The organism is Streptomyces sp. NPDC049954 (assembly GCF_040656295.1).
Lineage (GTDB): Bacteria > Actinomycetota > Actinomycetes > Streptomycetales > Streptomycetaceae > Streptomyces.
The window spans coordinates 236,579-293,076 of the sequence record NZ_JBFALS010000002.1 but is presented as its reverse complement, the minus strand read 5'-3'; the positions used below and the strand labels follow the sequence as shown (position 1 = coordinate 293,076).

Below are 56,498 nucleotides of genomic sequence, written 5' to 3'. Positions count from 1 at the left end.
GTGCGCCTCGTCGCCGACGCCCATGATCGTGCCCATGGCGTCGAAGAACGTGGACAGCAGGACCGTGAAGACGAACAGGACGCCGGTCAGGATGCCGACGTGCTTGAAGCCGCCGAACAGGCTCACCTCGCCGATCAGCCCGAAGTCCGGGCTCGCGACCGGGTTGCCCGGCCACTCGGGGACCGTCAGGCCCCAGGACATCGGGTCCAGGTCGGCCACCGCGTTGATGATGAGCGCGAGGACCGTCATCGCGACGATGCTGATGAGGATCGCGCCCGTCACCTTGCGGACCAGCAGCGCCACGGTCAGCAGCACGCCGAGCACGAAGATCAGGACCGGCCAGCCGTTGAGATGGCCGTCGTTGCCGAGCTGGAGCGGCACCGTGGTGTGCGCGACGTCGGGGACGCGGGAGACGAAACCGGAGTCGACGAGCCCGATCAGCAGGATGAACAGGCCGATACCGATCGAGATGCCCTTGCGCAGCCCGCCGGGGACCGCGTTCATGACGCGTTCACGCAGTCCGGTCGCGACGAGCAGCATCACGACGAAACCGGCCAGCACGACCATGCCCATCGCGTCCGGCCAGGTCATCCGGGGCGCGAGCTGGAGCGCGACCACCGTGTTGACGCCGAGGCCCGCCGCGAGGGCGATCGGGACGTTGCCGATGACGCCCATGAGCAGGGTCGTGAACGCGGCGGTCACGACGGTCGCGGTGACGAGCTGGCCGTTGTCCAGCTGGTGCCCGTGCATGTCCTTCGCGCTGCCCAGGATGATCGGGTTGAGCACGATGATGTAGGCCATCGCGAAGAAGGTGGCGAAGCCACCCCGGATCTCCCGGCCGAAGGTCGAGCCGCGCTCGGAGATCTTGAAGTAGCGGTCCACGGCGTTGTGGGGCGGGGCCCCTGCCGGGCCGCCGGGCACGGCGTCCGTGACGGTTGCCGAGGTGGGCATGGAGAACCTCAAAAGTGCGGAGAGCTACGGGGACGACGGGTACGCGGGGGTGGGCGCGCGATCCGCGCGCCGCCCCGGGTGCCCGGCTTCGGCCCCAGAGGTTGGCCCAAACCGGTTGCTTTGTTGCTTCTTACGAAAGAACTCAGCCATACCCGAGCTGTTTCAGTATGAATACATGAGCCCGAAATAGCTATCTCCGCGCGTAGAACGCAAGCGGAACCGACTCCCGGGCGTGTCGCGCCGCGCGCGCCGACCCCCGGAGCGGATCAGCCGACCCCCGGATCGGACCAGGGGGTGCGCCGGGCCCGGCCCCGCGCGCGCTACGTAAGCTGGGCTCATGGAGAAGTGGATCCCGAAGCACGAGGCGCCCGAGCCGCTCGAAGGCCCCGTGGTGGCGACCATCACGATCGGCACCGGCATCTGGTTCCTGCTTTTCCTGGTGCAGCTGCCGTTCTACGGCTGGTTCGACGACCACGGGCACCTGTGGTGGCTGTGGACCTGCCTGACCGGGGGCGCCCTCGGCTTGTTCGGCGTCTGGTTCGTCCGCCGCCGCGACCAGGCCATCAAGCGGCACGAGGCGGAACAGGCGTCCGGCGCGGCCGGGGCCTGAAACCCGCCCTCCTCGCCCGCGCCTACGCGCCGGGGCCCGTCGGCGCCCGCGCCTCCGGGGCTCTCAGGGCTCGTGCGTCAGGTACCGGCGGGCCACCGCGCGGTTGTACTTCTGGAACAGGTCGCCGAGCGCGCGCAGGTCGTCCTCGCTCCATCCGTCGAGCAGTTCGACGAAGCCCTCCGCGCGCAGCCCGCGCACCTGGGCCGCCCGCTCCAGCCCCTCCCCCGTCGGCGTGACGAGGCTGCGGCGCCGGTCGGCCGGGTCCGGTGAGGTCGTCACGAGCCCCTTGCGGCGCAGCGCGGCGACCTGGCGCCCCGCCGTCGAGGGGTCGAGGCCCAGCATCGCGGCGAGCCGGTTGATGTCCATCGGCCCGGCGCCCCCCAAAGTGGCGCCCGGCTCCCCGGACGTGAGGGTGCGCAGCATCAGGTACTCGGCGCGGTCGAGGCGGTCATGGATGGTGCTGCGGCGGTGCAGCAGTTCGAAGTTCCTGTTCAGGAAGGCCGCCTGCCGCTCGATGCGGTCGATGAGGGGGGAAGGCTGCGCGGCGGGCCGCTCCGGCTCCTCGGTGGTCAACTCGTCGCTCCTGGCGTTCCCGGGGCGCACGGCCCGTTTATCGGTACGATACATGCTATTATATGCATCGTACATGTATTGCGGTGCTCCTCGTGTCCACCGCCACCGACCCCCGACCGGCTCCCGAAAGGATCAGATGGCAGGGCTCACGCAGGGCAGGGCAGCGGGGATACGCGACCTCTTCGTCGCCTCCGACCCCGGACTCGGCAGGTTCAGGACGGCCGCCTCGGCCGGGCTCGCGATGGCCGGCGCGCTCGCGCTGGAGTACCTCTTCGCGCGGCTGACCCACGCGGACGCGCAGTCCACCATGGTCTCGATGATCATCGGCACCGTCGTGGCCATGCTGGGCTCGAACGCGCTGGCCGGGCACGAGGTACTGCCCAAGATCCGTACGGCCGTGTTCTTCCCGGTCGCGATCGGGCTGGGCCTGGCCGCCGGGATGGCGGTGAGCGGCCGTCCTGACCTCATGCTCGTGGGCTTCGTCGTCGTGATGTTCGCGGCCGTCTTCGTCCGCCGCTTCGGGCTGCCCTTCTTCTTCTACGGCTTCATGGGCTGGATGGGGTACTTCTTCGCCTCCTTCCTGCACCCGCCGATGAGCAAGTTGCCCGCGCTGCTGCTCGCCGTCGCGCTGTCCACGGCCTGGGTCCTGCTGATCTCCACGACCGTGCTGCACACCCGTTCCGGTACGACGCTGCGCCATGTGCGGCGCTCCTTCGGGGCGCGGGCGCGGGCCGTGGCGCGGGCCGCCGCCGAGCTGCTCGCCGCCGGGGACCCGGCCCGCCGGGCCCGGCTGCGGCACCGGCTGCACGTACGGCAGCTGCGGCTCGTGGAGGCGGCGCTGATCGTGGAGGGCTGGTCGGCGCAGTCCGGCGCGCTGCCCGAGGGCTGGTCGGCGACCGCGCTGCGGCGCCGGCTGCTGGAGTCCCAGCTCGCGATCGAGTCGCTGGCCCAGGCGGCGGACGCGCTGACCGGCCCGGACGGCGGCGTCGTCGGCTCGGTGGCGACGCGGCGCGCCGCGCACCGGGTCGCTGACCTGCTGGCCCGCCACCAGTACGGCGAGGCCGCCCGGGCCGCGCGCGATCTGCTGGACGCCGTCCCGGACGCGACGCCCGGCGCGGGGCTCCCGGCGGCGCGGCAGCTCGCGGCCGCCGCGGCGGAGTACGTGGAGCTGGCGCGGCGCGCGGAGCAGCCGCCCCGGGTCGGTGACACGGGCCCGGAGTTCGAGCCCGCCGTGGGGCTGGTGCTCGGCAACCTGCCCGGCTCCGCCTCCGTCGCCAAGGAGGTCGACGCGCGCGGCCGGCGCTGGAACCCGGTGCGGCACTTCGCGCTGAGCACCCGGCAGGCGTTCCAGGCGGCGCTCGCGGGCGGGATCGCGATCGTGGTCGGCAAGGAGATCTCGGAGCAGCGGTACTACTGGGCGGTGATCGCCGCGTTCATCGCGTTCACCGGGACCGCGACCCGCTCGGAGACCTTCATCAAGGCGACGCACCGGGTCACCGGGACGCTGGTGGGGCTGGTCGCGGGGATCGGGCTGGCCCATCTCACCACCGGGCACACGCTGACCGCGCTCACCGTGATCGTGCTGAGCGTGAGCTGCGGTTTCTATCTCGTGAAGGTCTCCTACGCCTTCATGATCTTCTTCGTCACCATCATGGTGTCGCAGATGTACACGCTGCTGCACGAGTTCTCCCCGGCCCTGCTCGTGCTGCGGCTGGAGGAGACGGCGGCGGGCGCCCTCGTCGGCATCCTGGTGTCCCTGCTGTTCCTGCCGACGAGCACGCGGGACACGGTGAACGACGCGCGCGGCCACCTGTTCTCGGCCCTCGCCGACCTGCTCGACGAGGTGGCGCACCGGCTCACGCCGGCCGGCGTGAGCGGCGGTGACGACGGCGGCCGCCCCGATCCGGACGCCCTCTCGCGCGCCGTGGACAACCGGCTGCGTGCGATGGCCCTGGTCGCGGCCCCGCTGACCCGGCCGCTGGTCTGGGGCAACGACCCCCGTCTCGTACGACACCGGCTCACGCTGTACGCGGCGGCGGCCCGGCGGGGGCGGGTCCTCGCGGCGCTGGTCCGCGAGGAGCGCACGCCGGACGGGGCGCGCGCGGTCCTCGGGGACGAGGCGGCGGACGCGGCGGCGGCCGAGGCGTGCCGGGCGCTCGCGGCGGCCTGCCGTGACCTCGCGGCGCACCCCGGCCGCTCCCTCGCGCCCACCGCCGAGGTGACGCTCCGGCTCGGCCAGGCGCGCCGTGCCCTGGACACGGTGGACGGCGCGGGTGTCCTCGGGCGGAGCGCGGCGCTGCCGCCCGCCGTACGGCTCACGGCGCTGCTCGGCGAACTGGCCACCGCTCCGGCCCTGCGGACCGGCGGGCCCGTCTCCGTGGTGCGGTCGGTGCGGTCCGGCTCCGCGGCGTCCGCCGGGTCCCCCGCCCCCTCGACGGGCTCGTTGACCGTGGCGCGCGGCGGGCCGCGGACACCGAACGGCGTACCGGCCGTACCGCCACCCCTCGCCCCTCCGGCGGCGGCGGGCACGCAGGGTCACCCGCCGGAACCGCCGGTCAGCGGCGGTACTGCGCAGGGATGACCCGGGCCCGCCGGCGACTCCTCCCTGAGAGGGAACCTTGCACGGCGCGCAGGTTTTTACCCCGGCCGACGGGTGACGCGTCGCCGCTCGTCATACGGTCGTACCCATGACGCACGGGGCAGACGCCGAGGCCGGGGACCACACGGGCGACGCGGGCGACGCGAGGGGCCCCGGGAAGCCGGAGCACCGACAGGGGTCCGGCGAGGCGGGGCCCGAGGCCGGGCGGGCGTCCGGGCTGAGTACCGCCGAGGTCGCCGAGCGGGTCGCGCGCGGCGAGGTCAACGACGTGCCGGTGCGCAGTTCGCGTTCGCTCACGGAGATCGTCCGGGCCAACGTCCTCACGCGGTTCAACGCGATCATCGGCGTCCTGTGGATCGTCATGCTGGCCGTGGCACCGTTCCAGGACAGCCTGTTCGGCTACGTGATCCTCGCGAACACCGGCATCGGCATCTTCCAGGAGTGGCGGGCGAAGAAGACGCTGGACTCGCTCGCGGTGGTCGGCGAGGCCAAGCCGACGGTGCGGCGCGACGGGCGCGCGGCGGAGGTCTCGGCCTCGGAGCTGGTCCTCGGCGACCTCGTGGAGATCGGTCCCGGCGACAAGATCCCGGTGGACGGGACGGTCACCGAGGCGGACAGCCTGGAGATCGACGAGTCCCTCCTGACCGGGGAGGCGGACCCGGTGCTCAAGCAGCCGGGCGAGGCGGTCATGTCGGGCTCCTTCGTGGTGGCGGGCGGCGGCGCGTTCACCGCCACGAAGGTGGGCCGCGAGGCGTACGCGGCGCGGCTGGCCGAGGAGGCGTCCCGGTTCACGCTGGTCGCCTCCGAGCTGCGCAGCGGCATCTCGACGATCCTGAAGTACGTCACCTGGATGATGGTGCCGACCGCGACCGGGCTGGTGCTGAGCCAGCTCATCGGGGAGAACAACGACTTCAAGGGGGCGGTGGCCCGCACGGTCGGCGGCATCGTGCCGATGGTGCCCGAGGGGCTGGTCCTGCTGACCTCGGTGGCCTTCGCGATCGGCGTGATCCGGCTGGGGCGGCAGCAGTGCCTGGTGCAGGAGCTGCCCGCGATCGAGGGGCTGGCCCGGGTCGACACGGTGTGCCTCGACAAGACGGGGACGCTCACCGAGGGCGGGATGGACGTCGCCGAGGTGCGGCCGCTGGGCGGGTTCGGCGCGGCGGAGCTGTCCCGGGTCCTGGGCGCGCTCGGGGCCAGTGACCCGCGTCCCAACGCGAGCCTCCAGGCCGTCGTCGACGCCTACCCGGACACCTCGGGCTGGACCTGCGAGGACGCGCTGCCCTTCTCCTCGGCGCGCAAGTACTCGGGCGCGGTGTTCGCGGGGCACGGCGGCTGGCTGCTCGGCGCCCCCGACGTCCTGCTCGACCCGGCGGACCCGGCGCTGGCCGCCACCGAGGACCTGAACCGGCAGGGCCTGCGGGTCCTGCTGCTGGCGCGGGCCCCGCAGGGCGTGGCGCTGGACGACCCGGGCGTCGGCGCGGGCGCGGAACCGGCCGCGCTCGTCGTCGTCGAGCAGCGGCTGCGGCCCGACGCGGCCGACACCCTGCGCTACTTCGAGGACCAGGACGTGGCCGCGAAGGTCATCTCCGGGGACAACGCGGTCTCGGTCGGCGCGGTCGCCGCGAAGCTCGGCCTGCCGGGCGCGGACCGCACCGTGGACGCCCGTGAACTGCCCGAGGAGCCGGAGGCGCTGGCCCGCGCCATCGAGGAGCACACCGTGTTCGGGCGGGTCACCCCGCAGCAGAAGCGGAACATGGTGGCCGCGCTCCAGTCGCACGGCCACAACGTCGCGATGACCGGGGACGGCGTCAACGACGTGCTCGCCCTCAAGGACGCGGACATCGGCGTGTCGATGGGCTCGGGCGCGGAGGCGACGCGGGCGGTCGCGCAGATCGTGCTGCTCAACAACAGCTTCTCGACGCTGCCCTCGGTGGTCGCGGAGGGCCGCCGGGTCATCGGGAACATCACGCGCGTCGCGACGCTGTTCCTGGTCAAGACGGTCTACTCGGTGCTGCTCGCGATCCTCGTGGTGTGCTCGCAGGTCGAGTACCCGTTCCTGCCGCGCCATCTGACGCTGCTGTCGACGCTCACCATCGGCGTCCCCGCCTTCTTCCTCGCGCTCGCCCCGAACAAGGAGCGCGCACAGCCGCACTTCGTACGCCGGGTCATGCGGTACGCGATCCCCTGCGGGGTGATCGCGGGCGCCGCGACCTTCGTGGCGTACCTGGTGGCGCGCTCGTACTACGCGGGTACGGGGGCGCTGGACGCGGAGACGAGCGTCGCGACGCTGACGCTGTTCCTCATCTCGATGTGGGTCCTGGCGATCGTCGCGCGCCCGTACACGTGGTGGCGGGTGCTGCTGGTCGCGGCGATGGGCCTGGGCTTCCTGCTGGTGCTGACGGTGCCGTGGCTCCAGGACTTCTTCGCGCTGCGGCTCGTGGGGTCCACGATGCCGTGGACGGGGGTGGGGATCGCGGCGGCGGCCTCGCTCGTACTGGAGCTGCTGTGGCGCTGGGCCGGCCGCCGCTTCCCCGCCTAGGAGGTCCCCGCCTGGAAGGGCCAGGTCACTTCACGTCGAGTGGGCCCGACTTGACGGCTCTGAGGGTGCCCCAGGTCCTGGAGGGGCCTCGGGAGGACGTCTCCCTCCCCTGGGCACCCCCGCGTCCGCGTCCGCTCAACGGCGCCGGATCATGAGCGCGTTGTCGGTGCGCACGCCTTCCGTCCCGTCCGGCTTCCGCTGCCCCCGCTCGTACTCCTCGGCGGCCAGCATCTCCCACGCGCCCTCGGGAAGCTCCAGGGACTCCAGGACCTCCTGAGGGCTCGGCAGGTGCATGTCCGCGTGCGGGTGGTCCGGCTGCCACTCGGGGAGACCGGCGTGCCCGATGACGAGCAGTACGCCGCCGGGGGCGAGGGCGGCGGCGGCCTGCCGCAGGATCTCCTCGCGCGGCATCGAGTCGTCGGGGGTGTGCAGGAAGCTCGCGGTGACGAGGTCGTACTCGCCCTCGGGGAAGCTCTCGCCGAGTTCGTGCCGCTCGAAGCGCACGCGGTCCGCGACGCCCGCCTCCCGCGCGTGCTCCCCGGCCCGGCCGAGCGCGACCGGGGAGATGTCCACCCCGGTGACGGTCCAGCCCCGCCCGGCCAGCCACACCACGTCGGCGCCCTCCCCGCAGCCGAGGTCGAGCGCCCGACCGGGCGGGAGGTCCCCCGTCAGCCGGACCAGCGCGACGTTGGCCTCCCCGCTCCAGATGCGCGTGCTCTCGCGGTAGCGCCCGTCCCAGAACTCCTGCCCGCTCCCGGGCTGCGACGTCGACATGCCGTTCCTCCTCGCCTGACACGGCGCGGTACGCGGCCGTGGCCGCCCATGGTGCGCGGAACGGGCCGGAACGCCAAAAGGTCTTGCCGGTCCGGCAACAACGGGCGGGATCGGGCCCCGGCTCACCGCGCTTAGGCCGGCCGCCCGCCCGTGCCGTCGAGGAACTCGGCGAGCAGCGCCCGGTAGTCGGCCCTGGCCTGGTCGATGCGGCCGCGTTCGAAGGGCCAGGAGTCGGCGGAGCGCAGGTCGCGGCCCTCCTGGGTGAGGAAGGCCCCGGCCGGGACCGCGTCTCCGGGGGAGCCGCCCTCGGGCAGGTAGCGGGCGAGCTGGTCGGCGGCCCCGGCCGCGATGCGCAGCATCCGGGACACCGCCGCGCTCTCCCGTTCGCCGGGCGTCTCACCGGACTCCGCGAGCGCGCGCACCGCCCCCGCGCCGCCCTGCGCGTAGCCCGCCTCCACGGTGAACCAGTCCAGCGGGTCGAGCAGCGTGGAGCGGCCCGGGCCGTAGTCGACCGCGTCCGGCCGGTGGTCCTGCGCGTAGGGCGGGGCGGGCAGCACGAACACGTACTCCTCGCCGGGCAGCGCGCAGCGCATCCGGGTCGCCCCGGGGCCGCCCTGCGGGTACGGCTCGAACTCCGTGGAGCGGGAGTGCTCGGTCCGCCCCTCGCCCTCCGTCGCACGCAGTTCGAGGTACAGGTACGCCTCGGCCTCGTTCCTGGCCGCCAGCTCGGTCACGGATCGCGCCTTTCCTCGGGGGGTGCGGGGCTACGAGGGCTTTCCCTGCCCCGCGCGGGCCCGGCCGAACCGGCGGGCTCAGTCGAACCAGCGGTCGCGGGCGAGTTCCGCCGTGCGGGAGGGGTCCTCCAGGAGCGCGGCCACCTCGAAGCGGCGCGGCCACTGACCGGCCGCCCATGCCAGACCGGCCGCCACCCCCTCCAGGGTCGCGGCGTGCACGACGCCGTCGGGGGTGCGGCGCCAGTCCAGTTCCCGCCCGTCGACGGTCAGCTCCTCGTACTCGGTGTACGTCGCCGGGGCCGAGGGCCCGAGCAGGGCGCGGACGGCGTCCGGCACCTCGTGCACGGTCCCCTCGCCGTGCACCGCGTCCGGCACGGCCTCGCTCAGGCGGCGGACCTGGAGGAGTTCGGCGAGATCGGCGGCGTACGCGGGGCGCACCGGCAGCAGCGGGCGGCGCCCGGCGAGGGGCAGCAGGTCGGGGGCGTCCACGACGAAGGCGTCGGCCGCGTCGACCACCTCGACGGCGCCGTCGACCACGGCGCGCAGGTCGTCGGGCAGCGTGACCTGCTCCGGTTCGAGCCGTGCCAGCTCCCCGTACAGGCCGTGCAGTTGCGGGCCGGTCACGGGAAGGGCCGGGTCGGCGAGCAGGTCGAGGAGTTCGGCGGCGCCCCCGGGTTCCTCCAGGAGGGCGGCGGCCGTGGTGCGTACGCCGAGGGCCCGCAGGACCTGCGCGTCCTCGAAGCCGGTCGCGTCCACGTCCTCGTACAGCCCGTCGAGCAGCGGGTCGCCGCCCGCCGCGCGCAGTCCGGCGGGGCGGCGGCCGTCGAGGACGGGGTGGCCGCGCAGCCACCACGCGGTGTACGGCCGCACCGACTCCGTCGTGCCGTCCGGGAGCAGGACGCGGACCGGCGAGGTCAGCGCCTCGCGCAGCGGCGGCCGGGACAGCAGGGCGAGCGCCTCGGGCCAGCGGTCCTCGTCCACGAGGTCGAGGTCGCGCACGGCGAGCAGTTCGGTCGCGACGGGCGGCACGGGGGTGTCGGGCAGCTGGTCGAGGACGTCCTCGCACCACACGTCGACCGCGTCGAGCAGCCCCGCGTCGTCGGGCTGCGCGAAGTCGCCCTCGCGGGGTTCGAGTTCGTCCGGGTCGAGGACGACGTCGTGGGCGCGCACCAGGGCGAAGCCGCTCAGCACCCCGCAGGCGGCGAGCGGCCGTTCGCCCCAGCGGGCGGCCAGCTCCTCGTCCACGGCGGCGAGCGCTCCCGGCCGCATCACGGAGGCGAACTCCCCTCCGGGCAGGACCAGTTCGGAGGCGGGGGCGAGTTCGCCCTCCTCGTCGGTGAGGGCCAGCGCACCGAGCCAGGGCTCGTCGCCCGCGTCGAGGTGCGCGTCGCGTACGAGGGTCAGGACGAGTTCGGCCAGCTCCTCGGGGTCGGGCGGGGAGCCGGGGCCCTCGTCGAGGCCGAGCCCGCCGTCCCACGCCTCCTCGTCCAGGGAGGCGGCGACGGCGGCCCGCACCTGCGGGGTCGTCAGCACGGCGCGTGGCGTCGCGGGCAGCGCGCCGAGCTTCTCCAGGAGCGGGTGCGCGGCCTGCGGGTGGGCGACCTTGAGGCCGAGCCGCGCGAGGGTGGCCGCCTCGGGCCCGCCGTCCGCGACGGGCAGCAGGATCTGCCGCGGGCCGATCACGGTACGCCCCGAGGCGAGCGGCACCGGCAGACCCGTGAGCCGGTCCGGGTCGACCCCGGCGAGGCTGTCGTACAGCGCGTGCCACCACTCGGGGCTCCGCTCGATCCCGGCGAGCCGGTCGACGGCCTCGGTGAGCGGGACCCGGGCGATGTCGAGGACGCGCAGCGCGGGGCGGCGCTCCAGACCGGCGGGCAGCAGGCTCGGCAGCACCTCGGCGAGGACGGCGACGGTCCCGGCGCCCGCGCCCTCGACCACCTCGGCCTCGATGGGGCGCAGCGCCGTGAACTGCCCGGGTTCCTCGCCCTCGTGCGGGAGGGCGGGCGGCAGGAAGGCGGTGCGCGGCAGCCGGGCGAGGATCGCGGAGCGCAGTTTCCCGTCGAGTTCGGCGCGGCCCAGCGGGCCGGGCACGAGGTCGAGGATCCCCTCGGTGAGCGGCTGCCAGCCGGCCAGGAGTTCGGCGTAGGCGTCGGCCGCGCGCTCCACCAGGAAGTCGGTGAGCGGCCCGTGCGCCGCGTGCCTGCGGGCCGTGTCGAGGGGGAGCGTCGCGATGAGCAGCGCGGGCACCCCGAGGGGTTCCTCGCTGGGCGTCGGGGCGTGCACGACGAGCGTGGTGCGCGGGGCCCGCGGGGCGCCGTCCGCGTCGACGGGCACCGCCCAGGTGACGGCCCAGAACGGCCGCAGCCGCTCCTCCACGGGCCGCCCGGTCAGCAGTTGGGGGGTGAGCGGACCGCCGTGGCTGACGGTGCGCCACCGCCGTACCTCCCCGTCGTCCTCGACGACGGTGTACGGCTCCTCGGTGCGGCGCCGCAGCACGCGCGTGCCGTCCGGGGTCTCCACGACGATCTCCTCCAGACCCGGCAGGGTCAGCAGGAGCGCGTCGTCGATCCCCGCGAGCAGACGCTCCACGAGGTCCTCGGCGACCGCGTCGCGCAGCGGCAGGATGACGACGGTGTCGTAGCCCTCGGGCGCGGAGCCCTCGGCGGGGAAGGGCAGGCGCAGCAGCGGTACGTGCCCGTCGCGGCGGCGCACCTCCTCGTCCAGCGCGGGGACGCCGAGAGCGTGCACGGCCTCGCGGGACTCGCTCAGCGACCAGCGCACGCCGCCGGTGCGGCCGACGACGGCGGGTTCGTCGGTGACGGCGAGCACGGCGGCGAAGCCCACGCCGAAGCGGCCGACGGTGCCCTGTCCGTCCTCGCGTTTCGCGGAGGCGCGCAGCGTGGAGAGCGAGGCGACCCCGGCGGCGTCGAGCGGGGCGCCGGAGTTGGCGACGGCGAGGACCGGCGGGTTGTCGCCCGCCGAGTCGCGCAGCGCGATCCGCAGCCGGCCCGGAACCCCCGCGCGGGCGGCGGCGTCGGCGGCGTTCTGGGCGAGTTCCACGACGACCCGGTCGCGGTAGCCGCCGAGCGCGAGGTCCTCCTCGGCGTTGGCGTCCTCCCGCAGCCGGGCGGCGGAGGCGGCCCACGCGTCGAGCACCGCACGCCGCTGCCGCCCGGTCCCGAACACGTCGGCACCCTCGTCGGCCGGCCGTACGTCTTCACTCACGGTGCTCACTCCTCGTCCCGGGGACAGCGGATGCCGTCCTCTGTGCGTTGCCGCCCAGCCGGATCTCATACCCGTCCGTGCGGACCGGCGTTTGAAGGTACCGCGCGACAGGAGGGCGGTGAGCGGGCAGCCGTACCGTCCTCGCCCGTGCGCTCGCCCCGGGGGGCGCTGTCCGCAGTCCCGTTCCGGGGGAAGGCCCCCGTGCCCCGGCCCGTGCCCGCGGGCACGCTGGAAGGACGCGTCACCCGGGGCGGGACGCGTTCACGGGAGGCTGGGGGAAGCGATGAACCGTACGGGAGCGGACGGGGCGGGACGGGGCGGTGCCCGGTTCGGACGAAGTGGCGCCGGGAGGGGGTCGCTGCCGGTCGGACGGGTCGTGCGGTGCGCGGCGGCGGCCGCGTGCGCGGCGGCCCTCGTCGCCGGGCCGGGGCTCGGCTCCGTACGGGACGCGCTGGCCGCCGCGACGGACCGGACGCCGGTGGGCGACGTACGGCGGTAGCGGCGCCGCCCGGCGGACCGGTGCCGGGGGCGGGCCCGGGGCCCGGTCAGCCCTCGCTGTCGCCCCGCGCGTCCGCGTCCGGCCGGTCGCCGTTCGCGCCGAGCGGCAGCGTGTCCGTGCGGGTCTCGTCGAGGACGAGCGGCGGGGCCTGCGGGGTCTTCGGCATGACGGCCGCCTCGGAGTGTCCGCCGCAGCCGAAGGTCAGGGCGACGACGTGCCCGTCCGCCGGGCTGAACTCGTTCGCGCACACGCCGAACGCCTGCCGCAGCGAGGACCCGGTCAGCGGCACGAGGAAACCGCAGGACTGGCACGAGGCGGGCGCCGCCTGTGCCATCGGGGTCCCCGGTCCGTGCGAGTCCTCCCAGCGGTCGGCGGCCACGTGCAGCCCGTAGCGGGACAGGACGCGGGCGCGGCCCAGGCCCAGCTCCTCGGCGACGTCGGCGACCGAACCGCGACGCGGCGCGACCGGGAGCGCCGCGGGGGCGCCGTCGCTCAGGTCGGCGTCCTCGGCCTCGGCCAGCTCCGCGAGGTCCTCGGAGACCGCCGAGTCCGGCGGCGGCTCCTCGTCGGCGGCGAAACCGGGCTCCAGGCGCAGGTCGTCGGCGTCGGTGGGCAGCAGGTCGCCGGGGCCCATGTCGCCCGGGCGCAGCCGCTCGCTCCACGGCACCCACTCCGGGGCCAGCAGCGAGTCGGGGCCCGGGAGCAGCACCGTTTCGTCAAGGGTGACGACCTTCGCGCGGGAGGCGCGGGCCACGGTCACCGCCCAGCGCCAGCCGCGGTAACCCATGTCCTCGCAGGCGAAGAGGTGGGTCACGACGCGGTCGCCGTCGGCGACGACGCCCACGTGCTCGCCGACGACACCGGGCGCCGCGGTCTCCTCGGCCGCCGCGCGCGCCAGGTCGACCGCCTCGACACACAGTCGGTCAGGGGTGCGGCTTCGCGTTGTCGCTGCGCTCACAGGTATCGCTTCTCTCCTACGCCGTCTCACGAGTGCGCCCCCTCAAGGGGCCGAGGCACGGTATGAGGCGCGGACGGAGCGGACCGAGGGACCGCGTCGACGTCCGCGCCCGATCCGGTGGTCCCCGGGCGCGCCCACGCCATCCATTCTGCGGGATCGCGAAAAGGGCGCGCGGCCAGGTACAACCGCCGCGGGCGCGCTAGGCACGCTACCCTCTTCGCGCCCCGGCGCCCACACGGACGTCCCTCCTGGCTCTCCGAAGCCCCTCGACGGGAGCCCTCGCACGCCGCCACATGGCCCCGCCAACGGACGGTCCGGACGCCCCGGGAGTACCGGCCCGCCCGCCTCGTCCCGCGCTCCACGCAGTGCCCCGGGGTGGCATTCGGCCCTCTGCGCCCTCTTCCCGCGCACCGTCCCGTACCGGAAGCGGGCTACCGGGCGTCCGACGGGGCACTATGACGGGGTGACCGCATCCTCGTCGTCCGCCGGGCCGCCGGAGCGCGGCGGCGCGCTGCTCCGGCGCGCCCGCGCGGTGCGGCGCGCGGTGGCGGCGCCGTTCACCTCCACGGGGCGGCTCGTGCGCCGCGTGACGCACGCGCACGGCGCCGGGGAGTCGGGGCTCGGCAAGCTCATCGAACTGCACGGTGTCAACGGCGCGGGCGACGTCATGATCACCGTGTCGCTGGCCTCCACCGTGTTCTTCGCGGTCCCCACCGACGAGGCGCGCGGCCGGGTCGCGCTGTATCTGGCGATCACGATGGCGCCGTTCACCCTGCTCGCCCCGGTCATCGGCCCGCTCCTGGACCGGCTGCCGCACGGGCGGCGCGCGGCGATGGCCACGTCGATGCTGGCGCGCGCGGTGCTCGCCCTCGTCCTGTCGCACGCCGTCGTCGGCGGGAGCCTGGAGCTGTACCCGGCGGCGCTCGGGGTGCTGGTCGCCTCGAAGGCGTACGGGGTGGTGCGCAGCGCCGTCGTCCCACGACTGCTGCCGCCGAACTTCTCCCTCGTGAAGGCGAACTCGCGGGTCACCCTCGGCGGACTGCTCGCGACCGGCGCGGCGGCCCCGGTCGGCGCGGGGCTCCAGATGCTCGGAGCGCGCTGGCCGCTGTACGGGGCGTGCGCGCTGTTCGTCCTGGGCGCGTTCCTGTCGTTCCGGCTGCCGCCCGTCGTGGACTCCGCGAAGGGCGAGCGCACGGCGCGGCTGCTTCCCGGCGAACCGGTACCGCTGTCGAAGGCCCCCGAGGGGGCTGCCGGGGAACGGGGCCCCGCCCCCGAGGGCATGCGAGGCGCCCCGGAAGGCTCGCGAGGCGGTCCGGAGGGCTCGCGAGGCACCGGCGGGGCGAGCAGCCCCGACGGCGGGCCGGCCGACACGCGGGCGGGGCGGGCGCGGCGGCGCCGGCCGGGGCTGCGTTCGGTCGGGCCGACGGTGATGTTCGCGCTCGGGGCGAACGCCTCGCTGCGCGGGCTGTCCGGTTTCCTCATCTTCTTCCTCGCGTTCCTGCTGCGCGACCAGCCCCTGGGCGGGCAGAGCGCCGCCGTCTCGCTCGGCGTGGTCGGGGTCGCGGCGGGCACCGGCAACGCGCTGGGCACGGCGGTCGGGGCGTGGCTGCGGGCGCGGGCGCCCGAGGTCATCATCGTGATCGTCGTCGGCGGCGTCCTGGCGGTCGCGGTCGCGGCGGCCGCGCTGTACAGCCAGCTCCTGGTCGCGGCGCTCGGCGCGTGCGCGGGCTTCGGGCAGGCGCTCGCGAAGCTGTCCCTCGACGCGCTGATCCAGCGGGACGTGCCCGAGCAGGTCCGCAGTTCTGCCTTCGCCCGCTCGGAGACCTTCCTCCAGATGGCCTGGGTGCTCGGCGGCGCCATCGGGATCGCGCTGCCGCTCAACGGCGTCCTCGGTCTGTCGGTCGGCGCGGCCCTCGTCGCGACCGGCTGGCTCGCCACGATCCGGGGGCTGCTGACGTCCAGTCGGCAGGGGCGGCAGCAGGAGCGGGCCCGGGTCGCGTAGCGCGGTTCTCCCGGCCGCTCGTCCCGCCCGTCCCGCCGTCCCGCGCCGGCGCCCGGCCTGACGGGGCGCCACCGGGCCCGCGCGCGGCCCCACGGCACGCCGTACCCTCGTGAGGTGCGTGTGGCCGGGGCCATATAGCCTTCCGCCATGACCTCCCCGCGTTTCCCGGCCAGCCGCCGTCGCGCCGTGGCCGCCCTCGGCGCCGTGTCCGCCGGACTCCTCGCCCTGTCCGCCTGCGACAAGCCGACTCCGCTGGCCACCGTGACGGTGGGCACGACCTCGGTGAACTCGGAGGCCTCCTGCTACAACGACGGCGATCCGCTCAAGGCCGCCGACGTGCAGAAGTGCCTGAAGGAGACCGACGACGTCAAGACCGTCAAGGTCGACCCGGACGCGACCGTCCGCGTCGGCGTGGACCCGAAGATCGCCGACGAGGGCTGGACGATCCTGATGAACGGCCAGCCGCTCACGGAGTCCAGCGAGAAGACGTACCGGACCATCCCCGGCAGCGTGTTCTTCAACCAGCAGTACGGCGGCGGCGCGAAGGGCTCCACCATCTCCATCCTGGAGGGCTCCGGCCAGAAGGCGCTCGGCCTGTGGTCCTTCAAGATCGAGAAGGACGACTGACCCCGGCCATGCGTGTCCTCGTCGCCACCGCCGTCCCCGCCGAACGGGACGCGGTGGCGCGCGCGTTCCCGGGCCCGCCCGCGACGCACCCGCTGCCCGGCCTCGTCCTGCACGCGCTCGACACCGCGACCGGCCTCGCCGACCCGGCGGCTTCCGCGCCCGCCGTGCACGTCGTGGCCGCCGGGGTGGGCCCGGCCGCCGCTGCGGCCGGCACGGCGACCGCGCTCACCGCGGCGGCGCTCGCCTCCCGCCCCTACGACCTGGTGGTCTCGGCGGGTATCGGCGGCGGTTTCGCCCCGGACGCCCCGCTCGGCGCGATCGTCGTCTCCGACGCGATCATCGCGGCCGACCTCGGCGCCGAAACGGCCGAGGGCTTCGTCCCGGTCACCTCTCTCGGCTTCGGCACCGACACGCACGAGCCGCCGGCCGCGCTCGTACGGTCCTTCGTCCGGGCCCTGACCGCCGAGCCGGCCCCCGCGCTGACCGAGCCCGCCGCCCCGCTCACCGTGCTCGTCGGCCCGGCCCTCACCGTGTCCACGGTCACCGGTACGGCGGCCGGCGCCGCCGCGCTGCGCTCCCGCCACCCGCGGGCGCTGAGCGAGGGCATGGAGGGCTTCGGGGTCGCCGAGGCCGCCGCCGCGCACGGTGTCCCGGTGCTGGAGATCCGCGCCGTGTCCAACGCGGTGGGCCCGCGCGACCGGGCCGCCTGGCGCGTCGGCGAGGCCCTGACCAGCCTGAGCACCGCCTTCGCCGCCCTCCTCCCGGTCCTCACGGCCTGAGCGTCCCGCCCGGGCCGGGCCCGCGAAGCCCGCGAAGCCCGCGACCGGCCCGCCGCCGACCCCGGGCCGCCACTGCGGCCTCGGCGGGCGCACTATGGCTGGGGCACCAGAGAAGGAGAAGGACGCATGACGACGAACGAGACGGCCGAGCCGACCAGGACGAGCGGGACGACCGGCACTATCGGGACGACCGGCACGAGCGGCGACCCGCGCACGCAGGGCGGCCCCGGTACGCCGGCCCTGCGGATCGCGTACTCGCCCTGCCCCAACGACACCTTCGTCTTCGACGCGTGGGCCCACGGCCGGGTCCCGGGGGCGGCGGCACCCGAGGTCGCCTTCGCCGACATCGACATCACCAACGGCATCGCGGAGCGCGGCGGCGAGCAGTCCCCCGAGGTCCTCAAGGTCTCGTACGCCGTGCTGCCCTACGTCCTCGACGAGTACGCCCTGCTGCCGTGCGGCGGCGCCCTGGGCCGGGGCTGCGGCCCGCTCGTCCTGACGAAGGAGCCGGGCCGGGACCTGAGCGGCGCGCGCGTCGCCGTGCCGAGCGAGCGTTCGACGGCGTACCTGCTGTTCCGGCTGTGGGCCGCCGACACGATCCCCGGCGGGGTCGGCGAGATCGTCGTCATGCCCTTCCACGAGATCATGCCGGCCGTGCGCGACGGCGAGGTCGACGCGGGGCTCGTCATCCACGAGGCCCGCTTCACCTTCCAGAACTACGGTCTGCACCGCGCCGCCGACATGGGCGAGCACTGGGAGAACACCACCGGGCTGCCGATCCCGCTCGGCGCGATCGTCGCCAAGCGGGAGCTGGGCGCCGAGCGGCTCACCGCCCTAGCCGACACGATCCGCACCTCGGTCCGCATGGCCTGGGCCGAGCCGGAGGTCTCCCGCCCCTACGTCCTCGCGCATTCCCAGGAGATGGACCCGGCCGTCGCGGACCAGCACATCGGCCTGTACGTCAACGAGTTCACCGAGGACCTCGGCGAGGAGGGCTACGCCGCGATCCGGGGCCTGCTGGAGCGCGCCGCCACCGAGGGGCTCGTACCGGCCCTGGGCCCGGACGCGCTGAGCTTCCCGTAACGGGGCCGCGCACGCGGAGAGAACGTGCAGAGGGCCATGAGGCCACAGGGCCACAGTGAGAGCCACACGGCGTCTTCGTCCGTGTGGCTCTCCTCGCTGTACGGCTGTGGCTCGGTGCGGCGCGGCCCCGGCTACACGTCGAGCTGGTCGGCGACGGCGCGCAGCAGCCCCGCCACCTTCGCCCCGCTCGCGCGGTCGGGGTAGCGGCCGCGCTCCAGTTGCCGCCCCACGCCCTCCAGCAAGGTCGTCAGGTCCTGGACGATCGAGGCGAGTTCATCGGGCTTGCGGCGCTGTGCGGCGGCCACGGAGGGGGTCGGGTCGAGCACCACGACGGACAGCGCCTGGTCACCCCGCTGTCCCGCGACCACGCCGAACTCGACGCGCTGCCCCGGCTTCAGTGTCTCGACCTCGTCGGGCAGCACGGACGAATGGACGAAGACGTCACCGCCGTCGTCGCGGGAGAGGAAACCGAAGCCCTTCTCGCTGTTGAACCACTTGACCTTGCCGGTAGGCACCTGAAGTCCTCGTCCTCGTACGTGTCTGCGGCCGTTCTCCACGGTGAAAACGGCTCCGGATAGCACAGCAGCGGGCCATCCGGACCCGCCGTCACCCAGGCTAATGCTCCGGGGGCCGCTGACAAGACGCACCGGGCGCTTCCCTGGGCCTTGGAACTACCCTGGTGCGGTGCGTGACAAAACCACCGTCCACGAGCGCGGCCCCGGCGACCGGCTCGTCATGACCGGCACCGTCCTCTTCGTCGTCGGCGCCCTCGCCACCCTGGTCACGATCGCCCCGCTGCTGCTGGGCACCGACCCCTTCCCCACCGTCGCCTACGCCGTGTGCATGCTGATGGCCGTGGGCTTCGCGACGGCCGCCGCCGGTCTGCTGTACGGCGTCGCCGCCCAGCGCAAGTCGGCGGCGCGAGCCCGGGAGGGCCTGCCGACCGCGGAGAGCCTGCCGACCGGCCAGAACCTGCCGACCGCGGAGAGCCTGCGGGCCGGGGGTGCCGAGGGCTGACCTCGTTCGCCGGGGCGCCGGAGGTCGGCGGCGGCCCGTACGTCGGCCCGTACGTCGACCTGTGCGGGGCGGGCCCGTAGGTGGTCGCCGCACGCCGTCGCGTGGCGGCCGGCGCTCCGACCGGCGCTCCGGACGGCTCGCTCCCGACGGCGGGCAGCCGCTCGTTCAGGCCGCCGCGCCCGCCGCGACGTGCTGGGCGAGCCAGCCGGGGAACTCGGTCAGATCGCGCAGGACGACATCGGCCCCGGCCGCGCCGAGTTCGGCCGGGTCGCAGGGGCCGGTGGCGACGGCGACCGACAGGGCCCCGGCCGCGCGGGCACCCCGTACGTCGCCGGTGTGGTCGCCCACGTAGACCGAGGCGCCGTGCTCGCGCAGCGCCTCGCCCTTGGCCTCCGCCCACAGTCCGCCGATCAGCAGGTCGGGCACGATGCCCAGGTGGTTCAGGTGCAGGGCGGCGCTCGACTCGTACTTCGCCGTCACGACGAGGACCCGGCCGCCGGCCGCCCGGACCGCGTCCATCGCCTCCCGCGCCCCCGGCATCGAGAGCGAGCCGGTGATCGCGTACGAGGGATACAGCGCGCGGTAGCGGTCACTCATCTCGGCGACCTGCCCGGCCGGGAACCAGTTGGCCATCTCCTGCTCCAGGGGCGGGCCGAGGCGGCTCGTCACCAGCTCGACGTCGATGTCCACGCCCGTCTCGGCCGAGAGCGCCGTGTAGACCGCGCCGATACCGGGCCGCGAGTCGATGAGCGTCATATCGAGGTCGAAGCCGACTATCGGCCCGGCGGACGTCGCCACGGGGGCGGGGGGCGTCGTGGTGCCGGGGGTGGCCGGGGTACCGGGGGTGGTCGGGGTGGCTGCGGTGGTGGCCGTGGCGGCGGGAAGGTCCTCAGGCATGAGTCCAGTCTCGCAGGCCGGGCGCGGGGCCCCCGGACCTATACTTAGCCAAGCCTAAGCTGACCGAACCAGCCAGGCGCTGACGTATCCGCACCCATCGAGACGAACCGCCGCACAACAGCCTGGATCGGGATTCATGGCCACCGCCACCACCGTCGCGCCCGGCCGGCGCACGCTGCTCGCCCGGCGCACCGGCTGGACGGTGACCGCCCTGCTCCTGCTGTGCGTCGCCGTCCTGCTGAGCCTCGCCGTCGGCGCCCGCACGCTCGCCTTCCCGGACGTCCTGCACGTCCTGCTGCACGGCGGCGACTCGGACACCGCCGACGTCGTCCTCCACCTGCGGCTGCCCCGGACCCTCGTCGGGCTCATGGTCGGCGCCGCGCTCGCCCTCGCGGGCACCGCGCTCCAGGGCATCACCCGCAACCCGATCGCCGACCCCGGCATCCTCGGCATCTCGCAGGGCTCCTCGGTCGGAGTCGTCCTCGCCATCGCCTTCTTCGGCGTGCACACGCTGAGCGGCTACGTGTGGTTCGCCTTCGCGGGCGCCGCGCTCGCCTCCGTCGCGGTGTACGCGATCGCGGCGAGCGGCCGGGGCGGGGCCACGCCCGTGAAACTCGCGCTGGGCGGCGCCGCGATCAACGCGCTGCTCGTCTCGGTGACCAGCGGGGTGCTCACGACGAAGGCGGCGGCCCTGGAGGAGTTCCGCTTCTGGAACGTCGGCTCGATCTCCGGACGGGACAGCGGCATCGTCAACGACGTGTGGCCGTTCCTGCTGATCGGCCTGGTCCTGGTGCTGTCGGTGGCACGGGGACTGGACGCGCTCGCGCTCGGCGAGGACGTCGCGAAGGGCCTCGGCCAGCGCGTGGCGACGGTACGGATCGTGGCGGGCCTCGGCGCGACCGTGCTCACCGGTGTGGGTGTCGCCGCGGCCGGCCCGATCGCCTTCGTCGGCCTCGCCGTACCGCACATCGCCCGCGCGATCGTCGGCTCCGACCACCGCTGGGTCCTGCCCATGGCGGCCCTGATCGGCCCCGTCATGCTGCTCGTCTCGGACGTCGTCGGCCGGGTGGTCTTCCCACCGAGCGAAGTACCGGCCGGGGTCATGACGGCCCTCATCGGCGTGCCGTTCCTCGTCACACTGGTCCGCAGGAAGGCGGTGTCGGCATGAGTGGTCGCACGGAGACGACGAAGTCGACGGAGACGGCGACGGCGGAGACGGAGACGGCGGAGACGGCGGAGACGGCTGGAGCCGTGCGGGCCGGGGAGGCCGTGCCGGGGGCGCGGGACGGTTCCCGGTCGCGGTCCGGGTCTCGGTCGCGGTCCCGGTCCAGGTCCGAGTCGCGGTCTCAGTCCGAGTCGCGGTCGGCGTCCCGGTCGCGGCCCGCGGGTTACGCCGTCGTGCGCCTGGGCGGCGGAGGCGGCAGGAGGAGCGGCCGGTCCGGGGAAGCTTCCCGAGGCGCCTCCGGAAGTCCGGCCGGAGGCGGGTCCGGAAGCGGGACCGGAAACGGGACCGGAAACGGGACCGGAAACGGGACCGGAAACGGGACCGGGAGCGGGTTCTCCTTCCTCCTGCACCGGCGTTCCGCCGTCGTCGCGGGCTGTCTGCTCGTCCTGCTCGCGCTCTCCTGCGTCGCGTACCTGAGCGTCGGCGAGGGCTTCGTGTCGCCCGCCGAGGTCGTCAAAGTACTGCTCGGCCGGCCCTCCCCCGACGAACTGGTCGTCGGCACGCTGCGGCTGCCCCGCATGGTCGTGGGCCTGCTCGTGGGCCTGGCCTTCGGGGTGGCCGGTGCGCTCATCCAGACGGTCGCGCGCAATCCGCTCGCGAGCCCCGACATCATCGGCATCAGCCAGGGCGCCGGCGCCCTGACGGTCGGCGCGATGACGCTCGGCGTCACCTCGTACACCGTCCTCCCCTACCTGTCGGTCGCGGGCGGGATCGGCGCGGCGGCGCTCGTGTACTTCTTCGCGTGGCGCGGCGGTCTGCACGCGACGCGCTTCGTGCTCATCGGCATCGGCTTCGCGATCGCGCTGCGCTCCCTGACGACGCTGTTCATGACCAAGGGCGACTACCTGGTCGCCCAGCAGGCCCAGGTGTGGATGACGGGCTCCCTCAACGGCCGGGGCTGGCCGGAGGCCCGCACCCTCGCCTGGGTGCTGCTCGTGATGCTGCCCCTCGTGCTGTGGGCGGCGCGCGCGCAGCGCACCGTTTCCATGGACGACGACACCGCGACGGCCCTCGGCGTCCGGCTGAACCGAGTGCGTTTCGGCCTCGTCGCGGTCGGCGTGATCCTCGCTTCGGTGGCGACCGGGGCGGCCGGGCCGGTCGACTTCGTGGCGCTGCTCGCGCCGCAGATCACCCGGCGGCTGACCCGCGGCGCGCAGATCCCGCTGCTGTCCTCGGGGCTCGCGGGCGCGCTGATCGTGGTGCTGGGCGATCTGCTGGCGCGCCGCCTGTTCTCGCCGACCGAACTGCCCGTGGGCGTGCTGACGGCGGCGGTCGGGGCGCCGTATCTGATCTGGCTGATCGTGAGGCGCAGCGGCCCGCGCCGCTCCGCCGGTTCTGGAGGTACCGCATGACCGCCCGGCTCACGACGCGAGATCTGACGCTCGCGTACGAGGAACGCACCGTCGTCACCGGCCTTGACCTCGACGTGCCCGACGGCGCGGTGACGGTCGTCGTCGGCCCCAACGCCTGCGGGAAGTCGACGACGCTGCGGGCGCTCGGACGGCTGCTGAAACCGCGCGGCGGGGCGGTGCTGCTGGACGGCGAATCCCTCGCGAAGCTCCCGACCCGCCGCATCGCCCAGCAGATCGGGCTGCTGCCGCAGACCCCGGTCGCCCCCGACGCGATCACCGTCGGGGACCTCGTGGCGCGCGGCCGGCAACCGCACCAGCGCTGGTGGCAGCAGTGGTCGGACGAGGACGAGCGCGCCGTCGCCGACGCGATGGACCGCACCGACGTGTCGGCGCTCGCCGACCGGCCGGTGGACGAACTGTCCGGCGGCCAGCGCCAGCGCGTGTGGATCGCGATGGCCCTCGCCCAGGAGACCGAACTCCTCCTGCTGGACGAACCCACCACCTACCTCGACATCTCCCACCAGGTCGAGGTGCTCGACCTGGTGCGCCAGCTCAACCACGACCGGGGACGCACCGTCGTGATCGTCCTGCACGACCTGAACCAGGCCGCCCGCTACGCCGACCACCTGATCGCCATGAAGTCCGGCGAGGTCGTCGCCCAGGGCAGCCCCGCACAGGTCGTGACCGCCGAACTCGTCGGCGAGGTCTTCGGCCTGGACTGCGTCGTCGTCCCCGACCCGGTGACGGGCTCCCCCCTCGTCGTCCCCGGCGCCCCCTGGCGCAGCGGCACGACGAGCGACACCGGCAAGGCCAAGGCCACCGCGACCGACACCGACACCGGAACCGACACCGACAGCGTCGACGGCCACAGCCGGGAGCCGGCCACGAAATAACCGGCGCCCGGGCCACTTTCCGTACGAGGGACACGAGGAGAGACATGGCAGCAGCGCGACAGGCGGAGACCCGCACCCCGGTACGGGCAAGGGTGCGAGCACAGACACGGACGCGGGGGGCCGTGGGCGGCACGTCACGGACGCGGGGTCGCGGCCGCACGGCCTTGGCGGCGGCACTGCTGGCGCTCGCCGCGCTGGCCACCGCTTGCGGTTCCTCCGGTTCCGCCGGGGAGGACGGCGCAGACGCTTCGGAAAAGGGCGGCGGCCCGGCCCAGGAGGCTTCGGCCGGCCCCGCCAAGGACCACGTGGTCGATACGGCGATGGGACCCGTCCACGTCCCGGCGCGCCCTCGGAGGGTCGTCGTCCTCGACACGGCGGAACTCGACTCCGCGATCACCCTCGGCGTCACACCGGTCGGCGCGGTGAAGGCCGGGGCCGCCTCCGACTTCCTCGACTACCTCCCGAAGTCCGAAGTCACGGGCATAAAGAACGTCGGCGAGATCGCCAGCCCCAACCTGGAGGCCGTCGCCGCCCTCAAACCGGACCTCATCCTGACCAGCGAGGTCCGTGACGGCGCCCGCTACGAACAGCTCAAGGCCATCGCCCCCACCGTCATGACGGAGAACACGGGCTACCCCTGGAAGCAGAACTTCCGCGTCCACGCCCAGGCCCTGGGCCGCACGGCCGAGGCGAAACGCGTCGAGTCCGCCTACGCCGACAAAGTCGCGAAGGTCCGCACCCGGATCGGCGGCGCGAAGAAGGCGGCGGCGGTCTCCGTCAACGTCGTCCGCTTCGTCGAGGGCGCCGACATCCGCATCTACGGCGACCGCACGTACATCGGCACGATCCTCAAGGACGTGGGCCTCGGCCGCCCCCCGATCGTGGCGAAGGCGAAGGACGGCTTCTCGTACGACGTGAGCCCCGAGAGGATCGACCTCGCCGACGCCGACGTCATCTTCCACGCCACCTACGGCGACGCCCGCAAGTCGAGGGCCACCCAGGTCCTCGACAGCGGCCTGTGGAAGAAACTCCCCGCCTACAAGAACCACCGCGTCACCGCCGTGGACGACGAACTGTGGCTCCAGGGCATCGGTTACACAGCCGCCGACAAGATCCTCGACGAGTTGGAGACCGGGGTGCGGAAGGCGAAGAGGTAAGCACGCCCCCTCCGTACACGGGCCCCGGCGGACGCGGATCCTCCCCGCCGCGACGGGGCCCGGCGACGGGTCAAGCAGCGGGTCAAGCAGAGGGACCAGCAGCAGGCCTCACTTCACCTTCTGCGAGCGCCACACCACGAAGAGCGCCGAGGCGATCGCGGCGCCCCGGATCACCCAGGGCCAGGCCTCGGAGATGGCCGCGCTCATGTGGTCCTCGGCCAGGGGGGCGCCCCAGCGCTCCGTGCGGCGGCCCCAGAGCCAGACACCCGTGGTGACGACCGCGAGGGCCGGGATGCCCGCCACCGCCAGTTTGGACTCGGCGGGGGTCAGGCGGCGCGAGCCCCAGGCGAAGAGCCAGCCGACCGCGAGCAGTATCCAGTTGCCCAGGACCGCACCGACGACCAGCGAAGCCGCAGCCAGGAGCAGGAACGGATTCGAGAAGGAGGGCGGCCTCGGTACCCGCAACCGACGGGCACCCGAGCCGCCGCCCGCCACGCCGGCCGCCCCCTCCACCACCGCCTCGGCGCCGGCCGGCGCAACCGCACCCGCCGCCCCTTCGGCCGTGAACGGCCGCCTCTCGAAGCCGTCCTCGTCCTCGAACGCGCCCGGGCCGTGCAGAAGTTCGGGGATCTCGATGCCGCCGACGAAACCGGCGACGCGGTCCCCCACACCGAACGGCCCGCTGTCCACCCGCCACCAGTCGGCACCCGCTCCGGCACCCGCCTCGCGGACGGGCCCCTCGGCACCCGTGGCCCCCTCCCCCGAGCCCATGTCGTCCAGGCCGCCCGCCCTCGGAGGACGTTGGGCCGGGACTCCCGGCTGCTTCGAGAGGTCGGGGCCGGGCACCGCCCTGCGGGGCGCTCCCTTACGCGACGGGCGCCCTCCCGCGACCGTCCCCGCACCGCCCGGCGCGGCACCGCCCGGCGCGGCACCCTCCCCGCCAGGCTGTTCGGGGATGTGCGGCCCCGGGCCGACCGCGTCCACGATCTCCTCGGGACTGCCCAGGCGCGCCAGGATCCGGCGCACGGCGGTCGGCGAATCGGGCGTCGCCGGGCGGGAACGGCTGTGGTCGATCTTGCCCCGCAGGTCCGACACGAGTCGCATCCTCGTCGCGGACGGTAGTTGACGCTGCTGGGCCAGGTCACCGACCCGGCTCAGATAGTCGAAGACGAGCTGGTCGCTCTCGATCCCCACGCCGCCCCTCCGCCTCTCCGTGATGTCCTCATCGATGTCCTCGTCCGCCGGGTTCGCCGGACCTTCGCCGATCCGTCGGCCGGCCGGTCGGCCGGTCGGCCGGTCGGTCGGTCGGTCGGTCGGTCGGTCGGTCGGTCGGTCGGTCGGTCGGTCGGTCGGTCGGTCGGTCGGTCGTGAACGCGCCTCGATGCCCCGTCAGTTCCTGCGCTTCCGGGGCCAACCGCGCCGCTCACCGCCCGCTTTCCGGCCGTACGGATCGACGGTACCGCCCCGCCCGGTCACCCACGAGGGGTCACCGCTCCCGGCGGGAGGAGCTCGGTCCGCACAGGGGCTCACCGGGCGGCGCGATCACCGGGGTGGTGCGCCCCCGGCGCGTCCCGTGCCGTGCGCCAACACCCCCGTGGGCGGCCGGGACCACCCCCGCCCCGTCCGTACCCGCTACCGTGGGCGGGATGAGCAGCCCTGCACCATCCGAGGACGAGTCGGCCCGGCGGCCGGCCCCGCGTTCGCTCGCCGAAGCGCTGCGCGCGCGGGACGACGCATCGCTGGCCGCGCTGCTGCGCACGCGGCCCGATCTGCTCAACCCGGTTCCCGTCGACCTCACCCAGCTCGCGACCCGTGCCGGGACCCGTGCGTCCGTGGTGCGGGCCCTGGAACGGCTCGACCGGTTCACCCTCCAGACCGCCGAGGCCCTGGCCGTCGCCCCCGACCCGGCGCCCCATCCGGCCCTCGAACGCCTCCTGACCGGCGACGACGGCGATCCCGAAGTGGTCGCCGCCCTGCCGGGCGCCATCGCCGAACTGCGTGAACGCGCCCTCGTCTGGGGCGGGGAGGACCAGCTGCGCCTCGTGCGCACCGCGCGCGAACTGCTCGCCCCCTCTCCCTCGCACCCCTCTCCGACCGGCCTCGGGCCGACCATCGCCGAGGCCACCGCCGGGATGTCGCCGGGCCGCCTGCAGTCCGTGCTCGTGGAGACCGGACTGCCCTCGACCCACGACTCGGTGAGCGCCGTGCGCGCACTGACCAGACTCTTCCAGGACCGGCAGCGCATGGCCGCCCTCCTCGACGAGGCTCCGATGGACGCCGTGGAGATCCTCGGCCGCCTCGTGTGGGGACCGCCCTACGGCCAGGTCACCGCCGCCCCCGCCCCGCACCTGCGCTGGCTGCTGGACCGCGGGCTGCTGCTGCCGACTTCGCCGGGCACGGTCGTACTGCCCCGCGAGGCCGCGCTGTATCTGCGCGGGGGCCGGGCCCACCGGCTCGTGGAGCCGCACCCGCCGCGGCTGACCGTCACCGCGGAGCGCGAGCCCACCGTGGTGGACGCGGCGGCGGCCGGGCAGGCCTACACGACGCTGAGCACCCTGGAGGACCTCCTCAAGGAATGGGGCGCCCCCAACGAGACCAACTGGTCGAAGACCAGGGGCACCGGCCCCTCCGTCCTGCGCGCCGGAGGCCTCAGCCAGCGCGACCTGAAGCGGACCGCGGCCTTCATGGAGGTCCCCGAGGACATCGCCGCGTTCTGGCTCGAACTCGCCCTCGCGGGAGGGCTGCTGGCCTCCGACGGGGAGGCCGAGGAGCACTACGCCCCAACCCCGTACTACGACGACTGGCTGGAGCTTCCGCCGGCCGAACGCTGGGCACCGCTCGCCACCGCCTGGCTCTTCGCAACCCGGACCGCCGGGCTGGTCGGCGGCAGCGACACCAAGGACCGCACGCTCTCCGCGCTCGGCCCGCACCTCGACCGGTCCGCCGCCCCCGAGGTACGCCGCCGGGTGCTCGAACTGCTCGCCGAACTCCCGCCGGGTGCTGTGGCCGAGCCGGATTCCGTCCTCGCCAGGCTGCGCTGGGAGAGGCCCCTGCGCGGGGCCGCCGCCGAAGGCGACCTGCGCTCGCGCATCGCCCGCTGGACGCTGTCCGAGGCCGAACTGATCGGCGTCACCGGGCGCGGGGCGCTGTCCGGCCAGGGCCGGGCCCTGCTCGGGGGCGACGAGAAGCAGGTGGTCTCCGCCCTCGCCCCCTATCTGCCCGAACCCCTCGATCACGTACTGCTCCAGGCCGACCTGACGGCGGTGGCCCCCGGCCCGCTGGAACGGCCGCTCGCCGAACGGCTGTCCGTGCTCGCCGACATCGAGTCGAAGGGCGGCGCGACGGTCTACCGCTTCACGCCCGGCTCCGTGCGCCGCGCCCTCGACGCCGGCTACTCGGCCTCCGACGTGCACACCTTCCTGGCCGCGCACTCCCGCACGCCGGTGCCGCAGCCGCTCACGTACCTGGTGGACGACGTGGCCCGCCGCCACGGTCACCTGCGGGTGGGGGCCGCCGCCTCGTACGTGCGCTGCGACGACGAGGCCGTGCTCGACGAGATCATGGCCGACAAGCGTTCCCAGACGCTGCGGCTGCGGCGGCTCGCGCCGACCGTCGTCGCCGCGCAGATCGACCCGGCCGCGCTGCTCGACGGACTGCGGTCGCTCGGCTTCGCGCCCGCCGCGGAGGGCCCCGGCGGCGACGTCCTCATCCGGCACACCCCACAGCGGCGCACCCCGCAGCGCCGGGCGCCCGAGCCGGTACCGGAAGGGCCGCCGCTGCCCGATGCGACGCTCCTGTCCGCGGCCGTGCGCGCCATCCGCGCCGGGGACTCGGCGGCGACCGCCCCGCACAAACCGCTGCCCAGGACCACGCCACCGGGGACGCTGCCGCGCACCAGCCCGGCCGAGACGCTGGTGACGATGCAGAACGCCGTGCTCACCGGGGAACCCGTCTGGATCGGCTACGTCAACGCCGACGGCACCGCGAGTCAGCGGGTGCTCGCCCCCGTACGGGTCGAGGGAGGTTTCGTCACCGGCTTCGACCACACCGCCGACGAGGTCCGCACCTACCCGCTGCACCGCGTCACGGGCGTCGCCGAACTCGAACCGCCGCCGGAGGGGACCTCGCGATAGCCGACGGCTGAGCCGGTCGCTTCGCGGGGCGGCCCCTTGGCCGGCCGTCCCTCGGCCGCCGCTCAGTCCGCGCTGAGCTTGCCGCCCTTCGCCGGGGTGCGCCGCGAGAACCGCGTCGCGGAGCGCCAGGTGGCACGGAATTGCTCGGCGCGCGAGGCGCGAGGGGGCACGGAGGCGTCGACGGGCTCGGCGACCGGCTCCGGAACGGGCTTCGACCGCTCCGGCCCGTGCACCACGACGGGGGCCGTGCGCCGCTGGAGGGAGCGGGCGAGCCGACGGCCGAGGAACCAGTAGCCGAGCAGCGCGCCCGTCGTGTTGAGGATCACATCGTCGACGTCGAAGGCCCGGCCCTCGATCACCGCGCCCTGCGCCATCTCGACCAGGACCATGACGAGCAGGGCCACGAAGAACACCCGGACCACCCGCAGCCGCCCCGGTACGAGCAGCGGGACCAGGACACCGAAAGGCGCTCCGAGCAGCAGATTTCCCCCGGCCTGCTTGCATGCCGCGAGGAAGGTGTACTCCTCCGCGTACTGCCGCAGCGAGTGCCCGGGCCGCAGATTGGAACCGGCGATGCCGTCCGAGGCGGGCGAGGGGGTGAGCGTCAGTTTCGCGAGGACCGCCGAAAACGCGACGAGCAGCAGGAATGCGCACACCATCGCGAACGCTCGCAGAAGGGCACGCCCCCAGGTGCGGCGTGTCACGGGCGGCCTGCTGTCGCCACTCCCGGTGAGCGACTTCGATCGCTCGGCTCCGGTGTCCTCCCGGACCCGGCGCGACCTGCGGCCGGGCCGCCAAGTCCGGGCCCTTAAGGCCGTCCTGTCGTGCTCGGGCTGCTGCGCCGCACGCGTCGTCATAGGACCCGGATACCCGCGCCGGGCCCGGACACGCCGCCGGTGCGCGACACTGGTTGTTTGGCCCCGCCGTGCCGGCCCCGTCGGCAGCGGCCCGCACGGGGCCCCGTAGCAGGAAAGGGAGAGCGTGAACGGACCTCTCATCGTGCAGAGCGACAAGACGCTGCTGCTCGAAGTCGACCACGAGCAGGCGGACGCCTGCCGCCGTGCCATCGCTCCGTTCGCGGAGCTGGAGCGGGCCCCCGAGCACATTCACACCTACCGCCTCACCCCGCTCGGCCTGTGGAACGCGCGGGCCGCCGGGCACGACGCCGAGCAGGTCGTCGACGCGCTCGTCGCACACTCCCGCTACCCGGTACCGCACGCGCTGCTCGTCGACATCGCCGAGACGATGGCCCGCTACGGACGGCTCACTCTCACCAAGCACCCCACGCACGGGCTGGTGCTGACCAGCACCGACCGGCCGGTGCTGGAGGAGGTGCTGCGCTCGAAGCGGATCGCGCCGCTGGTCGGTGAACGCGTCGACGCGGACACGGTGGTCGTGCACCCTTCCGAACGCGGGCAGATCAAGCAGACGCTGCTGAAGCTGGGCTGGCCGGCCGAGGACCTCGCGGGCTACGTCGACGGGGAGGCGCACGCCATCGACCTCGCCGAGGACGGCTGGTCCCTGCGGCCCTACCAGAAGCAGGCCGTGGAGAACTTCTGGCACGGCGGCTCCGGGGTCGTCGTGCTGCCCTGCGGAGCGGGCAAGACCCTGGTCGGGGCGGGCGCCATGGCCGAGGCCAAGGCGACGACGCTGATCCTGGTGACCAACACCGTCTCGGCGCGTCAGTGGAAGCACGAACTGGTCAAGCGCACCTCGCTCACCGAGGACGAGATCGGTGAGTACAGCGGGACGAAGAAGGAGATCCGGCCCGTCACCATCGCCACCTACCAGGTGCTGACGACGAAGCGGAAGGGTGTCTACCCGCACCTCGAACTCTTCGACTCGCGGGACTGGGGCCTCATCGTCTACGACGAGGTGCACCTGCTGCCCGCGCCGGTCTTCAAGTTCACCGCCGACCTCCAGGCCAGGCGTCGGCTGGGTCTGACCGCGACGCTCGTGCGGGAGGACGGGCGCGAGTCGGACGTGTTCTCGCTGATCGGCCCGAAGCGTTTCGACGCGCCGTGGAAGGAGATCGAGGCGCAGGGCTACATCGCGCCCGCGGACTGCGTCGAGGTCCGGGTCAACCTGACGGACTCGGAGCGGCTCGCCTACGCGACGGCGGAGTCCGAGGAGAAGTACCGCTTCTGTGCGACGACCGCGACGAAGCAACGCGTCACCAAGGCGCTCGTGCGACAGCACCAGGGCGAACAGACCCTCGTCATCGGCCAGTACATCGATCAGCTCGACGAGCTGGGCGCCGATCTGGACGCCCCCGTCATCAAGGGCGAGACCTCGAACGCGCAGCGCGAGAAGCTGTTCAACGCCTTCCGCGAGGGCGAGTTGTCGGTGCTCGTCGTGTCGAAGGTCGCCAACTTCTCCATCGACCTGCCGGAGGCGACCGTCGCCATCCAGGTGTCCGGGACCTTCGGCTCGCGGCAGGAGGAGGCCCAGCGGCTCGGCCGGGTCCTGCGCCCGAAGGCCGACGGGCACGAGGCCCGTTTCTACTCGGTCGTCGCCCGCGACACGATCGACCAGGACTTCGCCGCGCACCGGCAGCGTTTCCTCGCCGAACAGGGCTACTCGTACCGCATCGTGGACTCGGAGGATCTGCTCACGGAGAGCTGAGCGCCACCGCGCGAGGGCGTGCGCGGGGAGGGGGCGCCGGGAGACGTGCGCGGGGCGGCGAGCGGCGGGGCGGCGAGCGGCGGGGCGCGGCGCCCCGGTGCCGCGTGCGGTCGGGGAAGTCATGTCCGGTGCTCCCCCGGCCGCTCGCGCCCTTCGTTCACGTGCCGGTGACGCCGCCGTATCCCCGCCTGCTCGGCGTATCCCTCGTACTCCCCGAGCACGACGACCTCGAAGGCGGCCTCGGCCACGGCTCGTACGGCGCGCAGGGCGCGAAGCGTGCGTGCGGGGGACAGGCGGCGCGGGACGGCGCCGACGACGGCGGACACGGTCACGGACGGTGTCGGGAAGATCACTGTGCTCATGCGCCAAGAATGCCGACCGGGAACCGGTTCCCGCATCGGACCACGGGTGGAATCCTCGGGCCCTCCGCTCTCCACCCGTGGGTCGATCCCGGCCGGCCACCCCCTACCCGGGTACCAGCCGGCCCCCTACGGGGGTACCCCCCGCCCGGACCGCCCGCGCCACGCGCGGAACCGAAAACCGGGAAGCCGGGAAGCCCGGAAGCCGGGAAGCCGGGAAGCCCGGAAGCCGGGAAGCCGGGAAGCCGGGAAGCCGGGACAAGCAGCTTCCGGGAAGCCGGGACGAGCGGCTTGCAGACACCCCGGAAAGCGGCTCGGCGGCACCGGGGAAAGCGGCTCACCGGCGCCCGGACGAAGCGGCTTGCCGGAACCCGGAAATAAACCGCTTGGCCGTCCGGGCGCTCTGCCCTAGAATCCTCCGTCTGCCCGCCTCCCTTCCGCGGAGTGCCGCCTGCCGGACGGAAACCGGCGGCTGACCGACGTCCGTCCCGCGTGCCCGTACACCCCGCGTGTACCTGTCCGCGCGGTGCGTCCGTCGCGCCCGATCGCACAGTCCGTACGTCCCGGCCAGCTCTCGTCCGCACGCGGTCCCGCCGTCGTGCCGTGTCGTGCCGTGCCCGTCCCGGTGGTCCCGGGCGCGGGCCGGCTGCTGCGCCGCGCCGTACCCGTACCGTCTGGAGCCGCACCGTGTCCGCGTCCGCACCTTCCTCCGCCCGGGACGACGCCGGGGCCACGGGCCCCGGGAACGAAGAGGGGAAGGACGATCCGCTCAGCCGGGAGCAGGCCCACCTCGCCCTCTCCCGCTCGGCGCTGCGCAGAATGCGCGAGGAGGCCGAGAACCTGGACATCTCCGACGTGACCGCGAACTGGGTCAACGCGGTCGTCCTCCAGGCGCAGATCGAGGAACGCGTGAAGGCGCTCGCCGATCTCTCGCACACCCCGTTGTTCTTCGGCCGGCTGGACTTCACACGGCCCCCGGGGCTCGACCTCGCGGAGGGCGCGGGCGGGGAGCGCTTCTACATCGGGCGCCGCCACGTGCACGACGCGGAGGGCGATCCGCTCGTCATCGACTGGCGCGCCCCGGTGTCGACCGCGTACTACCAGGCGTCCAGGAAGAACCCCATGGACGTGGCGCTGCGCCGCCGCTTCGGTTACACGGCCGGGGAGCTGACGGCGTACGAGGACGAGGCGCTGTCCGGCCCCGCCGCAGAGGCCGCCCCGGCGGCGGACGGCGAGCACGCGAGCCGGCTGCTCCAGCAGGAGATCGAGCGGCCCCGCGTCGGGCCCATGCGGGACATCGTCGCCACGATCCAGCCCGAGCAGGACGGCATCGTCCGCAGCGGACTGTCCGGAACGGTGTGCGTGCAGGGCGGGCCCGGCACCGGGAAGACGGCGGTGGGTCTGCACCGTGTCGCGTACCTGCTGTACGAGCACCGGGAACGGCTGGCCCGTACCGGCACCCTCGTGATCGGGCCGAACCGCTCGTTCCTGCACTACATCGAGCAGGTACTGCCCGCGCTCGGCGAGCTGGAGGTGCGGCAGGCGACCGTGGCCGACCTGGTCCTCGCACCCGGCGTCGAGGTGCGCGGGGAGGACGAGGCGCGGGCCGCGACCGTGAAGGGCGACGCGCGCATGGCGCAGGTCCTGCGCCGGGCGTTGCGCTCCCACGTGACCCCGCCCGCCGAGGCGACCGTGGTCGTGCGCGGTTCGCGGCGCTGGCGGATCCCGGCGTACGAGGTCGAGGAGATCGTCACGCAGCTGCTGGAACGCGACATGCGGTACGGGGCGGCCCGCGAGGCCCTGCCGCACCGCATCGCGCACGCCGTCCTGGTCCGCATGGAGCAGGCCGGGGAGGCACCCGACGACCGGGTGCAGGACGCGGTGGCGCGCAACGCGGCGGTCAAGGCGACGGTGAAGGCGGTGTGGCCGCAGGTCGACCCGGCGAAGCTCGTGCTGCGGCTGCTGTCCGACGCCGCGTTCCTCGCGGAGCACGCCGAGGGGCTGCTGTCCGAGGAGGAGCAGTCCGCGATCCTGTGGGCGAAGCCGGCGCGCGGCGTGAAGTCGGCGAAGTGGTCGGCGGCCGACGCCGTCCTCATCGACGAGGCCCGTGACCTGGTCGAACGTACCCATTCCCTCGGTCATGTCGTGCTCGACGAGGCGCAGGACCTGTCGCCGATGCAGTACCGCGCGGTGGGCCGACGCTGCACGACGGGTTCGGCGACGGTGCTCGGCGACCTCGCCCAGGGGACGACGCCGTGGGCGACGCGGACCTGGGCCGAGGCGCTGCGCCACCTCGGCAAGGAGGAGGCGCACGTCGAGGAGCTGACGGCCGGTTTCCGTGTGCCGCGCGAGGTCATCGCGTACGCCTCGCGGCTCCTGCCTTCGATCGCGCCGGGCCTCGCCGAGGTGCGGTCCGTGCGTGAGTCGCCGGGTTCGCTGTCCGTGCGCGAGGTGGCGGCCCAGACGCTCGACGAGGAGGTCGTGGCGGCGTGCCGGGCCGCGCTCGCGCACGAGGGGTCGACCGGCCTGATCGCGGCCGACGCGCGGATTCCCGCCCTGGCGGCGGCGCTGGAGGAGGCCGGTCTCCCGTACCTGTCGCCGGGTCAGGAGACCACCCGCGAGTCCCGGCTGACGCTGGTGCCCGCGTCCCTGGCCAAGGGCCTGGAGTACGACTACGTGGTACTGGACGAACCGGCGGCGGTCGTGGCGGGCGAACCCGACGAGCCGACCGGCCTGCGCCGTCTGTACGTGGCGCTGACCCGCGCGGTGTCCGGGCTGGCGGTCGTGCACGAGACCGCGCTGCCCGAGGTGCTGGGCGTACCGGACGAGGCAGGGGACGCGCGGACGGCGGCCTGAGCCCCCGCCCGGGAGGGACGCCGGGGCCGCGTCGAAGCCCAGGTGCCCCGCCCGGCCCGGAACTGAAGCCCCTCCCTCCGGTGGCACTTCGCTGTGGAAGCCTGAGCACGGCCTACGCGGCCTACACCGCCGCGTCGCCGAAGAAGTCCTTCGCGCGCGCCAGGGCCTCGTCGTCCGTGTGGATGTCGCCGGGGCGGCTGCCGTTGCCGAGCAGGACGCCGCCGAACCGCATCTCCATGTACTCGGCCGACAGGCGCAGGGTGTCGATCAGTGGGGCCGCGCGCCTCGCGTCCTCGTCCGCCATCGCGCTGACGCCCCACAGGGTGCGGCCCGCCATGCGGGAGCGGAACCCGAGGCCGGGCAGGCGCAGCCAGGCCGACCAGTAGTCGAGGTAGCGCTTGGCCTGGGCGGACAGGGAGTACCAGTACAGCGGGGAGGCGACGACGAGGTCCGTGGCCGAGAGCGTCGCGCGCAGAAGCTCCGCCTCCGCCTCGGAGGCCGGGGCAGGGGCGGGGCCCGCCGGGCTGTGGCGCAGGTCCCGGAAGTCGGGCAGCGCGAGGTCGCCCAGGTGTATCCAGCGCTGCTCGGCCCATGGCGGTAAGTACTGTGCCGCCGCGCGGGCCAGGGCCTCCGTGTTGCCGTCCTCCCGGGCCCCGGCCAGGAGGAAGAGGAAGGAGGGGGCGGGCGGGGTCGGCGTCCCTGACGCTGCGAGGTCTGCCGGCTGCTCGGGCAGGGGCACGGTGCACGCTCCTCGTACATCCCGGGAGCCGGTGGGTTTCGGGCGCCGTCCCGGCCCGGCGCCTGTTCTCCCGACCGAACTCCCCGTACGCCCGCGGCATTCCCGGGCCGGTCGTCAGTCGAGCGCTTCGCGCCAGCGGGCGACGGCCTCCGCGTCCACGGGTGCCGTCCAGCCCTCCGGCCGGGCCGCACCACCGATGTGGAAGGCCGTGACTCCCGCCTCACGCAGTGCGGGCAGGTGTTCGAGGCGCAGCCCGCCGCCGACCAGCAACTGCTGGGTGTAGCCCGGGGTGCCCTGGTGGGCGGCCTCGGCACGCAGCACGGGGAGCCCCTCGTCGACCCCCTGCGCCGAACCGGCCGTCAGATACGTGTCGAGACCCGGCAGTCCGTCGAGCGCGCGCCGCAGGGCGGCCCGGTCGGGGGTGCGGTCGATCGCCCGGTGGAAGGTCCAGCGGCAGCCCTCCAGGGCCTCCGCGAGCCGGGTGACGGCGGCCAGGTCGGGGCCGCCGTCCGGGTCGAGGAAGCCGAGGACGAACTCCTCCGCACCGGCCGCCCGCAGCGCCGCGGCCTGCTCCACGAGCACGTCCAGCGTCCGGGCGCCGCCCACCGCGAAGCCGTCGGAGAGGCGCAGCATGACGCGCAGCGGAACGGTCACGGCGGAACGGATGTCGCGGAAGGTCTCGACCGTGGGCGTCAGCCCGTCCGCGGCCATGTCGCTCACCAGCTCCAGCCGGTCGGCGCCGCCCGCCTGCGCGGCCTTCGCGTCCGCCGCGTCGAGCGCGATCACCTCCAGCACTGCCCGCTTGCTCATCAGCCGCCTCTTCTCGTTCCCCACGGTGTCGTTTACGGACTTTTCCGTGCATACCCGTACAGGTCTAGTCCAATCTCTACAGCACTTTACGTGGCGCGGGCCTTCGCGGGCAGCTGCGTCCACTCCTCGGCGGGCCCCACCGGTTGGGCGACGACAGGAGGACGGGGCCCGCCGGGGGAGAGCCGGCAGGCCGACACGAGCGAGCAGAGGACGCCGGGTGCAGGGCGACACGAGCGGGCAGAGGACGCCGGGTGCAGGGCGGCACGAGCGGGCAGGCGACGCCGGGGCGGGGTGACAATGACCGCATGGATCGAGAGGACTCCGGGACGACGACGACGGCGGCGGACGGGCTGAGCGCGCTGTGGCGGGAGACACTGCTGCGGGTGCGGGGCGGCGAACCGGAGCCCGACCCCGCGCCGTTCGCGGAGAATCTGCTGGCGCGCTGGTCCGAGCCGCAGCGCGCCTATCACACGACCGCGCACCTGCGGGCCGTCCTGCGGCACGTCGACGCGCTCGCCGGTCACGCGCGGGACGCCGACGCCGCACGGCTCGCGGCCTGGTTCCACGACGCGGTGTACCGGCCGGACCGTTCCGAGAACGAAGAGCGCAGCGCGTCCCTGGCCGTTCGTGCCCTGACCGAGGCGGGGGTGGGCGAGGCGTGCATGGCGGAGGTCGCGCGGCTGGTGCGCCTGACCGTCGGCCACGACCCCGAGGACGGGGACACGAACGGCGAGGTCCTGTGCGACGCCGACCTGGCGGTGCTCGCTGGTACACCGGAGGAGTACGGGCAGTACGCGGCCGCCGTCCGCGAGGAGTACGGATTCGTGCCGGACGAGGCCTTCCGTACCGGCCGCGCCGACGTACTGCGTCAGCTTCTCGGCCTCCCCCGGCTCTTCCGTACGCCCCATGGGCGGCGCGCGTGGGAGGCCCGGGCCCGCCAGAACCTCGCGACGGAACTGGAACTGCTGACCGTCCGAGGCGCCTGAGAGGCCCCGCCCGCGGACTCGGGCACGCGGGACCCATCGGTACGGGCACGCGGGCCCCCGCCGGCCCGGCTGCGTGAGGCTCGCCGGCTCGGCTACACGGGGTCCGCCGGCCGGGGGTCGAGTTCGGCGAGGAAACGTTCGATCACGGCCTCGTTCCTGGCCGCGTCCTCGATGCTCTCGCCAACGAGCCGCCCGGCGAGGGTGACGGCGAGCGTCACGACGTCCCCGCGCAGTTCCGCCTCGGCGCGCAGGCGCTCGGCCCCGAGTTCGCGGTCGGCGCGGGTGAGCAGCGCCTCCCGTTCACGCAGCCCCTCGGCACGCAGCCGGGCCATCAGTTCCGCACCCTCCTCCTGGGCCCGCTGACGCGAGCGGGCCGCCTCGTGACGGGCCTCGGCGAGCTGCCGTTCGAGGGCCTCCCGCGTCTCGCGCGCCTCCTGGAGCAGAGCCTCGGCGCGTTCCCGCTGCCCCTCGACGGCGTCCACCCGCTGCTCCAGGACGCGGTTGATCCGGGGCAGCAACCGGCGGGTCAGGACGAGGAAGAGGACGAGGAAGCTGAGAACGGCCGCCAACGTCTCCATGGGCTTCGGGGTGAGGACCTCCATCACCCCAGGCTAGAGACGAAAGCCGATGATCGTAACGGCAACGGTAGTTACCGTCTCCCATTGGCTGGTGCGACGGCGCCAGGCGCACATGGGTGGCCGGAAACATACGCGGGACGGTCCACGCCCGAAGTCCGGCGGCCGGCGGTCCGGCCGCCCGCCCCTCACCGGGTCCGGGGCGGCTTGCGGCGCCTGAGACCGGCGGTGACGAGCCGGCCGAGGAGTTCCTTGCTGCCGACCGGGGTCGCCCCGGCGGCCACCGCGTCCTCGTACCGGGTGGACGGCAGGTCGTAGTGGTCGCGGTCGAAGGCGCGGCGCGGCACGCCCAGCGCGGCGGCGAAGGCGTGCAGTTCCTCGTAGGACACGTCGCTCACGACGTGCGACCACACGCGGCCGTGGCCCGGCCAGTCCGGCGGGTCGATGTAGACGGTCATCGCGTCACCGCGCTCACCGCGCGCCCGGCATCCCCGGCACCGAGTCCAGCGCGCCGACCGGGGCCACGACGATCCCGGCCTCCGCGCACACCCAGTGCGGGTCGGGCCCCAGTTCCGGTTCGACGGTGAGGGCGTGCGGATCGTCCCCGGTGCACACGGGGCACACCGGCCACCGCCCGTACCGCTCCAGCAGGCCGTCCTGGACGTCCTGGGCGACGAGGCCCGGCACGAACTCGGCGCCCTGCGGCCACTGCTCGACCCACCAGCGGCGCTGCGTGACCGACTCCTCGACGAGCGACACGACCCGCGCGTCCGCCACCTCGCTCGCGGCGAGGTCGGCCAGTACGCGGGCGCGCGCGACGTGCAGGGTCTCTTCGAGGGAGCCGGGGTGGTCCATCCGTCCATTGTGCGGCAGCGCGCGCACGAGCCGGAAGCGCGCCACCAGGGCCCGCGCCCCAGCCGCCAGCCCCCAGCCCCCAGCCCCCAGCAGTGGGCACGGCCACTGGGACGGCCCAGCATGCCTTGACCCCCCTGTCCGGCTAAAAGTAAATTTCACACGTGAATAAGAATATGAAAAATAGTTTCAGCGGACGGTCCGCAGGCCGCCCCGCTCCGGCCCGCGGCACTCCGCCCGGCCCGGACCCGATACCCGGCTCCGCACCGACATCGGTACTGGCCTCGGCCTCTCCCCCGCGTCCCCGCTCGCGCACGGCGGCGGCCGTTCCCGCGCCCGCCACCCGCGCCACCCCGGCGGCGCAGACCCCGGTTCCGCCCGCGCCGGCCGCGCTGGCCGCGAAGGTGCGGACCCTCGCCCCGTCCATGACGCGCTCGATGCAGCGGGTCGCGGAGGCGGTCGCCGCCGACCCCGCGGGCTGCTCGGCCCTCACCGTCACGGGTCTCGCGGAGCGCACCGGCACGAGCGAGGCCACGGTCGTGCGCACCGCCCGCCTCCTCGGCTATCCCGGCTACCGCGATCTGCGGCTGGCCCTGGCCGGTCTCGCCGCGCATCAGGAGTCCGGCGCGGCGCCCTCCGTCACGGCCGACATCGCGCTGGACGACCCCATGGCCGAGGTCGTCGCCAAACTCGCCCACGACGAGCAGCAGACCCTCGCGGACACGGCCGCGAACCTCGACATGGCCGCGCTGAGCGCCGCGGTGTCCGCGCTCGTGCAGGCGCGCCGGGTCGACATCTACGGTGCGGGGGCCTCCGGGCTGGTCGCCCAGGACCTCGAACAGAAGCTGTTGCGCATCGGGATGCTCGCGCACGCGCACGCCGATCCGCACCTGGCGATCACCAACGCGGTGCAGCTGCGCGGCCGGGACGTCGCGGTCGCCATCACCCACTCGGGTTCGACGAGCGACGTCGTGGAACCGCTGCGGATCGCCTTCGAGCAAGGGGCGACGACGATCGCCGTCACGGGGCGGCCCGACGGGAGCGTCGCGCAGTACGCGGACTTCGTCCTGACCACGTCCACGGCGCGCGAGAGCGAACTGCGCCCGGCGGCCATGTCGAGCCGCGCGAGCCAGCACCTGGTGGTGGACTGCCTGTTCGTCGGGGTCGCGCAACGCACCTACGAGACGGCGGCGCCGGCGCTGTCCGCCTCCTACGAGGCGCTGGCGCACCGGCACCGCGCGCGCCCCGCCCCGGGCACCCACGCCTGAACGGCATCCCGTCCCCGACGGGCCCTGACGTACCGCAAGAACAGCCACGTACCGCAAGAACAGCACCCGACCCTGAGCACAGCGGAGCAGCCGCAGATGACGACCACCGGGCCGACCGACCAGGCCCCGCAGGACCAGAGCCGCACCCCTCTCTCCTCCCTCTCGTCCCTTCCGCCGCTTTCCGGGCACGACGCGCGAGCCGCCGACGTGTCCGGGGACGGCCGTCGGTACGACGAGCTGCGCGTGCAGCTCGACCACCTCACGACCGAGGCGTTCCGGCCGGAGCTGGCCGAGATCGACCGGCTGTCGACCGAGGAGATCGTCCGGACCATGAACGGGGAGGACGCGACGGTCCCCGCGGCCGTCGCCGCCTGTGTCCCGGTGATCGCCGCCGCGATCGACGGCATCGCCGCCCGGATGGCGCGCGGAGGCCGGCTGATCTACGCGGGAGCGGGAACCGCGGGACGCCTCGGGATCCTCGACGCGAGCGAGTGCCCGCCGACCTTCAACACCTCCCCCGACCTCGTCGTGGGCCTCATCGCCGGGGGCCCGAGCGCGATGGTCACGGCCGTCGAGGGCGCGGAGGACAGCATGGAGCTGGCCGCCGCCGACCTCGACGCGCTGCACCTCACCGCCGAGGACACGGTCGTGGGCATCTCCGCCTCGGGCCGTACCCCCTACGCGGTCGGGGCCGTCGAACACGCGCGGAGAGTGCGCGGCGCGCTGACCGTGGGCCTGTCCTGCAACGCGGACAGCGCCCTGGCCGCCGCCGCCGACCACGGCATCGAGGTCGTCGTGGGCCCCGAACTGCTCACCGGCTCGACGCGCCTGAAGTCCGGCACGGCCCAGAAGCTCGTGCTCAACATGATCTCGACGATCACCATGATCCGGCTGGGCAAGACCTACGGGAACCTCATGGTCGACGTCCGCGCCTCGAACGACAAGCTGCGGGCCCGTTCCCGCCGCATCGTCGCCCTCGCCACCGGCGCGGACGACGCGGAGATCGAGGCGGCGCTCACCGCGACCGGCGGCGAGGTCAAGAACGCGATTCTCGTGATTCTCGGCGAGGTGGACGGTCCGACGGCGGACCGGCTGCTCACCGAGTCCAAGGGCCACCTCCGTGCGGCCCTGACCGCCCCGCGCACCGGCTGAGGCATGACCGCCGCGGGTCCCCCCACCCCCGCACAGCAAGGCAGCACGCACCATGGCTGAGAACAAGAACCGCGAGACGGCGGCCGAACTCCTCCCCCTGGTGGGCGGCGCGGCCAACGTGACCTCCGTGACCCACTGCATGACCCGGCTCCGGCTGGGCCTCACGGACCGCTCACTGGTCCGCGAGGAGACGCTCAGGGCGCACCCCGCCGTCCTGGGCGTCGTCGAGGACGAGACCTACCAGATCGTCCTGGGCCCGGGGAAAGTCGCCCGGATCACACCCGAGTTCGAGAGGCTGGTCACCGAGGGACGCGGGGAGGGGGACACCCGCCCGGCGGCGGCGAATCCCGGTGTCGCGGGTCACGCGGGTCACGGTCACGCGGGTCATGCAGCGGATGAGGCGGAGAACGGGGAGGCGGGTGCGCGCCTCGGAGCGGCCGCCGACGCCGCCGCGGAAGCCGGGGCGATCGGTCCGGTGGCCCCCGCGGCGGCGGGAGCGGGAGCATCCGGTGCGGCGGCAGGCGCCGAGGGAGCACCCGGTACTGCGGCGAGCACCGGCGGAACGCCGGGTTCCGCTCCGACCGCCGGGGAACTGGCCGCTCAGGGCGAGGCGATGAGGGCGCGCCGGAAGGAGCGCAACCGCACCCCGGTCAAGCTGTTCCTGCGGCGGATCGCCGACATCTTCGTACCGCTGATCCCCGCGCTGATCGGCTGCGGGATCATCGCGGGCCTGGGTGGTCTGCTGGTCAACCTGGGCTGGCTGGGCGGGGTGACGCCCGCGCTCGGCGCGATCGCCTCGGGCTTCATGGCGCTCATCGCGGTGTTCGTCGGCTACAACACGGCGAAGGAGTTCGGGGGGACGCCGATCCTGGGCGGGGCGGTCGCGGCGATCATCGTCTACCCGGGCGTCGCGAACGTCGAGGTGTTCGGCGCGAAACTCGCCCCCGGCCAGGGCGGGGTCCTGGGTGCGCTGGCCGCGGCGATCCTGGCGACGTACGTGGAGAAGTGGTGCCGTCGCGTGGTCCCGGAGACGGTGGACGTGCTCGTGACCCCGACCCTCACCGTGCTCGTGTCCGGACTGGTGACCCTCTTCGGCCTCATGTACGTGGCCGGTGAGGTGGCGTCCGGGATCGGTACGGGGGCGAACTGGCTGCTCGACCACACGGGCGCCCTCGCGGGTCTCGTGCTCGGCGGTCTGTTCCTTCCGCTCGTGATGCTGGGGCTGCACCAGGCGCTCATCCCCATCCACACGACGCTCATCGAGAGCCAGGGCTACACGGTGCTGCTGCCGATCCTGGCGATGGCGGGCGCCGGCCAGGTCGGCTGCGCCGTCGCGGTCTACGTCCGGCTGAAGCGGAACAGCTCGATCCGCAAGACCATCAGGTCGGCGCTGCCCGCCGGCCTGCTGGGGGTCGGGGAACCCCTCATCTACGGCGTGTCGCTGCCGCTCGGCAGGCCGTTCGTCACGGCGTGCGTGGGCGGTGCGGCCGGCGGTGCGTGCGTCGGCCTGTTCTCGATGCTCGGGACCAAGGTCGGCTCGACCGCCATCGGGCCCTCCGGCTGGGCGCTGTTCCCGCTGCTCGCGGGCGACAAGGGGCTGGGGGCCACCGCCGCGGTCTACGGCATGGGACTGCTCGTCGGCTATCTGGTGGGCTTCGCCGCGACGTACGCCTTCGGCTTCAGCAAGCAAATGCTGAGCGAACTGAACGCCGGGGCCCCTGCACCCGGCACCGTCGTGGTGGCCGGCTCGGACGGCACGACCACGGCACCGTCCTCGGGTATCGCTCCCGCACCGTCCTCGGGTACCGCTCCCGCACCGTCCTCGAACGCTGCGACGGCTCCGGCACCGGCTGCTTCGACCGCCCGGACCGGCGCGGGCGCCCCGTCAGCCACACCGGGCCCCTCGCCCGAGCCCCCCACGCCCCACGGGGGGATCGCCGCCCGCGACCCGCTCCTCCCCGCGGACGTGCCGCCCAAGGCCGTGGTCGAGGACTGAGGAACGGCCCCGCGACCACTCCGACACGGGCCGTCCACAGGCCGGCGCCTCGGCGAACCAGGTACACCGAGGCACTAGTTGCGGGCTACACGAATAGTTGCTCCCGGATCTTGACCGCGTCATGCCACCGGTTCAGGATGAAGGGCACCGAAGCAACGGGCCCCCGCGAAGCGGCAGGTGGCGCCGTACCCGACGGACCCGTCTCGGGTGCCCTCGGCGTACCCGCTCCCGCACGAGCGGCCGCGCCCCTCTGCTCCGGCACCCGCGCGCCCCGCGAGGTGCCTTGGGGGCGCCCGCCCCTTCGAGCCCGGTCCCTTCGCGCGGTGCGGCACTTCGCGGAGAGGACAAGCACGTGACACCCAGCAAAACCGCCGCAGCGGCCAAGCCGTCACCGGCCGGACCGACCACCGCCCCGGCGGCCGTGGCGGATCCGGGCGGCCTCGGACTGGGGGCCTTCGCCCTCACCACCTTCGTCCTGAGCGTCTTCAACGCCGGACTGCTCGACGACTCGGTCGAGAAGGTGGTACTCCCGCTCGCGCTCTTCTACGGCGGTCTCGCCCAGTTGCTCGCGGGCATGTGGGAGTTCCGCAGGAACAACACCTTCTCGGCGACCGCCTTCACCTCCTACGGGGCGTTCTGGCTCGCGTTCGCCGCGTACGTCGGCAAGGTCGCGCCCCAACTGGACCCGGCGTACGCGGACAAGGCGACCGGACTGTTCCTCCTGGCCTGGGCGATCTTCACGGCCTACATGACGATCGCCGCCCTCCGGACCAACGGCGTCGTGGTCGGGGTCTTCGTGGCGCTGACGATCACCTTCGCCCTCCTGGCCGCGGGCGCGTTCACCGGCTCCTCCGGCATCGACAGGACCGGCGGCTGGTTCGGGCTGATCACAGCCGTCATCGCGTGGTACGGCTCCTTCGCGCACGTCGCGAACAGCACGTGGAAGCGGGAGATCGTGCCGACCTGGCCACTGGGCTGATCCGGCCCGCCGCCGGGGGAACCACCCTCACCCCAGAAATAATCACGGAAAGTAACCGAGCAGGTGTACTTTCCGTGACCAAGGGGTAGCTCAGTGTTGTCGGCGAGTGGCCGGCGGCTTCGGGCAGGGCGAGGAAAGGGGCGGTCATGATGTCGGCAGAGGTAACGGGAGGCGCGGGCACGGCGGTTCGGGGGCCGGGCGCGGAGTTCCGGGCACCGGGCACGGCGACGCGGGCCGCGAGCCCGGCAGTTCGCCCCGCGGGAGAGCCCGGTGCGGAGGGCGCACGGCGCCCGCTTCCGCCCGACGTGGTGGGCGTGGCCGTGACCTGTGTGGACACGGCGGGCATCACACGGGTGAAGGGGGTGCCGGCCCGGCGGCTGGCGGAGGCCGCTCACGCCGGGGTGGGACTCTCCCCGGTCTTCGACGTCGCCCTGGTGGACGACTCCTTCACGTCGAGTGTGCGCATCGGCGGCCCGGAGGGCGACCTGAGAATGGTCCCCGATCTCGACGCTCTCGCCCTCCTGCCACCGCTGCCCGGCTGGGCCTGGGCCCCGGGCGACCGCTTCGAGCAGTCCGGGGAGCCCTACGCCGCCTGTCACCGGGGCTTCGCGCGGCGCATGGTGGAGCGGGCCCGGGAGCGGGGCTTCGAGCTGGTGATGGGCTTCGAGACGGAGTGGGTCGTGACACGGCCCACCTCCTGGGGCCATGAGGAGGCACCACCCCAGGCCCCGTTCGAGGGCAACGCGTACGGCATGACGCGCCTTGCGCCGATGAGCGACTACCTGCGCGAGATCCTCGCGGCCCTGGAGAGCGCGGGCGTCGAAGTCCTCCAGATCCATCCGGAGTACGCGCCGGGGCAGTTCGAGGTGACGGTCGCCCCGGCGGACCCGGTCCGGGCGGCTGATCTCGTGGTCCTGGTGCAGGAGATCGTCCGCGCCGTGACGGTACGCCATGGCTGGGAGGCGAACTTCGGGCCGTCCGTCCTCGCCGGGCAGGTGGGCAACGGGCGTCACGTGCACCTGAGCCTGTGGCGCGAGGGGCGGAATCTGTGCGGCGGGGGCTCCGGAGTGTGCGGGCTGGCCCCGGAGGCGGAGTCGTTCCTCGCCGGGGTACTCGACGAGTTGCCCGCCCTGCTGGCGATCGGCGCCCCGAGCCCGGCCAGTTACCTGCGGCTCGGCCCCTCGCGGTGGACGGGCGCGTTCCAGTGCTGGGGGCCGGAGAACCGCGAAGCCGCGCTGCGACTGGTGCCGGGCCCGCAGGACAGTCCCCAGTCGGCCAACGCCGAAGTGAAGTGCTTCGACGCGGCCGCCAGCCCATACCTCGTGGCGGGTGCCGTGATCGCGGCGGGCCTGGCCGGGATGGACACGAAAGCCGCCCTCCCCGAGGCCACGCAGGGCGACCCGGCGGGCCGGGCGGACGGCCCCCCGCGGCTGCCCGAGAACCTCCCCGAAGCCGTGGCCCGTTTCCGGAAGTCGGCGGTGCTGAGGGAGGCCCTGGGCGAGGCGCTGTCCGAGGCGATGATCGCGGTGCGCGAGGCCGAGTCGGCGCTGTTCGACGGCTGGTCCCCACAGTCGGTCGCCAACGCGACACGGCGCCGGTACTGAGGGAGCCCCGGTGAGCACGACCGGCCTTCGAACGCGCCGACCACCCCCGGGAGGCCGCCGACGGCGCGCGGGACCGGCGGCACATGCCCCCGCCCCACACAGGTGTCGCAGACGGCAGGCAGCGTCCGGCGTCCGGCTGTCTCGCGGCCCCGGCTCCCGGCCTCGTCCCAGGACCCCCGCCTCAGCGAAACGCCTCCACGCTACGGGCGGCCCAGGCCGAGAAAGGGTGGGGCGGGCGGCCGAGTACGCGGGCCACGTCGGGGCTGACACGCAGCTCCGCCGGGGTCGGCCGGCCGAGGATGGCGAGGGTCGTCTCCACCACGTCCTCCGGCATGAAGGCGCGCATCTGGGCACCCGCCTCCTCGGGAGTCTGCTCCACGAAGCGCACGGGCTCGCCCAGCGCCTCGGCGATGGCCGCCGCCCGCTCCCTCGGCGTGGTGAGGGCGGGACCTGTCAGCTCGTGGATCACGCCGTCGTGCCCGTCGTCTCCGCGCAGAGCCGCCGCGGCGACCTCGGCGATGTCGAGGGGATCCACGACGGGCAGGCCCACATCGGCGAAGGGAGCGGCGACGACTCGGTCCGCGCGGACGGAGTCGGCCCAGGCGTAGGCGTTGGAGGCGAAGCCCCCGGGACGCAGGATCGTCCACTCCATGCCGGAGTCACGCACGGTCTCCTCCATGGTCCGGCCCGTACCCCCGTGTGAGGCGGAGTGTGGCCTCGTCACGACGCCCTGCGAGGACAGCAGGACGACCCGCCGCACTCCCCCCGCCTTGGCCACGTCCAGTACGGCGGCCGGGTCCACCTGACGCGCACCGGCACCGGTGTCGTGCAGGAACAGCGCCTCGGCGCCCTCGCACGCGGGGCGCAGGCTCTCGGGCCGGGTCAAGTCGGCCGTGGTGTGCCGGGCACCGGCCGGCAGCTCGGGGACGCGGGACACCCCCCGGGAAACCGCGGTCAGCCGCTCCCCGGCTGCTGCGAGAGCGCGTACGAGCGGGGTCCCGACGTTTCCGGTGGCCCCTGTGATGACGATCATGACCGACTCCTCTGGAGGGATGTGCGTTCGGTGGTTGAGTCAGGTGGTGCTGCGTTCGGTGGTGCCCTCATGTTCCGAGCTGAACTGGCCATCTCCTGGCCTGTTCTGAAAAGGCCTTTCACGCTGTCCCAGGAAGGGGTTCGGGAAGAGAATCGGCCCATGAGAGCCGACCGCCTCGTGGCGACCCTGCTGTTCCTGCAGACCCGTGGGCGGGTGACCGTCGCCGAGGTCGCCGCGGAACTCGACGTGTCGCCGCGCACGGCACGCCGTGACCTGGAGGCGCTCGCGCTGGCCGGGGTGCCGGTCTACTCGCGGCGCGGACGGGGTGGCGGCTGGTCACTGGTGGGCGGGGCGAGGACGAACCTGACGGGGCTCACCGCCGACGAGATCCGTGCGCTGTTCCTCCTCGCGGGGCCGCTGTCCTCGACCGCGCACCAGCGCACGGCGCTGCGCAAACTGGTGCGGGCCCTCCCTGCCTCCTTGCGTCAGGACGCGGAGGCGGCGGCGCGTGCCGGGCACGTCGACGGGCACGACTGGTCCCGTACCGCGAGCACTGCCGAGGCTCCGCAACTCGACGTGGTGCGCCGCGCTGTGGTGGAGGGCGTGCAGGTACGGATCGGGTATCAGGGGCCAGGCCGGCCGGCGACCGAGCGCACGGTCCATCCGCTCGGTCTTGCGTCGAAGGCGGGAGCCGACTACCTGGTGGCGGACACGCACCACGGGATGCGTGTCTTCCGGTTGAGCCGGATCACGGCGGCGACGCGGACCGGCGACCCCGTCGTACGACCGGAGGGCTTCGACCTCGCGACGACGTGGCGTGCGCTCGCCGCGCGGATGGAGGACCGGATGCGGGCGGTGACGGTCCGGGCAACCGCGGCTGCGGACACCGAGGCGGTTCTGCGCCGTCTGTTCGGCGACCGGCTGCGCGTCCTCACACCACGGCGGGACACGGCGATACGGGAGGGCACGGCGATACCGCAGGCTACGGCCATACCGGGCGCCGTGACCTCACCGGAGGCGGGAACACCACCGGACGAGCGGGCGAGCGGGTGGCTCGCCGTCGAGGTGGACGGGCCGTCGTCCGAGGTGCTCGCGGCCCAGCTCGCCGGTCTGGGAGGACGAATCGAGGTCCTGGACCCTCCGGAGGCCCGGCACCGGCTGGCCCGGATCGCCGCCGAACTCGCCTCGCTCTACGGCCTCCCGGGCGTGGAGGGCGCCCTTTCCAAGCGGGAGCCACCTCCCACAGCCTCCTTTCCGGAAGGCCCTACGCCGAAAGGCCCCACGCCGGAAGGCCCCACGGCTGAAGGCCCCACGGCTGATGACTCCAGGGCTGATGACTCCACGACTCGTGGCGCTACGCCGTAGGTCCGGCCCCAACAGCGCTGCTGAGGAAGCCGGTTCGTGTACGGGGCGGGGCCCGGCGGAGCTGGGGTACCGGGTCGCGCGGAAGACGGCCGGACGCGCACTCGCCACGGCAACCGTCCGTGACCTGCGTGAACTCGCGGCCCCACTACGGACTGACTCGGCTGTGTGGCGCCACGACCCTCGACCGGATCCCTTGTGGGCGTCGACGTCGAACACGTTGAAGCGGCCCAGGATCTCTTGCGCTACGCGGTCAGGGGCCGGGAAAGCGAAGTGAGTTCGGTCGCGGAATGGACGACCAGGACGTCGAAGTGGGAACGGCCCTCGCCCTGCCGGCCCTGCCTAACGCGGCTCCCGTACGCTCCCGGTCATGGGGAGCACTGGGGGCAGTGGCAGTGGGGGCGCGGAGTACGCCGGTCGGGAACGCGGAGCGGAGCGCCCGGCGGACGAGCGCTACGGGGACGAACGGCAACGTGAGCGGGAACGCGAACACGAACACGAACGGGAAGGCGAACGCGAGGGGGACGGAGAAGGCGAGGGGGACGTGACAGGCGGGCGTGGCGAGAAGGGCCGTGCAGAGGGCAGGACCGGGGGTGAAGGGGGCGAGCCGTGGGCAGGTCGCCGTCTGCGGGTAGTGATCGCGAACCGCCTGTGGAGCGTCTTCGGGATCGCCTTCGGGGTGAGCGTCGTCTCGTGGGTGCTCGCGGGCCTCGCGAGGCTCTGGGCCGAGGAGGGAGGCGAATGCCGGCTCGCCGAGCTGCGGGGGAACAGCGGGTTGGTCAGGACGTGGGACACCGTGTGGCCGCCGTCCCAGCGGTGCACGTTCGTGGACGGCACGACCTTGTCCTCGGCGGGTTTCCTGGTTCCGGTCTTCTGGGCGGCCGCGGTCCTCGCGCTGCTGTGCGGGGTGCTCGCTCTGGCCCACGAGCTGTGGGGCTTCCGCAACGCGCTCGCCGGGCGCCGGCTGCGGGCAGTCGTGGTCAGTTCGGGACTGACGCTGGTGATGGTGGGCGGCATCGGGTACCTGATCGCCGGCACGGAGGGGAGCGAGGCGTGCCGGGCGTCCCGTACGGGGCTGGCCGGGCCGGCGGCGAGGACGGGATACCGGTTGTTCCCGCCGCAGCGGGTGTGCGAGTACCCGGGCGGGGGCCGGGTCGTCCTCGTACCGGGGCCGGTCGTCGGGGCGACGTGGACGCTCACGGCGGTGGTGGTCACAGCTGGGCTCGGCTGGGGCGCCGCCGTACGGCACGGGCGTGCACGACGGGGCGGGGCCACCCCTCCGTCCAGCCCTTCCAGCCGTCCCGGAACCCTGTCCCTTGCGGACGCCTCGTCCGCCTCGGGCGCCTCGTCCGCCTCGAACATCTCGTCCGCCTCGTCGACCTCCCACGTCTCGCCCACTCCAGCCGCCGCCCCACCCACCCCGGACCCACCAACCACCCTGGACACCCCGGACACCCCGGACACCCTGGACACCCCGGACACCCCGGACACCTCGCCCACCCGAGCTGAGGAATCCGCTCGCTGACCACTGAGAGCCGTTACGGGGAGCCGTCCTCGGCACACCCCGACCCGTCCTCGGCACACCTCGACCCCGTCTCCGGCCCACCCTCGGCCCATCCCCGGCCCGCCACGGCCGCCACCTGCTGCGTTCCGCACGAACGACGCCCGGCCCCTCTTCCGGCGGACGGGTCCCTGCCGTAGCGTTTTGCGTATGCGCACATCGTCCCGTCGCCTGCTGGGTGTGGCCGCACTCGTCGGGCTCGCCGTCGTCCTCGCCCTGTTGATGTGGCCGGTGGGTGGCTCCGGGTGTGGGAGCGTTCTCGGCACCGGAGAGTCCGGCGGTCCCACCGCGAGTTCCTGCAACGCCGACCATCAGCGCCAGGCCGGCTGGGCCCTCGGCTTCGCCGTGCCGACCGTCGTGACCGGCGTGCTCTACCGGAGGCACCGGTGAGGCCGTGACACCGGGCAGCGCCCGCGATCACGCCTCGTACGCCTCGCGCCCCGCGCTCCTCCCGCCGTACGCGGCGGTTGCCGTCAGCGAGGCCCAGTAGTCGTCCGCCCGGCCCTGGTACCGGGGCAGTCCGGCATCGAGGACGACGACCTCGTCGTAGAGCGCGACGGTCCCCCGTACGTCCTCGGGCCGTTCGGTGGAGACGATCACGGGGAGTTCGGTGCCGAGCCCGGCGAGCAGTCCGGCGAAACGCTCGCGCTGGCAGGGGCTCAGGCCTGCGGCGGGCTCGTCGATCAGCAGGACCTCGGCGCCGTGGACGAGGGCCTGGGCGAGGCCGAGTCCACGCAGTTGTTCCGCGTCGAGCCGGTGCGTGCGGTGCCCGGACAGCCCGGCGAGGCCGACCCGGGCGAGCGCGCGCGGCGCACCGTCCCAGGACTCGGCCCTCGTGAGCCCCTTCAGGCGGCCCGCTTGGGCGACCTGCTCACGCACGGTCAGTCCCGGGACCGGCCGGGTCTCCTCCGGCAGCCAGCCGACGCTGCGCCGGTACTGGGCCCGGTCGCGCCCGTCCGAGGCGTCCAGGCCCCGGAACCGCACCGCTCCCGACCACGGCACGAGCGCGGAGGCGGCGAGACCGAGCAGCGTGCTCTTGCCCGCCCCGTTCGGCCCGAGCAGCACGCAGCTGCCGGAACCGAACTCCAGGTTCAGCCGGTTGAGCACCGGGACGCGACGGCAGTAACGGAAGCTGCATTCGACGAAGTGAAAAGGCACAAGTCGGGAATGTACGCCAGAACATGGGGCGGAGGACCGGAATTTTCCCCTCCGCTACCCGCGCGGGTGACGCGAAGATCATCGGTCGGCACGCCCCGCCCCTCCCTGGCCCCGGACGCGGGGGACGGAGCGCCGGGAAGCCGACGTGCGGTAGGGCGAAAGAGGGGGATCGCCGGTCCCTGGACAGGTGCGGCCTTCATCCGGGGACCGCCCGGGGCGACTCTCGTAGAGGGCGTCAGCAGAGGAGACGGCGGCGGAGGAGGCAAGAGACATGGGTGAGCCGGAGAACCCGTAGGCGCGCCGTCCGGCGCCTCCCACACCTCCTCCGCATCCTCTTGTCTCCTTCCCCCCTTACTCACTTCCCCTTGTCCCCTTCCCCACCCACGAGGAGCACCACCATGACGGAGCAGACCGCAGACCACCGCACGCCCGGGACCACCGCCCCCTCCGGGAGGATCGCGCTCATCACCGGCGCGAACCGGGGGCTGGGCCGTCGCTCGGCACAGCACCTCGCAGCCGCGGGGACGGACCTGATCCTGACCTACCGCTCGCACGCCGAGGAGGCGGAGGAGGTCCTCGCGCACGCGCGGGGGCTGGGCCGTACGGCGGTCGCGTTCCGCCTGGACACGACGGAGCTGTCCGCGTTCCCGGCCTTCGCCGAGGACGTACGGGCGGCGCTGCGCGAGCACTGGGGCAGGGACGACTTCGACTTCCTGGTCAACAACGCCGGTTCCGCGGCGATGGCCTCCGTCGCGGAGACCACCGAGGAGCAGGTGGACCTGATGTACCAGGTCCACTTCAAGGGCCCGTACTTCCTGACGCAGCGGCTGCTGCCCCTGATCAAGGACGGTGGCCGCGTCCTCAACTTCTCGACCGGGCTGACGCGTTTCACCGGCGAGAACGCGGCGCCGTACGCCTCGATGAAGGGTGCGGTCGAGGTCCTGACCCGCTATCTCGCGAAGGAGCTGGGCCCGCGCGGCATCGCGGTCAACGCGATCGCGCCGGGCGCGACGGCCACCGACTTCGGCGGCGGCGGGCTGCGCGACGACGAGCAGGTGCGCGCGCAGCTCGGAGCGGTCACCGCGATGGGCCACGTCGGCGACCCCGAGGACATCGGGGCGGCCGTCGCGGCGCTGCTCGCCGAGGGCACGGGCTGGATCACCGGCCAGCGGATCGAGGCCTCGGGCGGCATGCTGCTCTGAGTACGCGCCCGAGTCGCCGGCCGGGTACGGGGACGGGGCCCACGACGGGCCGGCCCGAACCGGGCGCCCCGCCCCGTACGCAGGCCGACGTGAGGGAGAGGAGACTGGAGCCGTGGACCGAGCCCAACTCGCGGATTTCCTCCGCACGCGCCGTGAGGCCCTGCAACCCGAGGACGTGGGCCTGCCCCGCGGGCCGCGCCGGCGTACGGCGGGGCTGCGACGCGAGGAGGTCGCCTCGCTGTGCGGGATGTCCGCCGACTACTACAGCCGGATCGAGCAGCGGCGCGGGCCGCAGCCCTCGGAGCCGATGCTCGCGTCGATCGCGCGCGGCCTGCATCTGTCCCTGGACGAACGCGACCACCTGTTCCGGCTGGCCGGGCACAACACCCCGAGCCGTACGCTGCGCGGCGACCACATCACGCCGGGGCTGATGCGGATCCTGGACCGGCTGGAGGACACCCCGGCCCAGGTCGTGACGGACCTCGCGGAGACCCTGACGCAGACGCGTCCCGCGGCGGCCCTGCTGGGCGACGAGACCCGTTTCACCGGGCTGGAACGCAGCCTCGTGTACCGCTGGTTCACCGATCCGGCGACGCGCCTGCTGTACCCGGAGCAGGACCACGAGCGGCACAGCCGCTTCTTCACCTCGGAGCTGCGCGCCGCGTCCTCCCGGCAGGGCAGGGGCGGGCGGGCCGAGCGGATCGCCGAACTGCTCCGCGAGGGCAGCGCGGAGTTCGCCGCGCTGTGGGCGGTCCACGAGGTGAGCCTGCCGCGCAACGAGCCCAAGCGCATCGTCCACCCCGATCTCGGGGTCCTCGAACTGCACTGCCAGAAGCTGGTGGACCCGGAGCAGGCGCAGGCCCTCCTCGTCTACACCGCGACCCCCGGCACGGAGAGCCACGAGAAGCTCCAGCTCCTCAACGTCCTCGGCGTACGCGCTCCGGGAAGCTGAGAGGCGTACGTCCGCCGGGACGGAAGTGCGGCAGGCCGGGGGAAGCGTGCCGCGCCGGGCCGGACGGCCTCGCCGGCACGATCGCCTCGATCTCCGTCCCACGCCTACGAGCGCACCGACGGTTGTGCGCCGTCCGGCCTCAGGGCCGGGTCCGGGTTCATGGGAAAGTCCGTGCCTGGATGACTTCGGCGCGCGCTCCGAGGATGAGGGAAGAGCAGGGGCACGGAGCCGGGAGAGCGACTTCCGGCCGGCCCCGCCCCGTTACCGAGAGCAGATCCCTCATGCGTGAGCACAAGCACCTGTACATCGACGGCGTCTGGCGCGCGCCGGTCGAGGCTTCCGTCCTGGAGCTGACCGACCCCGCGACCGGCGAGGTCACCGGCCGCGTCGCCCAGGGCGGCGCGGCGGACGCCGAACTGGCGATCGCCGCCGCCGAGCGGGCCTTCGCCTCCTTCTCCCTCACCACCCCCGAGGAGCGCGTCGCGCTCCTGGAGCGGGTCCTCGCCGAGTTCGACCGGCGGGCCGAGGACCTCGCCCAGGCGGTGACCACGGAACTGGGGGCGCCCCTGTCCCTGGCGCGCGGGGCGCACGTTCCCACCGGCCGGGTGCAGATCGCCACCGCGATCGAGGTGCTCAAGGAGTTCGAGTTCAGCGAGCGGCGCGGCGCCGCCGTGATCCGTAAGGAGCCGCTGGGGGTCGCGGCGCTCATCACCCCGTGGAACTTCCCGGTGCTCCAGGCGACGGGCAAGATCGTCTCGGCTCTCGCGGCCGGCTGCACCGTGGTCCTCAAACCGGCCGGCCTGACGCCGTACTCGGCGGTGATCCTCGCCGAGATCCTGGAGGCCGCAGGGGTACCCGCCGGGGTGTTCAACCTGGTCAACGGCCGGGGCTCGGTCATCGGCAAGGTGCTCAGTTCGCACCCGGCGGTGGGCATCGTCTCCTTCACCGGCTCCCTCGCGGCGGCCGAGGCGGTCACGGTCGCGGCGGCCCCCACCATGAAGCGCGTGAACACGGAGCTGGGCGGCAAGTCCCCGCACATCCTGCTGCCGGACGCCGATCTCGCCACCGCCGTGCAAACGGTGCACGCCTGGATGATGGCGGTCACCGGTCAGCTGTGCAGCGCGCCCAGCCGCACACTGGTGCCCCGGGACCGCCTGGAGGAGTTCCTGTCCGTCCTGGTGCCGTCCCTGGAGGCGTTGGAGGTGGGCGACCCGCGTTCCCCCGGGACGGACATGGGACCGCTGATCTCGGCCGAGCAGTGGGACATCGTCCAGGGCTACATCCAGCAGGGCATCGACGCCGGGGCACGTCTGGTGACCGGCGGGCTCGGCAGGCCGGAGGGTCTGGAGGCGGGCCACTTCGTGAAGCCGACCGTGTTCGCCGACGTCAGCAACGACATGGCCATCGCCCGCGAGGAGATCTTCGGCCCCGTCATGTCGGTCATCGCCTACGACACCGTCGAGGAGGCCGTCGAGATCGCCAACGACACGCCCTTCGGGCTCGCCGCCTACGTCACCGGCGAGGACGTCGGGCGGGCAAACGAGATCGCCTCGCGCATCCGGGCGGGCTACCTCCTCATCAACGACGCCGAGTTCGACTGGACGGCCCCGTGGGGCGGCTACAAGCAGTCCGGCAACGGCCGCGAGTTCGGCCGCGACGGCGTCGCCGAGTACCTGGAGACGAAGGTCGTCGTCGGCGGCTGACCGCCCCTCCACACTCCTCCACCGCACCGGGGTCGCCCGGCCCGGCTTCCTGTGCGTTTCTTTCCCTGGATGACCGCGCCCGCCCCGGCGACAGTGAGACCACTGCCCCCGCTTCCCTTCCCTGCTTCCCTTCCCCACTTCCTTCCCAGGAGTCAGCATGACCACGTGGTTCATCACGGGCGCGTCCCGTGGATTCGGCCTGGAGATCGCCCGCCAGGCCCTGGAGCGCGGCGACGACGTCGTGGCCACCGCCCGCCGCCCGGAAGCCGTCGAGAAGGAGCTGCCCGGACATCCGGAGCAGCTGCTCGCGCTCCCTCTCGACATCACCGACGAGGAGCAGGCGCACACCGCCGTGGCCGCCGCCGTGGCACGGTTCGGCACCGTCGACGTCCTGGTCAACAACGCGGGGCGCGGGCTGCTCGGCGCCGTCGAGGAGTCCTCGGACGCCGCCGTCCGCGCCGTCTACGACGCCAACGTCTTCGGGCTGCTCAACGTCAGCCGGGCCGTTCTGCCGGTCATGCGCCGGCAGCGCTCGGGGCGCGTCCTCAACTTCAGTTCGCTCGGCGGTTTCCACAGCTCGGCCGGGTTCGGCATCTACTGCTCGACCAAGTTCGCGGTCGAGGGCATCTCGGAGGCCATGCGGGAGGAACTGGCCCCGCTGGGGATCGACGTCACCATCGTCGAGCCCGGCTACTTCCGCACCGACTTCCTCGACTCCAGTAGCCTGCACACCGAGGGGCGGGTCATCGAGGACTACGCCTCGACAGCCGGAGCCGTGCGCGGCGCGGTCCCCGGTCTCAACCACGCGCAGCCCGGCGACCCCGTCAAGGCCGCGACGGCCGTCCTCGCCCTCGCCGACGCCGGTCGGCCGCCGCTGCGTGCCCAGTTCGGCAGCGACTGCCTGGCGGAACTGGACGCGACCCTCACGCGGGTGCGCGCCGAGTCCGAGGCCTGGCGCGAACTGGCGCTGTCCACCGACCACGACGACGTCAAGGCCGCCGTATAGGGCCGCACGAGGCCCTACCGGATCCCAGGGGCACCGCCCACCGAGCAAGGAGCTTGACCATGACGGAACTGGGGGCGTACCTGCGCTCGTGCCGGGCCCGGGTGAGCGCCGAGGACGCGGGGCTCCCGGTCTCGGGCTACCGCAGGGTGCCGGGACTGCGCCGCGAGGAGGTCGCCGCGCTGGCCGGGGTGAGCGTGGACTACGTCGTCCGTCTCGAACAGGGCCGGGTCGCCTCGGCCTCCCCCGAGGTGCTCACCGCCCTCGCGCGCGCCCTGGGACTGCGGCCCGACGAGGAGGAGTACCTGCTGCGGTGCGCGGCGGAGGCGAAGTCCCCTCCGCGCGCCGCGCGGGCGGCCTCGGGGCCGCGTGTGGCGCCCGCCACCCGGCGGCTGCTGGACAGCCTGTCGGGGGTGCCCGCCCTCGTGCTGGGGCGGCGCATGGACGTCCTCGCGTGGAACGGGCTGGGCGCCGCCCTGTTCACCGACTTCGGCGCGCTGGCGCCGCACCGCCGCAACCACGTGTGGCTGGCCTTCCTCGACCCGGACGTCCGCGGCCGCTACGCGCAGTGGGCGAAGGTCGCCCAGGAGTGCGTCTCCTACCTGCGGATGGACGCGGGACGCTACCCGGACGATCCCGGGCTCGCCCGGCTCGTCGGCGAGTTGTCGATGAAGGACGCCGACTTCCGCCGACTGTGGTCCGGTTACCAGGTGCGCGCGCAACGCGAGGGCCGCAAGGAGTTCCTGCACCCCCGGGTGGGGCCGCTCAGCCTCGACTTCCAGGTCCTGGACGTACGCGGGGAGCCGGACCAGAGCCTGCTCGTCTACACGGCGCAGCCGGACAGCACCTCGGCACAGGCCCTCGCCTTCCTCGACAGCTGGGCGGGCACCGGCCGCAGCGCCACGGCGGACTCCGGACTGATCACGGACGCGGCGGACGCGGCGGAGGCCGCGACCTGAGCCCGGCGCGTCCCCGGAAACGCCCGAGGGCGGTGGCCCCCACGAAAAAATTGGACACCCCCCACTGCGGCGAGCGGTACGTGCCCGTAAACCCAAACACCTAGAGCGCAGGGCGCGCGACGCCCCGGGAGAATAGG

48 protein-coding genes and 1 pseudogene (1 of these 49 cut by a window edge) are annotated in these 56,498 nt (G+C 73.9%); 30 read left to right on the top strand and 19 right to left on the bottom strand.

Going from position 1 to position 56,498, the window contains the following annotated elements:
- Positions 1-951: the 5' portion of an NCS2 family permease gene (locus tag AB0J21_RS04805; protein WP_363144365.1), read on the bottom strand. Its footprint begins 507 nt before the window's first position; 951 of the gene's 1,458 nt are visible here — the first part of the coding sequence; its start codon is at positions 949-951; its stop codon lies off the left edge, out of view.
- A 337-nt stretch (positions 952-1,288) separates the two neighbouring features.
- Between AB0J21_RS04805 and AB0J21_RS04800 the strand changes: the two genes are divergently transcribed.
- Entirely contained in the window at positions 1,289-1,561 is a 273-nt protein-coding gene (locus AB0J21_RS04800) for a DUF2530 domain-containing protein (protein WP_363144364.1), read from the top strand.
- A 63-nt stretch (positions 1,562-1,624) separates the two neighbouring features.
- Here AB0J21_RS04800 and AB0J21_RS04795 read toward each other — a convergent pair whose 3' ends face one another.
- On the bottom strand, positions 1,625-2,188 hold the full coding sequence (locus AB0J21_RS04795; protein WP_363144363.1) for a MarR family winged helix-turn-helix transcriptional regulator: 564 nt from the start codon (positions 2,186-2,188) through the stop codon (positions 1,625-1,627).
- Between the two features lie 82 nt (positions 2,189-2,270).
- Between AB0J21_RS04795 and AB0J21_RS04790 the strand changes: the two genes are divergently transcribed.
- Both AB0J21_RS04790 and AB0J21_RS04785 read left to right on the top strand, forming a co-directional pair.
- Positions 2,271-4,715, top strand: a complete 2,445-nt coding sequence (locus tag AB0J21_RS04790; RefSeq protein ID WP_363144362.1) for an FUSC family protein — start codon at positions 2,271-2,273, stop codon at positions 4,713-4,715.
- A gap of 106 nt (positions 4,716-4,821) precedes the next feature.
- Positions 4,822-7,272, top strand: a complete 2,451-nt coding sequence (locus AB0J21_RS04785; RefSeq protein ID WP_363144361.1) for a cation-translocating P-type ATPase — start codon at positions 4,822-4,824, stop codon at positions 7,270-7,272.
- A gap of 135 nt (positions 7,273-7,407) precedes the next feature.
- Here AB0J21_RS04785 and AB0J21_RS04780 read toward each other — a convergent pair whose 3' ends face one another.
- The 3 genes from AB0J21_RS04780 to AB0J21_RS04770 form a co-directional block, all read right to left on the bottom strand.
- On the bottom strand, positions 7,408-8,046 hold the full coding sequence (locus tag AB0J21_RS04780; protein ID WP_363144360.1) for a class I SAM-dependent methyltransferase: 639 nt from the start codon (positions 8,044-8,046) through the stop codon (positions 7,408-7,410).
- 131 nt (positions 8,047-8,177) lie between these two features.
- Positions 8,178-8,780: a hypothetical protein gene (locus AB0J21_RS04775; protein ID WP_363144359.1), complete on the bottom strand. Its 603-nt coding sequence runs from the start codon at positions 8,778-8,780 to the stop codon at positions 8,178-8,180.
- A gap of 78 nt (positions 8,781-8,858) precedes the next feature.
- Entirely contained in the window at positions 8,859-12,005 is a 3,147-nt protein-coding gene (locus AB0J21_RS04770) for a molecular chaperone Hsp90 (RefSeq protein ID WP_363144358.1), read from the bottom strand.
- 283 nt (positions 12,006-12,288) lie between these two features.
- Between AB0J21_RS04770 and AB0J21_RS04765 the strand changes: the two genes are divergently transcribed.
- A complete protein-coding gene (locus AB0J21_RS04765) occupies positions 12,289-12,504 on the top strand; it encodes a hypothetical protein (protein WP_363144357.1) in 216 nt (71 codons plus the stop codon).
- Positions 12,505-12,550: 46 nt separating this feature from the next.
- On the opposite strand, the gene AB0J21_RS04760 is transcribed toward AB0J21_RS04765, so the two are convergent.
- Positions 12,551-13,462 (bottom strand): DUF3027 domain-containing protein, encoded by a 912-nt coding sequence (locus AB0J21_RS04760; protein WP_363144356.1) that lies wholly within the window; start codon positions 13,460-13,462, stop codon positions 12,551-12,553.
- 463 nt (positions 13,463-13,925) lie between these two features.
- Between AB0J21_RS04760 and AB0J21_RS04755 the strand changes: the two genes are divergently transcribed.
- From AB0J21_RS04755 to AB0J21_RS04740, 4 genes are all read left to right on the top strand, one after another.
- Entirely contained in the window at positions 13,926-15,464 is a 1,539-nt protein-coding gene (locus AB0J21_RS04755) for an MFS transporter (protein ID WP_363144354.1), read from the top strand.
- A gap of 147 nt (positions 15,465-15,611) precedes the next feature.
- Positions 15,612-16,091, top strand: a complete 480-nt coding sequence (locus AB0J21_RS04750; protein WP_363144353.1) for a DUF2771 domain-containing protein — start codon at positions 15,612-15,614, stop codon at positions 16,089-16,091.
- A gap of 8 nt (positions 16,092-16,099) precedes the next feature.
- On the top strand, positions 16,100-16,870 hold the full coding sequence (locus AB0J21_RS04745; RefSeq protein WP_363144352.1) for a futalosine hydrolase: 771 nt from the start codon (positions 16,100-16,102) through the stop codon (positions 16,868-16,870).
- A gap of 126 nt (positions 16,871-16,996) precedes the next feature.
- Entirely contained in the window at positions 16,997-17,953 is a 957-nt protein-coding gene (locus tag AB0J21_RS04740; protein WP_363144351.1) for a 1,4-dihydroxy-6-naphthoate synthase, read from the top strand.
- A gap of 131 nt (positions 17,954-18,084) precedes the next feature.
- Here the strand turns inward: AB0J21_RS04740 and AB0J21_RS04735 are convergent, their stop codons facing one another.
- On the bottom strand, positions 18,085-18,468 hold the full coding sequence (locus AB0J21_RS04735) for a cold-shock protein (protein WP_363144350.1): 384 nt from the start codon (positions 18,466-18,468) through the stop codon (positions 18,085-18,087).
- Positions 18,469-18,688: 220 nt separating this feature from the next.
- On the opposite strand from AB0J21_RS04735, the pseudogene AB0J21_RS04730 reads away from it, so the two are divergent.
- Positions 18,689-18,871, top strand: a pseudogene (locus tag AB0J21_RS04730) (hypothetical protein); the annotation flags it as partial.
- A gap of 264 nt (positions 18,872-19,135) precedes the next feature.
- Here the strand turns inward: AB0J21_RS04730 and AB0J21_RS04725 are convergent.
- Complete coding sequence (locus tag AB0J21_RS04725) at positions 19,136-19,867, bottom strand: HAD family hydrolase (protein ID WP_363144349.1); 732 nt, start codon at positions 19,865-19,867, stop codon at positions 19,136-19,138.
- A gap of 136 nt (positions 19,868-20,003) precedes the next feature.
- Here AB0J21_RS04725 and AB0J21_RS04720 point away from each other — a divergent pair, with 136 nt between their 5' ends.
- The 4 genes from AB0J21_RS04720 to AB0J21_RS04705 all read left to right on the top strand — a co-directional run bounded on the left by AB0J21_RS04720 (position 20,004) and on the right by AB0J21_RS04705 (position 24,494).
- Complete coding sequence (locus AB0J21_RS04720) at positions 20,004-21,035, top strand: iron ABC transporter permease (RefSeq protein WP_363144348.1); 1,032 nt, start codon at positions 20,004-20,006, stop codon at positions 21,033-21,035.
- Between the two features lie 401 nt (positions 21,036-21,436).
- Entirely contained in the window at positions 21,437-22,444 is a 1,008-nt protein-coding gene (locus AB0J21_RS04715) for an iron ABC transporter permease (protein WP_363144696.1), read from the top strand.
- Positions 22,441-23,337, top strand: coding sequence for an ABC transporter ATP-binding protein (locus AB0J21_RS04710; protein ID WP_363144347.1), 897 nt, complete (start codon positions 22,441-22,443; stop codon positions 23,335-23,337). The genes AB0J21_RS04715 and AB0J21_RS04710 overlap by 4 nt, the downstream gene beginning before the upstream one ends.
- 44 nt (positions 23,338-23,381) lie before the next feature.
- Positions 23,382-24,494 (top strand): iron-siderophore ABC transporter substrate-binding protein, encoded by a 1,113-nt coding sequence (locus AB0J21_RS04705; protein WP_363144346.1) that lies wholly within the window; start codon positions 23,382-23,384, stop codon positions 24,492-24,494.
- Between the two features lie 108 nt (positions 24,495-24,602).
- Here AB0J21_RS04705 and AB0J21_RS04700 read toward each other — a convergent pair whose 3' ends face one another.
- Complete coding sequence (locus AB0J21_RS04700; RefSeq protein ID WP_363144345.1) at positions 24,603-25,688, bottom strand: hypothetical protein; 1,086 nt, start codon at positions 25,686-25,688, stop codon at positions 24,603-24,605.
- Entirely contained in the window at positions 25,649-25,921 is a 273-nt protein-coding gene (locus AB0J21_RS04695) for a PT domain-containing protein (protein ID WP_363144344.1), read from the bottom strand. The genes AB0J21_RS04700 and AB0J21_RS04695 overlap by 40 nt, the downstream gene beginning before the upstream one ends.
- Positions 25,922-26,140: 219 nt before the next feature.
- Here AB0J21_RS04695 and AB0J21_RS04690 point away from each other — a divergent pair, with 219 nt between their 5' ends.
- Entirely contained in the window at positions 26,141-28,627 is a 2,487-nt protein-coding gene (locus AB0J21_RS04690; RefSeq protein ID WP_363144343.1) for a helicase-associated domain-containing protein, read from the top strand.
- Positions 28,628-28,689: 62 nt separating this feature from the next.
- Here AB0J21_RS04690 and AB0J21_RS04685 read toward each other — a convergent pair whose 3' ends face one another.
- Positions 28,690-29,286, bottom strand: a complete 597-nt coding sequence (locus AB0J21_RS04685; RefSeq protein WP_363144695.1) for a VanZ family protein — start codon at positions 29,284-29,286, stop codon at positions 28,690-28,692.
- A 322-nt stretch (positions 29,287-29,608) separates the two neighbouring features.
- On the opposite strand from AB0J21_RS04685, the gene AB0J21_RS04680 reads away from it, so the two are divergent.
- Complete coding sequence (locus AB0J21_RS04680; protein WP_363144342.1) at positions 29,609-31,252, top strand: DNA repair helicase XPB; 1,644 nt, start codon at positions 29,609-29,611, stop codon at positions 31,250-31,252.
- A 119-nt stretch (positions 31,253-31,371) separates the two neighbouring features.
- Here AB0J21_RS04680 and AB0J21_RS04675 read toward each other — a convergent pair whose 3' ends face one another.
- Positions 31,372-31,614 (bottom strand): hypothetical protein, encoded by a 243-nt coding sequence (locus AB0J21_RS04675; RefSeq protein ID WP_363144341.1) that lies wholly within the window; start codon positions 31,612-31,614, stop codon positions 31,372-31,374.
- Between the two features lie 816 nt (positions 31,615-32,430).
- On the opposite strand from AB0J21_RS04675, the gene AB0J21_RS04670 reads away from it, so the two are divergent.
- Positions 32,431-34,467, top strand: coding sequence for an ATP-binding domain-containing protein (locus AB0J21_RS04670; RefSeq protein WP_363144694.1), 2,037 nt, complete (start codon positions 32,431-32,433; stop codon positions 34,465-34,467).
- Between the two features lie 121 nt (positions 34,468-34,588).
- On the opposite strand, the gene AB0J21_RS04665 is transcribed toward AB0J21_RS04670, so the two are convergent.
- Together AB0J21_RS04665 and AB0J21_RS04660 are read right to left on the bottom strand one after the other, a co-directional pair.
- Entirely contained in the window at positions 34,589-35,200 is a 612-nt protein-coding gene (locus AB0J21_RS04665; protein ID WP_363144693.1) for an NAD(P)H-dependent oxidoreductase, read from the bottom strand.
- 120 nt (positions 35,201-35,320) lie between these two features.
- Positions 35,321-36,016 carry a copper homeostasis protein CutC gene (locus AB0J21_RS04660; RefSeq protein WP_363144340.1) on the bottom strand — a complete coding sequence of 232 codons (696 nt, stop codon included), beginning with the start codon at positions 36,014-36,016 and terminating at the stop codon, positions 35,321-35,323.
- A 305-nt stretch (positions 36,017-36,321) separates the two neighbouring features.
- Between AB0J21_RS04660 and AB0J21_RS04655 the strand changes: the two genes are divergently transcribed.
- Positions 36,322-37,002 (top strand): hypothetical protein, encoded by a 681-nt coding sequence (locus AB0J21_RS04655; protein WP_363144339.1) that lies wholly within the window; start codon positions 36,322-36,324, stop codon positions 37,000-37,002.
- A gap of 92 nt (positions 37,003-37,094) precedes the next feature.
- Here the strand turns inward: AB0J21_RS04655 and atpF are convergent, their stop codons facing one another.
- The 3 genes from atpF to AB0J21_RS04640 all read right to left on the bottom strand — a co-directional run bounded on the left by atpF (position 37,095) and on the right by AB0J21_RS04640 (position 38,432).
- Positions 37,095-37,604 (bottom strand): F0F1 ATP synthase subunit B, encoded by a 510-nt coding sequence (atpF, locus tag AB0J21_RS04650; RefSeq protein ID WP_363144338.1) that lies wholly within the window; start codon positions 37,602-37,604, stop codon positions 37,095-37,097.
- A 161-nt stretch (positions 37,605-37,765) separates the two neighbouring features.
- A complete protein-coding gene (locus AB0J21_RS04645; RefSeq protein WP_363144337.1) occupies positions 37,766-38,035 on the bottom strand; it encodes a DUF4031 domain-containing protein in 270 nt (89 codons plus the stop codon).
- Positions 38,036-38,048: 13 nt separating this feature from the next.
- The gene (locus AB0J21_RS04640; RefSeq protein WP_363144336.1) at positions 38,049-38,432 is read right to left on the bottom strand and encodes a hypothetical protein; all 384 of its coding nucleotides are present in this window, start codon (positions 38,430-38,432) and stop codon (positions 38,049-38,051) included.
- A gap of 161 nt (positions 38,433-38,593) precedes the next feature.
- Here AB0J21_RS04640 and AB0J21_RS04635 point away from each other — a divergent pair, with 161 nt between their 5' ends.
- From AB0J21_RS04635 to AB0J21_RS04615, 5 genes are all read left to right on the top strand, one after another.
- Positions 38,594-39,697, top strand: coding sequence for a MurR/RpiR family transcriptional regulator (locus AB0J21_RS04635; protein WP_363144335.1), 1,104 nt, complete (start codon positions 38,594-38,596; stop codon positions 39,695-39,697).
- A 96-nt stretch (positions 39,698-39,793) separates the two neighbouring features.
- Positions 39,794-40,849, top strand: coding sequence for an N-acetylmuramic acid 6-phosphate etherase (murQ, locus tag AB0J21_RS04630; protein WP_363144334.1), 1,056 nt, complete (start codon positions 39,794-39,796; stop codon positions 40,847-40,849).
- Positions 40,850-40,901: 52 nt separating this feature from the next.
- Complete coding sequence (locus AB0J21_RS04625) at positions 40,902-42,845, top strand: PTS transporter subunit EIIC (RefSeq protein WP_363144333.1); 1,944 nt, start codon at positions 40,902-40,904, stop codon at positions 42,843-42,845.
- Between the two features lie 352 nt (positions 42,846-43,197).
- On the top strand, positions 43,198-43,824 hold the full coding sequence (locus AB0J21_RS04620) for an acetate uptake transporter (protein WP_363144332.1): 627 nt from the start codon (positions 43,198-43,200) through the stop codon (positions 43,822-43,824).
- A 305-nt stretch (positions 43,825-44,129) separates the two neighbouring features.
- The gene (locus tag AB0J21_RS04615) at positions 44,130-45,428 is read left to right on the top strand and encodes a glutamine synthetase family protein (protein WP_363144331.1); all 1,299 of its coding nucleotides are present in this window, start codon (positions 44,130-44,132) and stop codon (positions 45,426-45,428) included.
- 181 nt (positions 45,429-45,609) lie between these two features.
- On the opposite strand, the gene AB0J21_RS04610 is transcribed toward AB0J21_RS04615, so the two are convergent.
- Positions 45,610-46,461: an NAD(P)H-binding protein gene (locus AB0J21_RS04610; RefSeq protein ID WP_363144330.1), complete on the bottom strand. Its 852-nt coding sequence runs from the start codon at positions 46,459-46,461 to the stop codon at positions 45,610-45,612.
- Between the two features lie 159 nt (positions 46,462-46,620).
- Here AB0J21_RS04610 and AB0J21_RS04605 point away from each other — a divergent pair, with 159 nt between their 5' ends.
- The 3 genes from AB0J21_RS04605 to AB0J21_RS04595 all read left to right on the top strand — a co-directional run bounded on the left by AB0J21_RS04605 (position 46,621) and on the right by AB0J21_RS04595 (position 49,774).
- Complete coding sequence (locus AB0J21_RS04605; RefSeq protein WP_363144329.1) at positions 46,621-47,826, top strand: WYL domain-containing protein; 1,206 nt, start codon at positions 46,621-46,623, stop codon at positions 47,824-47,826.
- 367 nt (positions 47,827-48,193) lie between these two features.
- The gene (locus AB0J21_RS04600; RefSeq protein WP_363144328.1) at positions 48,194-49,348 is read left to right on the top strand and encodes a hypothetical protein; all 1,155 of its coding nucleotides are present in this window, start codon (positions 48,194-48,196) and stop codon (positions 49,346-49,348) included.
- Between the two features lie 186 nt (positions 49,349-49,534).
- Positions 49,535-49,774 (top strand): hypothetical protein, encoded by a 240-nt coding sequence (locus AB0J21_RS04595; RefSeq protein ID WP_363144327.1) that lies wholly within the window; start codon positions 49,535-49,537, stop codon positions 49,772-49,774.
- Positions 49,775-49,801: 27 nt separating this feature from the next.
- On the opposite strand, the gene AB0J21_RS04590 is transcribed toward AB0J21_RS04595, so the two are convergent.
- The gene (locus tag AB0J21_RS04590) at positions 49,802-50,542 is read right to left on the bottom strand and encodes an ATP-binding cassette domain-containing protein (RefSeq protein WP_363144326.1); all 741 of its coding nucleotides are present in this window, start codon (positions 50,540-50,542) and stop codon (positions 49,802-49,804) included.
- Between the two features lie 398 nt (positions 50,543-50,940).
- Between AB0J21_RS04590 and AB0J21_RS04585 the strand changes: the two genes are divergently transcribed.
- The 5 genes from AB0J21_RS04585 (at position 50,941) to AB0J21_RS04565 (ending at position 56,361) form a co-directional block, all read left to right on the top strand.
- The gene (locus tag AB0J21_RS04585; protein ID WP_363144325.1) at positions 50,941-51,744 is read left to right on the top strand and encodes an SDR family oxidoreductase; all 804 of its coding nucleotides are present in this window, start codon (positions 50,941-50,943) and stop codon (positions 51,742-51,744) included.
- Positions 51,745-51,856: 112 nt separating this feature from the next.
- Positions 51,857-52,696 carry a helix-turn-helix transcriptional regulator gene (locus tag AB0J21_RS04580; RefSeq protein WP_363144324.1) on the top strand — a complete coding sequence of 280 codons (840 nt, stop codon included), beginning with the start codon at positions 51,857-51,859 and terminating at the stop codon, positions 52,694-52,696.
- Positions 52,697-52,977: 281 nt separating this feature from the next.
- Complete coding sequence (locus AB0J21_RS04575) at positions 52,978-54,399, top strand: aldehyde dehydrogenase family protein (protein ID WP_363144323.1); 1,422 nt, start codon at positions 52,978-52,980, stop codon at positions 54,397-54,399.
- Between the two features lie 157 nt (positions 54,400-54,556).
- Positions 54,557-55,405, top strand: coding sequence for an oxidoreductase (locus AB0J21_RS04570; protein WP_363144322.1), 849 nt, complete (start codon positions 54,557-54,559; stop codon positions 55,403-55,405).
- 59 nt (positions 55,406-55,464) lie between these two features.
- Complete coding sequence (locus tag AB0J21_RS04565; RefSeq protein WP_363144321.1) at positions 55,465-56,361, top strand: helix-turn-helix transcriptional regulator; 897 nt, start codon at positions 55,465-55,467, stop codon at positions 56,359-56,361.
- Positions 56,362-56,498 lie beyond the last annotated feature (137 nt).

What these genes read in the sequence shown, in the direction of transcription:
- AB0J21_RS04800 (WP_363144364.1), top strand. Translation starts at nt 1,289, where the DNA reads ATGGAGAAGTGGATCCCGAAGCACGAGGCGCCCGAGCCGCTCGAAGGC.
- AB0J21_RS04795 (WP_363144363.1), bottom strand. Translation starts at nt 2,188, where the DNA reads ATGTATCGTACCGATAAACGGGCCGTGCGCCCCGGGAACGCCAGGAGC.
- AB0J21_RS04790 (WP_363144362.1), top strand. Translation starts at nt 2,271, where the DNA reads ATGGCAGGGCTCACGCAGGGCAGGGCAGCGGGGATACGCGACCTCTTC.
- AB0J21_RS04785 (WP_363144361.1), top strand. Translation starts at nt 4,822, where the DNA reads ATGACGCACGGGGCAGACGCCGAGGCCGGGGACCACACGGGCGACGCG.
- AB0J21_RS04780 (WP_363144360.1), bottom strand. Translation starts at nt 8,046, where the DNA reads ATGTCGACGTCGCAGCCCGGGAGCGGGCAGGAGTTCTGGGACGGGCGC.
- AB0J21_RS04765 (WP_363144357.1), top strand. Translation starts at nt 12,289, where the DNA reads ATGAACCGTACGGGAGCGGACGGGGCGGGACGGGGCGGTGCCCGGTTC.
- AB0J21_RS04750 (WP_363144353.1), top strand. Translation starts at nt 15,612, where the DNA reads ATGACCTCCCCGCGTTTCCCGGCCAGCCGCCGTCGCGCCGTGGCCGCC.
- AB0J21_RS04745 (WP_363144352.1), top strand. Translation starts at nt 16,100, where the DNA reads ATGCGTGTCCTCGTCGCCACCGCCGTCCCCGCCGAACGGGACGCGGTG.
- AB0J21_RS04740 (WP_363144351.1), top strand. Translation starts at nt 16,997, where the DNA reads ATGACGACGAACGAGACGGCCGAGCCGACCAGGACGAGCGGGACGACC.
- AB0J21_RS04725 (WP_363144349.1), bottom strand. Translation starts at nt 19,867, where the DNA reads ATGCCTGAGGACCTTCCCGCCGCCACGGCCACCACCGCAGCCACCCCG.
- AB0J21_RS04720 (WP_363144348.1), top strand. Translation starts at nt 20,004, where the DNA reads ATGGCCACCGCCACCACCGTCGCGCCCGGCCGGCGCACGCTGCTCGCC.
- AB0J21_RS04710 (WP_363144347.1), top strand. Translation starts at nt 22,441, where the DNA reads ATGACCGCCCGGCTCACGACGCGAGATCTGACGCTCGCGTACGAGGAA.
- AB0J21_RS04705 (WP_363144346.1), top strand. Translation starts at nt 23,382, where the DNA reads ATGGCAGCAGCGCGACAGGCGGAGACCCGCACCCCGGTACGGGCAAGG.
- AB0J21_RS04690 (WP_363144343.1), top strand. Translation starts at nt 26,141, where the DNA reads ATGAGCAGCCCTGCACCATCCGAGGACGAGTCGGCCCGGCGGCCGGCC.
- AB0J21_RS04685 (WP_363144695.1), bottom strand. Translation starts at nt 29,286, where the DNA reads ATGGTGTGCGCATTCCTGCTGCTCGTCGCGTTTTCGGCGGTCCTCGCG.
- AB0J21_RS04675 (WP_363144341.1), bottom strand. Translation starts at nt 31,614, where the DNA reads ATGAGCACAGTGATCTTCCCGACACCGTCCGTGACCGTGTCCGCCGTC.
- AB0J21_RS04670 (WP_363144694.1), top strand. Translation starts at nt 32,431, where the DNA reads ATGCGCGAGGAGGCCGAGAACCTGGACATCTCCGACGTGACCGCGAAC.
- AB0J21_RS04660 (WP_363144340.1), bottom strand. Translation starts at nt 36,016, where the DNA reads ATGAGCAAGCGGGCAGTGCTGGAGGTGATCGCGCTCGACGCGGCGGAC.
- AB0J21_RS04655 (WP_363144339.1), top strand. Translation starts at nt 36,322, where the DNA reads ATGGATCGAGAGGACTCCGGGACGACGACGACGGCGGCGGACGGGCTG.
- atpF (WP_363144338.1), bottom strand. Translation starts at nt 37,604, where the DNA reads ATGGAGGTCCTCACCCCGAAGCCCATGGAGACGTTGGCGGCCGTTCTC.
- AB0J21_RS04645 (WP_363144337.1), bottom strand. Translation starts at nt 38,035, where the DNA reads ATGACCGTCTACATCGACCCGCCGGACTGGCCGGGCCACGGCCGCGTG.
- AB0J21_RS04640 (WP_363144336.1), bottom strand. Translation starts at nt 38,432, where the DNA reads ATGGACCACCCCGGCTCCCTCGAAGAGACCCTGCACGTCGCGCGCGCC.
- murQ (WP_363144334.1), top strand. Translation starts at nt 39,794, where the DNA reads ATGACGACCACCGGGCCGACCGACCAGGCCCCGCAGGACCAGAGCCGC.
- AB0J21_RS04625 (WP_363144333.1), top strand. Translation starts at nt 40,902, where the DNA reads ATGGCTGAGAACAAGAACCGCGAGACGGCGGCCGAACTCCTCCCCCTG.
- AB0J21_RS04610 (WP_363144330.1), bottom strand. Translation starts at nt 46,461, where the DNA reads ATGATCGTCATCACAGGGGCCACCGGAAACGTCGGGACCCCGCTCGTA.
- AB0J21_RS04605 (WP_363144329.1), top strand. Translation starts at nt 46,621, where the DNA reads ATGAGAGCCGACCGCCTCGTGGCGACCCTGCTGTTCCTGCAGACCCGT.
- AB0J21_RS04600 (WP_363144328.1), top strand. Translation starts at nt 48,194, where the DNA reads ATGGGGAGCACTGGGGGCAGTGGCAGTGGGGGCGCGGAGTACGCCGGT.
- AB0J21_RS04595 (WP_363144327.1), top strand. Translation starts at nt 49,535, where the DNA reads ATGCGCACATCGTCCCGTCGCCTGCTGGGTGTGGCCGCACTCGTCGGG.
- AB0J21_RS04585 (WP_363144325.1), top strand. Translation starts at nt 50,941, where the DNA reads ATGACGGAGCAGACCGCAGACCACCGCACGCCCGGGACCACCGCCCCC.
- AB0J21_RS04575 (WP_363144323.1), top strand. Translation starts at nt 52,978, where the DNA reads ATGCGTGAGCACAAGCACCTGTACATCGACGGCGTCTGGCGCGCGCCG.
- AB0J21_RS04570 (WP_363144322.1), top strand. Translation starts at nt 54,557, where the DNA reads ATGACCACGTGGTTCATCACGGGCGCGTCCCGTGGATTCGGCCTGGAG.
- AB0J21_RS04565 (WP_363144321.1), top strand. Translation starts at nt 55,465, where the DNA reads ATGACGGAACTGGGGGCGTACCTGCGCTCGTGCCGGGCCCGGGTGAGC.